This window comes from Collinsella sp. LCP19S3_B6 (assembly GCF_052121815.1).
Taxonomy (GTDB): domain Bacteria; phylum Actinomycetota; class Coriobacteriia; order Coriobacteriales; family Coriobacteriaceae; genus Collinsella.
Genome location: NZ_JBQKDN010000014.1, coordinates 1 through 54,456 on the forward strand (window position 1 = coordinate 1; position 54,456 = coordinate 54,456).

Consider the following 54,456-nt stretch of genomic DNA (forward strand, 5'->3'; position numbering starts at 1 on the left):
ACGGTGAGCCCGGCGCCGCGAAGCGCCCTGGCCCTCTCCACCATTCTCCTACTGTATGCCATGCGGACTCCGTTCCGGACCTCAACGGTCCAACTTTTTGTCCGCAGTCCCAACGCTAAAACGGGATGGGCTTTCCGACTGAGGTCTCTAGCGGAAACTGCGTCCCGGAATAGGCGCTCAGACTGGGACGTATTTTCCCGATCGAGCCCCTCGAGGAAACTGCGACCCGGAATCTGTGCCCGAAACGGGACGTGGTTTCCCCGAGGACCGAAACAGCCGCCCGCCCCTCGTCAAAATCATCCGCTTTCCTCCGTTGTATGCGGAACATCCAAGGAGTGTCCCAGAGTGCCGGCAATAGGAACGTCCCCAGCTGCCGGCAGCATTTCACCGCAACTGCAAAAACCCGCGCAGGCAACCGTAGTCACCTGCGCGGGTTTAGTGGGCGCTCACAAAGGTGCGTTACAGAGGCCCACGTCAGTTATGGATTACCGAACGGCACCGGCACGCGATGCCTCAGTCGGCTTACCAAGCGATGAAGCTTACCGAAGTCCTAGACAATCGGCGCAATGCCGGCAAAGTGCAGATACAGCGAAATGATTGCTACGATAATGACCACCGCTGCGATCAGCTTGTCGTGCAGATGCGGAAGCACCGGCTTACCGCGACCTCGCTCGCCCAACATATAGACGGGAATGGCCGGAGCAAAAAGAATCGTCGTGATCATAACGCCCTGAAGACCCGTCGACCACACCAGGAACAATGTGTAGATGAAGCCGAGCGTACCGAAGAAGCGGGCTTTGCCGACGCTTGGCGCATGCGGCCCGTCCAGATGCTCGTTCTTCCAGCCAATCACCATGTAATAGGCAGCCGAGCAGACATACGGAACCAGAATCGTGTTGACTGCGCAGCTATAGAAGAACTGGTAGGTGCTCGCCGCCACATACGACACGATCAAGAAGAGCTGCGTGATGCCGGAGCTCACAAGAACCGTTACCACCGGGGCGTCGTGCTTGTTCGTCTTGGCAAACGCCAGAGGGAAGGATCCCTGGCGCGCCGCCTCGAACGGCGTCTCGGACGCAATGATGACATAGCCCAGCAGCGCGCCGACCAGCGAAAGGATAACGCCAAGGTTTACGATGGCAGCGCCAACCGGACCGATTGCACACTCGAGAATTCCCGCCATGGAGGGCGTTGCGAGCTGCGCCATCTCCTCGCGCGGCATAATGCCGAGTGACAGCATCGAGATGATCAGATACAGCGTAAATACAGCCGCAAATCCGAGCGCCGTCGAGCGGCCGACGTCACGCACGTACTTTGCACGGCCCGAGATAACGACAGCGCCCTCGATGCCCGTGAAGACCCAGACAAGGGCGATCATGGTCGAGACAACCTGCTCGCCAAAGCCAGGACCAGCCGGCTCTCCCCAGAAGTTGTCCATAAAGATATCGACGTTGAACTTACCCAGGAGCACGATGCTCAGCACAAAGAGCCCCAGCGGCACCAGCTTCGCCAACGTGACGATAGTGTTAATGCCCGCAGCCTCCTTAACGCCACGAAGCACAAGGACGGTAAGGAACCACAAAAACACGCTGGCGCAGACGATGGAAAGCAGGTTGTTACCCGCGCCAAACGCAGGGAAGAAATAGCCCAGCGCGCTAAACAGCAAGAGCGCAAAGCTCACGTTGGAAAGACATGCGCTGATCCAGTAACCCCAGGCGGAGTTGAATCCAATGTAATCGCCAAAACCGGCCGCAGCGTATGCATAGATGCCGCCGGTCAGGTCGGGACGAGCCTGAGACAAACCGTTGAACACCATCATCAGCGCAAAGACGCCGATAAAGCAAATTCCCCACGAGACGATAACCGCACCGGTATTTGCCCCGCCTGCTGCCATATCGCCGGCAAGCGAAAAGATACCGCCACAAATACTGGCGGTAATGACCATCATGGTCAGACGAAAGAGATCGAGGCCATTAGGGTCGATAATCTCGTCGTTTTGAACTTTAGAGGCCATTGTATGTGCACCCCCTTCATCATGTGATCGAACGAAAGATGACCCGGACGTCCCGAATCGGGTGCCGGGCCATCGGTCAAGCGATCATCAGACTGTTACAGCTATCGCGTTAGAAGCGCAGCGACAGGCAAGAAAGGCCGCCGTCGACCTTGCGATACTCGGAGGTATCGACGACGAGCGTCTTGTATCCCAGATCCTGCACGGCCTTGAGCACGGTCGGATAGCCCTCGGCGACGATGACCGTACCGTTGACCCAGATGCAGTTGGCGCCGTAAGCCTCGTCCTCGGGCACGACGATCTTGTTGTACTGGGCAAAGTCGGGTTTATCGATAAACTCACCGGAAACGAGCATGTTGTTGTCCTCGATGTAGTTGACGCCCGTCTTGAGGTGTAGGACCTCCTCCAGCGGAACCTCGGAACCCTCGAGACCCCAGCCCTCGAGAATCTCACAGAACTGGCGGATGCCCTCTTCGTTGGTGCGAGCGGAGCGACCGACGTAGAAATGGTCGCCGACCATCATGACGTCGCCGCCGTCGAGCGTACCCGGAGAAACGATGTGCTTGACATGCTCGTCGTCAAAGAAGCGACGGACGGCTGGTTCGATCTCGTCCTTCTCGCCGTTGCGGCTGTCGGCACCGGGGTTGGTAATGATGGCGCCGCAGCGAGTGATGACGGCCGGATCCTCGACAAAGCAGCTGTCGGGATACTGCTCGAGCGCCGGCAGCACCGACACGTCAACGCCGCACTGCTCGAGCGCATGCTCGTAATCGTAGTGCTCCTCGATGGCACGCTCGTAGATGGGCTGGCCAAGCTCGGGGGCACTCGTGATGCCATTGCTCAGGGACTTGCCGGGACGACGGATGATGACGTGGCTGAACTTGGTCATGATGATCCTCCTTGGATCTCTTAGCAGAGAGCGGGACTTCTTTGCGCCCGCCTTCCTTTCGATGGCTTTATCTTAAGGCGGTTTTCCTATTTTGTATATTGTATACAATCCTGAACGGTAGGTATTCATCGGTAAGCGTATTCTCACCTATCGGCGCAAAGTAGCGCGATTTAACTGGTCGTTCTATAATTCAACTGAGCTATTCAAGCGAAACGTATTTAATTTTGAAAATATACAGTTGAGGAACACAAGCTCATGGAAACGCTCAGAAGACCCTTGAAGGATCATGTATACGACTATATTTCGAGCCGCATAGATGCCGGCGAGCTTTCGGCTGGCGACCGCGTGAGCGAGCAAGCGATCTGCGATGCCATGGGCGTGTCGCGCACGCCGGTTCGCGAGGCGCTCATTCAGCTGGCAAGCGATGGCTACCTGGACAATCTCCCCCGTCGCGGATTCCGTGTCCGTGGGTTCGATCAACAAAACGCCGTTGAAGTCTTTGAGATTATGGGGCCGCTCGATGGGCAGGCGGCATACCTCGCCTGTCCCCTCCTGACCAAAGAGGACATCATGCAGCTGAAGTTTTTGGTTGGGTCCATGGACCTTGCGATCCAAGGCGGTCTTATCCGAAAGTACGACGACATTCAGCGAGACTTTCATCTGACGTACTTCAACCGCTGCGGCAACGATCGTCTACGCGATATGATTGCGCAGCTCGAGCGCTGCTTTATCAAACGCGATTACGAGACTGTCGATCAAGAGACGGCGTGCAAGCTGCTCGATAAAGCCAATGCCGAACATGCCCATATTCTTGAACTGTTCGAAGCGCGGGACGCGGCGGGCGTGCGCGATTACGTACGCGATGTCCATTGGAACACGGAGAACGCCCAGTTCACCGTTTGGTAGGAAAGCAGCGGGCGGTAGCGGACCAATTCTTGGCACCGCCGCTCAAAATGATTCATTTCCCTCCGTCACCAAGGGATCATTGGTGCAATGGGAGCAGGTTACTTTGCGCCAATAAGTAGGATGCGGAGCAACCAAACGGCGGGACTCCGGGCCGCAGCTTCTCAAACGACACCCTTCCGGAAACCGTGTCCCACTATCCGGGCGAATTCTGGGATGCAGCTTCCCAATGGGGCCCCTTGGGGAAATCGCATCCCGGAATTCACGCCCGAAACGGGATGCGTTTTCCAGTTGAGGCATCTTGCGGAAAATGCATCCCGGAATCGTCGCTCAGACCGGGACGCATTTTCCCGATCGACCCTCTGCGGGAAACTGTATCCCACCTTGAGGGGCAAAACTGGGACGCGGTTTCCGGCCCGGGCATCAAAACGAAGTTGCGGTGGAATAGTTCCTGCTTGGGGCTTTAACCAGCAAAAACAGGAACTATTTCACCGCAAGTTATGAGGGACGGGATGGGGCTGGCCCTCTTACTCTTACAGATGGCGCTCCAGGAAGCGGAAGGCTAGGCGAATCCAAGGGCGAACCGCCACCTGCTTGCCCTCGTTGTCGACCGCGGTATTGGCATTGCCGAGCGAAAGGCCGTGACCGCCTTGGTCAAAGACGTGCATCTCGCAAGCGACGCCCTCCTCGGCCATGCGCTGAGCAAACGGATAGACCTGCGCGATCGGCGCTGTTTTGTCATCGGACACGCCCCACACAAAGGTCGGCGGCATCTGACGCGAAACATGCGTGGTAGGGCAGATATCGGCCAGGTGCTCTTCGGTGGCCTCGCCGCCGGTCACCATCGACAGGTAGTCGTTGAGCAAATCGCGCCCCGTCTTGCCGCCTGTCTTGGGCACGCGCAAGTCGATGCGCGGATCGCGCGTCTGCATGTCGCGGACATAGGCAAAGTCGAGCAATGGATAGCCCAGCACCACGGCATCGGGACGAATGTCGTCCGGACGCGCCCCGGCAAGTGCCGCGAAGGGACCGGTCTTCCACTGCGTTGCCAGCGAGGCGCAAATCATGCCGCCCGCCGAAAAGCCCACAACGCACACGCGCTTGGGATCGACATGCCACTCGTCGGCATTCGCACGAACCGTGGCGACCATCTTGGCAAGATCTGCCTGGGGGTGCGGAAAGCTCACGTCACCCGTGCCACTCGTGACATAGTTGAGAACAAAGGTCTGGTACCCGTGATCCAAAAAGGCAAACGCCACCGGATCTTGCTCATGCGGGGCGATGTGCGTAAACGCGCCTCCGCCGCAGATGATCACTGCCGGGCGACGACCATTGGGCTTGCCGGGCAGCGGTTCGGCCCCCATATAGGTAAACGTCGCCGGATATTCCTCGGTCGGCTCCTCGCCCCACAGCGCATGGCTCTCGACGATCATATATGCTCCCTTCGCGCGATTCATGCGCACGTTATGTATCGCCTTCAAGCGTACCCCACTTGGACGCACGGCATCGAAACGTATCCGCAATAAGTTCCCTTCAACTGATATATCACATAATCCCAGCTCAGGGCCGTCGTTGAGCAGCGTAAAATAGAGACGCTGACCGAGCCGGTAAACACACACGAAACGTTTCCGGCAAAACTACGCGTGCGCCACATGCGCACTTGATACGTTGGAGGCATCTATGGGTCTGCTCGATTCGCTCAAGTCCACGTTCAACTCGTCGGGCGAGGCGTCCGTACCGCCCGCGGCAAGCTTCGCCACCCGCGAAGGCGTCATCTACGCTCCCGTTAACGGTGTACTCGTCAATCTAAACGAGGTTCCCGACGAGACCATCGCCTCGGGTATGCTCGGCCAGGGCTACGGCATCGAGCCCATCACCGGCACCATCTATGCGCCCGCTAACGGCCGCATCGGCGCCACCACCGTCACCAACCACTCTATTGGCATGATCACCGAGGACGGCCTTCGCGTGTTCATCCATGTCGGCCTGGGCACCGTACAAATGAACGGCAAGGGTTTTGCCCGCTTTGTCGAGATGGGCGATGTGGTCAAGGCAGGCCAGCCGCTCATCAGTTTCGACCGCGATGCCATTAAGGCCGCTGGCCACGAGGACATCGTGACCGTCATCATCTCCGAGCTCGATCGTCTTAAGAGCATCGACCATGTCGGCGAGTCTGGAACGCTTATCGGCGGCAACCCGCTCGTCAAGCTGGGCGACCCGCTGCTGGTGGCTAAGACCAAGTAACGAGTCCTGCGCCGTACAGCCAATAGGCAACACGCCAAGCGCCCACGACCATCTGGCCGCGGGCGCTTTTCGTTTGAAAACCGTCCCGTCAATACCTTATCTGTATAGCCCAAATGAGCCGAGCTGCTAGAATATCGAACTGTATGGATAACTATCATTCAACCGCTATGGGAGGATACGTGAACCGCACCAAAATCGCGCAGCTCTATGCCGATTCCGAGTCGCTCGGCGGCAAGGCCGTCACTGTCGCCGGCTGGGTCAAGTCCGTCCGCGACATGAAGAACTTTGGCTTCGTCACGCTCAACGACGGCAGCTGCTTCCGCGACCTGCAGGTCGTCATGAACCGCGAGACGCTCGGCAACTACGACGAGATCGCCCACCAAAACGTCTCGGCTGCACTCATTTGCACCGGCACCGTCAGGCTGACCCCCGATGCGCCCCAGCCTTTCGAGCTTTCTGCCACCTCCATCGAGGTAGAGGGCACGAGCGCCCCGGACTACCCGCTGCAGAAGAAGCGCGCAACCGTCGAGTTCCTGCGTACCCAGCAGCACCTGCGCCCGCGCACCAACCTGTTCCGCGCTGTGTTCCGCATCCGCTCTGTCGCGGCTGCCGCCATCCACCGCTTCTTCCAGGAGCAGGGCTTTGTCTACGTCAACACCCCCATCATCACCACGAGTGACTGCGAGGGCGCCGGCGAGATGTTCCGCGTGACCACGCTCGACCCCAAAAATCCGCCTCTCACCGAGTCCGGAGAGGTCGACTGGAGCCAGGACTTCTTTGGCAAGCATGCAAGCCTTACCGTGTCCGGCCAGCTCAATGCCGAGAACTTTGCCATGGCCTTTGGCGACGTGTACACCTTTGGCCCCACCTTCCGCGCCGAAAACTCCAATACCACGCGCCACGCCGCCGAGTTTTGGATGATCGAGCCCGAGATGGCCTTTGCCGACCTGAACGACTACATGGATAACGCCGAGGCCATGCTCAAGTACGTTCTTAAGGACGTTATGGCCACTTGCCCCGACGAGCTCAACATGCTCAACAAGTTTGTGGACAAGGGCCTGATCGAGCGCCTGAACCACGTAGCCAACTCCGACTTTGCCCGCGTCACCTACACCGAGGCCGTCGAGATCCTGGAGCAGGCCGTCGCCGCCGGTCACAAGTTTGACTATCCTGTCAGCTGGGGCATTGACCTGCAGACCGAGCACGAGCGCTTCCTGACCGAGGAGCACTTTAAGCGCCCGACCTTCGTGACCGACTACCCGGCCGAGATCAAGGCCTTCTACATGCGCATGAACGACGACGGCAAGACCGTCGCCGCCGCCGACTGCCTGGTTCCCGGTATCGGCGAGATTATCGGCGGCTCCCAGCGCGAGGAGCGCCTGGATCTTCTCGAGGCCCGCATCAAGGACCTGGGCATGGCCCCCGAGCAGTACAAGTACTACCTTGACCTGCGCCGCTACGGTTCCTGCAAACACGCCGGCTACGGCCTGGGCTTCGAGCGCTTGGTCATGTATCTGACCGGCGTGGGCAACATCCGCGACGTCCTTCCGCACCCCCGCACCGTGGGCAACGCCGATTTCTAATCGCCACAGCTCCGTCCCGCGCGTTACAGCGTGTCGCACCAGCGCCTCTCGGCAAGCCGAGGGGCGCTTTTTTCAACAGCATCCGTCAGGCTTTTGTCAAGCTTTTGGTCAGCTGATCAGGGCTGTTGAAAACTCGATCCGCCGCTTGCCGACGACTACCGACCACCCAGAGTGCCCTGCGCCCCTCAGCAAACCCCGTGTCCTAGGCTCCGTACCGTCATCACCCAAAAACGGAAAGGACGTGAACGCAATGGCCAAACCCGCTGTTGAGAACTACGAGGCCACGACCAGGGGTGCTGCTTCCATGGCAGCCTATCGCGCTGTGCGCATCCTGCAACTCTTAAGCGAGCATACCGGTGAGGACAAAGCGCTTCCTCCCGATGAGCTGATCGAGCGTCTCGCCCATCCCGACGACCCCGCTCGCATGCCCATCTCGGCAGCGCGGCGCAGTATCCATACCGCGATTTCCGCCCTGCGACATGCCGGATACGAGATTGAGTACAAGCGCGGCGCGGGTTACCGACTTCTCACCCGACCGCTCTCCGACGAGGAAATCATTCGACTCCATGGCATGGTCATGCGCAACCGCTCCACACCCATCGCGACCAGGAAAAGCATAGCGCGCCATCTGGTCGCCATGGCAAGCGCCGACGTTCGCGGCTACCTCGATACGTCCGAGCCGGCACCAAGCGCAGAAGGCAAACCCGCCAAGACCACGCGACCGCCCGCCAAACGCATCGATACCTGCGAGCTCATCGAGCGGGCCATCGACCACGGAACCACGGTGAGCTTTGACATTTCAAGCGTCACGACACATGACAAGATCGAAGTGACGAGGATGACCGTTCGGCCTTTTGCCATCAAACAGCGAGACGGTGTCTCGTATCTGCTGGGAACGGTCGTCGACGGGCACGGCTCCGACGACACCCTACGCACCGTCGAGGTCAGCCGCATGAGAAACGTTAGCACGCGCCTGCTCGACGGCAAGAAGCTCTTTGCCGCGCTGGACGAGGGGGAGCGGCCCGCGCCCGCCGCCTAAGTCTTGCCGTTGCCCGCCAAATCCCCCGCCGTCCATCCGGTTCAGTATTAAAAAACCCGACAGGTTGTTGAAAAAATGGGCATCGGCGCTACTATAGACCCACTTGCACTTTGTTTGAGTGCAGTGTTTCCAGCAATTTCTATACTGGGGGTAATGACATGAACGACATCACCATCAGCCGCAGGAGCCTTCTGGTCTCCGCCGGCCTGCTCGCACTGGCCCCGCTCGCCGGATGCGGCGGCAACTCTGGTTCCGGCTCTGCAGCCGCCGGTTCCGACTACACCATCGGCGTTCTGCAGCTCACTGAGCACTCCGCGCTCGACGCCGCCAACGACGGCTTTGTCAAGGCCATCAAGAAGAGCGGACTCAAGGTCAAGATCGACCAGAAGAACGCCCAGAACGACCAGTCCACGTGTAAGTCCATCGCCGACAAGTTTGTGGGCGACAACGTCAACTTGATCTACGCCATCGCCACGCCTGCCGCACAGGCTGCCGCCGGCGCCACGGCCGATATCCCCATCGTGGGCTGCGCCATCACCGACTACGCCGCCTCCGGCCTGGTCCAGGACAACGACAAGCCCGGCACCAACGTCACCGGCGCCTCCGACCTCACCCCGGTCGCCGAGCAGCTCGAGATGATGCAGAAGGTCCTGCCCGACGTTAAAAAGGTCGGTCTGCTCTACTGCACCGCCGAGTCCAACTCCGACGTCCAGATCAAGGCCGCCAAGAAGGAACTCGACAAGCTGGGCCTGGAGTACACCGATTTCACCGTCTCGAGCTCCAACGAGATCCAGTCCGTCGTCGAGTCTGCCGTGGGCAAGGTCGACGCGCTCTACTCTCCCACTGACAACACTATCGCCGCGGGCGCTTCGCAGGTCGGTCAGATCTGCAAGGAGAACAAGCTTCCCTTTGTGACCGGCGAGGAGGGCATGTGCATGGCCGGCGGCCTGTTCACCCTTTCCATCAACTATGAGGACCTGGGCTACGCCGCGGGCGAGATGGCCGTTAAGATTCTGAAGGGCGAGGCCAAGCCCGAGGATATGCCGATCAAGCACCTCCCGAGCAAGGATCTGGTCGTCATCAAGAACGACGAGATGGCCGAGGCCCTGGGCATCGACCTTTCCGCTCTAGACGAGTAGCGCCATGCGCGGTAACGCAGCTAGGCACGCGCTTGCGCCATAGCTGCGTTATTCAATATCTGAGTCATTGGGGCGAACGCTAAAGACCGGCGTTCGCCCTGCTTGTTTTTGGTAAAACAAAATGTCCGTCCGCTGCTCTTTTATGCATTGGTACCGCTATTATGGAAAATCACGTGTCCACCCTATCCTAGGAGGTATGAAGCATGCTCATTGCATTGCAGGGCGCCGTTTCGCAGGGTGTCCTCTGGGGCATTATGGTGCTTGGCGTGTTTATCACGTTCCGCCTGCTCGACATCCCCGATATGACCTGCGACGGCAGCTTTGCCCTCGGCGGCTGCGTCTGCGCCGTGCTCATCGTCAACAACAATGCCGACCCGTTGCTCGCCGTTTTGGCCGGCATGTGCGCCGGCGCCATTGCGGGCGCGGTCACGGGCATTCTGACCACCGTCTTTGAGATTCCCGCGATCCTCGCCGGAATCCTCACCCAGATCAGCCTGTGGTCCATCAACCTGCGCATCATGGGCAAATCCAACACGCCCATCCTTGCCAAGGGCACCGTGTTCTCGGCCGTCAGCAATATGACGGGCCTGCCGCAGTCCACCGTTGCCATCATCCTGGGCATCTTGCTCGCCGTGGCTATCGTTGCCATCCTGTATTGGTTCTTTGGCACCGAGATCGGCTCGGCGCTGCGCGCCACCGGCAACAACGAGTACATGATCCGTGCCCTGGGCGTCAACACCAACTCCACTAAGATGATCGCCCTCGTGCTCTCCAACGCCCTCATTGGCCTTTCGGGCGCGCTCATCTGCCAGAGCCAGAAGTACGCCGACATTGGCATGGGCACCGGCGCCATCGTTATCGGTCTCGCCGCCATTGTTATCGGCGAGGTGCTCGGCCGCCTGCTGCCCGGCGGTCTCACGCAGTTTAGCGTCCGTCTTGCCTCCGCCGTCTTTGGCTCCGTAGTGTACTTCCTCATCCGCGCCATCGTGCTGCAGCTGGGCATGGACGCCAACGACATGAAGCTGCTCTCCGCCGTGATTGTCGCCGTGGCCCTATGCGTGCCCGTGGTTTGGGAGCGCTATAAGCTCCGCAGCTCCTACACGAAGGGGGATGAGGCAGATGCTTAAGCTCTCGCACGTCAAGAAGACCTTTAACAAGGGCACCGTCACCGAAAAGCGCGCTCTTACCGGCGTCGACCTTACCCTCAACGACGGTGACTTTGTAACCGTGATTGGCGGCAACGGCGCCGGCAAGTCCACGCTGCTCAACATGATCGCCGGCGTGTATCCGCTCGATTCGGGCGTTATCGAGCTCGACGGCACCGACATCTCGCGTCTGAGCGAGTCGCAGCGTGCCAAGTACCTGGGCCGCGTGTTCCAGGACCCCATGCGCGGCACCGCAGCCGACATGCAAATTGCCGAGAACCTGGCACTCGCCAAGCGTCGCGGCCAGCGTCGCGGCCTTTCGTGGGGCGTCACCAAGGCCGAGAAGGACGAGTACGTCAAGCTGCTCAAGCGTCTGGACCTTGGTCTGGACACGCGCCTCAACGCCAAGGTCGGCCTGCTCTCGGGCGGCCAGCGCCAGGCACTCACCCTGCTCATGGCCACGCTCACCAAGCCGCGCCTGCTGCTGCTCGACGAGCATACCGCGGCACTCGACCCCAAGACGGCCTCTAAGGTGCTCAATCTGACCGAGGAGATCGTCGACGAGAACCACCTGACCACGCTCATGGTCACGCATAACATGAACGACGCTATCCGTCTGGGCAATCGCCTGATCATGATGCACGAGGGCCACGTAATCTACGACGTGGCGGGCGATGAGAAGAAATCGCTCACCGTGACCGACTTGCTTCAGAAGTTCGAGGAGGTCTCGGGCGGCGAGCTCGCCAACGACCGCATGCTGCTGAGCTAAACCTACCAAAAAGGGACAGGTTGATTTTGGCAGGTTTTATCTGCGCAGACGTCAAAACCGCCGCAAAGGGACAGGCACCTTTGCGGCGGTTTTCGCATATTATGTCGATAATCCAGCGTCAGCAGGGACCACTGGTTAAGAACTAAGGAAACTGCCATGAGAGGATCTCTTCCTCGTCTTGCTTGACCGCCGCACTCCTTGCCAGCGTACTCGCCGGCGCCCCAGCTTACGCCACCGCGGACGCCCCATCTCAAGCTATCGGCCCGTCCGTTGTGATCGGACGGGCTTTTTGGTGGGTATCATGGTTGAACGATCATGAGGAGGTTTTCCCTACATGGAATTGTTTGAGCCGATTCTTCATTTCTTTGAGCAGTGGTGGGTCCACAACATCATCTGGGCTGGTATCTTGGCGATAGGCACCGCCGTTGCCGCCAAAGTCGTTTCCAAGACGCTGCGTCACCTGCTCAACCGCGACGATAACCCGCTTCCGGCATCGAGTATCTTCATCAACATTGCGCGCGCCGTCATCTGGATGATCGGCGGCAGCTTTATCCTCGACAACTGCTTTGGCATTAACGCAAACGCGCTCGTCGCCGCTCTTGGCGTCGGCGGCATTGCCATCTCGCTCGGCTTTCAGGACACGCTGTCGAACCTTATCGGCGGCATGCAGGTGACCTTTATGGGCATCATCAAGCCCGGCGACAATATCGAGGTTGGCGGCGTTTCGGGCGTGGTCCAGGACATCACCTGGCGCCACACGACCATCGAGGATGCCTACGGGCAGACCATCATTGTGCCCAACTCCAACATCTCCAAGGACACGCTCGTGCATCTGATGCCCTTTGGACGTGTGGCCGTGCCCGTTGTCGTAAAGGATACGTCTAAATGGGCTTCCCTTGACGCGCTGGCAGACGAGCTGACCAGCGCCACCAAAACGGCCGTCTCGCCCATCTCGGGCTTTGACCAGGAGCCCTACGTGCTCTTTAGCGAAATCGGCGACTTTGGCATCAAGGGCAAGATCATCTTTATCGTCAGTGACGACAGCACCACACTCACCGCTGCCGACGCCTGCATCCGCGCTATCGCTCCCATCATCGCCTAAAGCACCACAAAGGGGACAGTGAACTGCCTCCCATTTCTTTGACATCGGGAAATGGGAGGTTTTCATTCGTGGTACCATAGTTCATACAGTTGTTTAAACGACTAAGGGAGCAAACTATGGAAGAGGCCTACCGTCAAGCACGCAAGCGCGGCGAGCAAGGACGTCGACGCGCCATTAGCCAAAGCGAGCATCCATACCTTACGGACCTCGACAGTTTGGTTGCCCAGCTCCCCCTAGGTCAGCGAGAGAATGTCGGCCTGCGGGATATTCCGCTCGAAATGGTTGTCGGCACGGTTACCAAGGGCCGTCAGTCCGCCTTTTCATGCAACTTTATGCCCCTGCTGCCGTTTAGCACCGAGTTCGCCCGCAAGTGGTCCAACCTCTACGACATTCAGGTAACCGAGGGCTATCGCGACCCCATCATCGTCACCGAGTTCATGCATAGGTTCTATGTCCAGGAAGGCAACAAACGCGTCAGCGTCCTCAAATTCCTGGACGCCCCGACGGTTTCGGCCAAGGTCACCCGCCTCTACCCCGGCAAATGGGATTCCGTCGAAAGCCGCCTGTACGGTGAGTTCTGCGCGTTTTGGCGTGTCTGCCCCCTATACGAGATCGAGTTCTCGCGCGAAGGAAGCTACGAAACGCTCGCCAAGATGCTCGGTCAGAACCTTATCGAAAAATGGCCCCAGAAAAAGGTCGACTACCTGCGCCACACCTTCCTACTCTTTAAGCGCGCCTACCTTCGCGCGGGCGGCAACCACCTGGACATTACGCCCGCCGACGCCATGCTCGTCTACCTCAATGTGTACAACCAGGACCGCCTGCTGGATACGCCGACGGATATCGTCGTAAACCGCCTGTGCAAGATCTGGCGCGAACTGGTCATCGCCGGGAAAAGTGACGAGGACAAGGTCGATCTTGTCGAAGCGCCGAACGTCGATGAGGAGGAGTCGCCCGCCAAGTCCACCTCCGGTATGCTCAACTTCTTTATGGGCAAGACCGTCTATTCGGCGGCCAACCCCCTGCGCATCGCCTTTATCCATGAATTCACCTGTGCGACGTCGAGCTGGGACAGCCTGCACGACCAAGGGCGTCAGTATCTCGATGAGCACTTTGGAGGTATCGTGCGCACCGAGGCGTTTGAGGACTGTCACGATCCGGACGTGTTCTACGCCGCCGTGGAAACGGCTGTCAAACATGGAGCAAACGTCATCTTCTCGACCTCGCACCGCCTGATGGAATACACGCTCAGGGCTGCCGTTGAGTATCCCCGGGTTCGGTTCCTTAACTGCTCCATCGGCCTTCCCCACCAAAGCGTCCGTTCGTACTTTGGCAAGATGTACGAAGCCAAGTTTCTCCTGGGCGCCCTTGCCGCCAGCATGGCGGACAACCACCGCATCGGTTACCACGCGTCGGTCTTCGCCTCGGGTGCACTCAGCGAGATCAATGCCTTTGCGATTGGCGCCTCGCTGCTCGACCCCCGTGCGCAAATTATCCTGACCTGGGGCGATGTGCCCGCCGGAGGCCTTGCCGAGGCCATGTGCCGCGAAGGTGTGAGCGTCATGACCGGCGCCGACATGTCAAAGTCGCTCGAAGACCCCACGGCCTACGGACTCCACCGTCTGGTCGATGGCAAGGTTGCCGGCATTGCCATGCCGGTGTGGAACTGGGGCCGATACTACGAGCTTATCGTGCGAAGTCTACTGCATGGCACCTGGGATGAGACCAGTGACGACAGCCAGCTTCGCGCCGTCAACTACTGGTATGGCATGAGCTCGGGCGTTATCGACATTCGCTACGCTCCGGGCCTGCCCTATCAGACGCGCAAGCTTGTTCAGCTCCTCCGCAATGGCATCGTCGAGGGCTCTATCAATCCATTTGGCGGCGAGCTCCATAGCCAAGACGGCGTGGTGCAGATTGAGGGCTTCCCCCCGCTGCCGAGCACGCAAATCGTCGAGATGGACTGGCTGGCAGACAACGTGGTGGGCACCATTCCGCAGCCCGACGATGAGCCGAAGGTCCGTGCTCTATGAAAATCCTTGCCATAGCCGATACCGAAGAGCGATGCCTGTGGGAGTGCTTTCGCAAGGAACGCTTTGAGGGTGTCGACCTAATTTTGTCCGCTGGCGATCTGGACCCGGACTATCTTGAGTTTTTGGTCACGGTCATCAACAGACCGCTCATCTACGTGCGTGGCAATCACGATGACCGCTACGCGCGTCATGCACCGGGCGGCTGCATCTGTGTCGAAGACACCGTGTACGTGTATCGCGGCGTCCGCATTGCGGGGCTTGGCGGCTCCATGCGCTATCGAGATGGCGCTAACATGTACACCGAGCGCGAGATGGCCAAGCGCATGCGTAAGCTGTCCCGCAAAGTGAGGATGGTCGGCGGCTGCGACATCTTGCTCACCCATGCGCCCGCCGCCGGCATGGGCGATCTGGACGATCTGCCACATCGGGGATTCGAATGCTTTAACACAGCGCTCCAGACATGGAGTCCCAACTACATGGTGCACGGGCATGTGCACCAATGCTATGTTCGCGACTTTCAACGCGAACGCCAGCACGCATGCGGGACGACGATTATCAACGCCTGCGGCTATACGCAGTTTGAGCTTGACGAGGCGCGCTACCCCATCCGTGGCTGGCAGGCAGCCTGGCTCAATTCGCAAACCATGCGCCGCGAGCTCAAGCGCCACGAGGCAATAGAGTCCTCAACCGCCAGAACCCCCTGGTAACCACCACAAAGGGGACAGGTGCCTTTGTGGCGGTTCCGGACATCTCGACACTACAGCGCGGCGATGACCTTATCGCCCATCTGGGTCGTGCCGAGGATCTTATCGGTAGGGGTGCTGGCGTCGGCGATGTCGCGGGTACGCCAGCCTTCGTCAAGCACACGCGCCACGGCATTTTCGATCCAGGTAGCCTGCCCACCCATGTCGAGCGCGTACGTGAGCAGCATTGCCGCCGACAGGATCTGCGCGAGCGGGTTAGCGATACCGAGCCCCGCGATGTCGGGCGCGCTGCCGGCGCTCGGCTCAAACAGCGACACACCATCGCCTAGCGAAGCCGAGGCAAGCATGCCGAGCGATCCGGTAATCTGCGCCGCCTCGTCGGAGAGAATGTCGCCGAACATGTTCTCCGTAACTACGACGTCAAAGTCGGCCGGTCGGTTAATGAGCTGCATGGCGGCGTTGTCGACGAGCAGGTCCTCAAGCTCTACATCTGGATACTCCTCGTCATGCACGCGATGCACGACCTCACGCCACATGCGGCTCGTCTCCAATACATTGCGCTTGTCCACGCTTGTCACCTTGCCGCGGCGCTTGCGAGCTGCCTCGAACGCCTGGCGGGCGATGCGCTCAACTTCGTACTCGCGGTACTCCATTACGTCAACCGCGCGCTGGCCAGCCACACCGTCGGTGCCCGCACCGCCCTCGTCATAAAAGCGCTCGTGCTTGCCAAAGTAAATGCCACCGGTAAGTTCGCGGACGAGTACCATGTCAACGCCCTTGATGACTTCGGGACGAAGCGTCGACGCGCTGGCAAGTGCGTCGTAGATTTTTACAGGGCGAAGGTTGGTATAGAGGCCGAGTTCTTTGCGGATACGCAGCAAGCCTTGCTCGGGGCGCGGGGCCGCTGGATCGGTCGAATCCCACTTTGGGCCACCGACGGATGCCAACAGCACGGCGTCCGACGCCTTTGCCGCCGCAAGGGTTTCATCGGGCAGCGGATTGCCGCACGCATCGATCGCCGCGCCACCAATCAGGTGATCCTCAAAGGCAAACTCTACGCCAGCGCGCTTGCCCACGGCAGCCAGCACCTTCTTACCCTCGGCCATAACCTCGGGCCCAATGCCGTCACCAGGAAGACAGCAGATCTTATAGGTCTTCTTCACGTTGCAGCTCCAGCTCTCGCTACTCGGCCCGTTTGCAAACGGATTATCCAGCTTGACCGTCATAATCGCTTACGCCTCCTGACCCTTTGCCGCGACAATCTTGGCACGCATGCGCGCAACCAAACCGCCGGCCTCGATAATCTCGGCAATAAATGGCGGGAATGGCTCAGCTGTAAAAGTCTCGCCAGTACGCTCGTTGGTGATGACACCCGCATCGGTATCGACCTTCACGGTATCGCCGGCACAAATCGCATCGACAGCTTCGGGGCACTCCATAATGGGCAGGCCCACGTTAATGGCATTGCGATAGAAGATGCGTGCGAAGCTCTTGGCAATAACACACGACACCCCTGCAGCCTTAATGGCAACCGGGGCATGCTCACGCGAAGAACCGCAACCAAAGTTCTCCTCAGCCACAATGATGTCACCAGGCCTCACGGCAGAGGCAAACGCGGGGTCAATATCCTCCATAGCATGCGCCGCCAAGTGCGCATGGTCGGACGAGTTCAGATACCGAGCAGGAATGATGACATCCGTATCAACATCACGACCATACCTAAATACCTTGCCTTCAAAGTTCATATCATTCTCCGTTCAAACATGGAATGCGGGGGATTTGATATTTACTTACTTACTCGGACAGTCCTGCTCGCACGGAGAGCACATTAAGTGCTCTCCGGCTCGTGCGGAACTCGACGCAAGCAAATATCAAATCCCTCGTTCGCGTTTCGGCTACAAAAAAGCTAATGGAAAGTTAGCGTTCGCCTTCGGCGAACAAAAAAGTGCCAGGACTGTCCGCAGTAGCGAGCAAAGGTCGAAGGACCCCGTAGCCCCTACAGGTCAGACGGCGCACAGATATGCCCCGCCACGGCAGAAGCAGCCGCCACGGCCGGCGAGGCCAGATAGACCTCGGACGTGGGGTCGCCCATACGGCCGACAAAGTTGCGGTTGGTCGTAGAAACGCAACGCTCCCCCGCCGCCAAGATGCCCATGTAGCCACCCAGGCACGGACCGCACGTGGGCGTGGAGAACACACAGTTGGCATCTAGGAAAATGTCGGTCAACCCCTCCTTCATGCACTGGCGGAAGACCGCCTGGGTAGCCGGAATCACGATGCAACGCACCCCGTCGGCAACCTTATGGCCGCGCATGACTTCGGCCGCAGCACGCATATCCTCGATACGTCCGTTGGTGCACGAGCCGATTACCGCCTGGTCGATCATGATGTGACGGCTCTCGCACACCGGATGGGTGTTGCTGGGCAGATGCGGCCACGATACACACGGCTTAATGTCGGCCGCGTCAATGGCAATAACCTGGGCATACTCGGCGTCTGGATCGGCGTGATACTCAACGTAATCACGTTCGCAGCGCCCCTTGAGCCAGGCGCGGGCAACATCATCGACCTCGATAATGCCCGCCTTGCCGCCCGCTTCGATCGCCATGTTCGAAATTGTCATGCGACCTTCCATCGACAGGCCCTCGATGGTGCTGCCGGCAAACTCCATGGCCTGGTACAGGGCACCGTCCACGCCGATCATGCCGATAATGTGCAGGATGATGTCCTTGGCGGTGGCGCCGTCCTCAAGCTCGCCATTAATCTCAAAGCGAATCGTCGGCGGCACCTTAAACCATGCGCGCCCCGTGGCAATGCCCACGCCGGCGTCTGTTGAGCCCACACCGGTCGAAAACGCACCCAAGGCGCCATACGTGCAGGTATGCGAGTCGGCACCGATAATCAGATCGCCCGGGACCACCACGCCGCGCTCGGGCAGCAGGGCGTGCTCAATGCCCGCGCAACCTTGCTCGTAATAGTGCGTCACATGCTGCTCGTGCGCAAAATCTCGCATCTTTTTGGTCTGCTCGGCGCTCTTGATGTCCTTGTTGGGCGCATAGTGATCGGGCACCAGGCAAACGCGGTCGCGATCGAACACCTCGGTGGCACCCAGCTCGCGAAAGACATCGATCGCGATAGGTGCGGTAATATCGTTGGCGAGCACGATGTCCAGGTCGCATTCGACCAGCTGGCCCGGCTTTACCTCGTCCAGGCCGGCGTGTGCCGCCAAAATCTTCTCTGCTACGGTCATGGGACGTGCCATGTGATTCCTCTCTCGTACGGGCGCATGCCCGGCTGGTGCCTGTTACTTTCCCGCCTTGGAACGGTTGGTCTGAATCATGCGGTTAATAGCGTTGATGTAAGCCTTGGCCGAGCTCACGATAATGTCGGTATCCGCGCCGCGGCCGGTGTAGATCTTTCCATCCTCGGCGGTGATGCGCACCGTCACCTCACCGATAGCGTCGATGCCACGCGTGATGGCTTTAACGTTGAACTCCGTCAGCTCGCCATGGGCAGAGATGGCCTTGTCGACCGCCTTGTAGGCCGCATCAACCGGACCAGTACCCGTCGAGCAAACCACCCGTGTCGCGCCATCCTCGTCCGTGATGGTTGCCGTGGCCGTAGGAATAAGCGGGTCGCCGCAGGAAACCTGGAGCGCGTCGAGGGTGTAGATCGCCTTGACCTCGCGCTGGCGCTCCTGAATCATCGACTCCAGATCCTCGTCAAAGACCTCTTTCTTTTGATCTGCAATCTCCAAGAAGCGCTGATAGATCGACTCGAATTCCTCATCGCCAAACGTATAACCCAGCTCGGCGAGACGATGGCGCAGCGCCGCATGGCCCGAACGTGCCGAAAGGATAATCTCGGATCCCGCTGCACCCACGTCCTTGGGATCGATAATCTCGTAGGTGTCACGCGCCTTGAGCACGCCATCCTGGTGAATACCCGAGCTGTGGGCAAACGCATTAGCGCCCACAATGGACTTGTTGGGCTGCACATTAATGCCAGTGATTGAGCTGACGAGCTTAGATGCGCGCGTGAGCTCGGTCGTCACGATATCGGTATGTGCATCCAGATCCTGCTCGTGCATCCTCATGGCCATGACGACCTCCTCGAGCGCCGTGTTGCCCGCGCGCTCGCCCAAGCCGTTGATGGTGCACTCGATCTGCGTCGCGCCATTGCGGACGGCCTCGAGTGCAAGGGCTGTGGCCATGCCCAGATCGTTATGCGTGTGGACCGAAATCGTAACGTCCTCGATGCCGGCCACGCGCTCGCGCAGATCGCGAATACGGGCGCCAAACTCCCAGGGCATGTTATAGCCCGTGGTGTCCGGAATATTCACGACCGTAGCGCCGGCCTTGATCGCTGCCTCGATAATGCGGACCAGGAACTCCTGATCGGAGCGGCCCGCATCCTCGGCATAAAACTCGACATCGTCGACAAACTTACGAGCGAGCTTTACGGCGTGAATAGCGCGCTCGATAGCCTCATCCTCGGTCATATGGAGCTTGTCACGCAGATGGCTGGGGCTCACACCCAGACCGGTATGGATGCGGGGCCTCTGAGCCGTCTTGAGGGCGTCTGCAGCTACTTCGATATCCTTATCGACCGCACGGGTGAGACCGCATACCGTGCACCGGTCACCCGCGATCTTGCCAATCTCCTGTACGGAACGATAATCACCGGGGCTCGAAATAGGAAATCCCGCCTCGATCACGTCGACATTCATACGTACCAGTTGGCGTGCAATAACGAGCTTTTCCTCGGTATTCATGCTGGCGCCGGGAGACTGCTCCCCGTCACGAAGCGTTGTGTCAAAGATTGCGATTTTGCGGCTCATGATTTCCTCCTGACAGGCTAAAGATACAGTTGGCTTTCAGGAGAGATGGAGTGCCTCAAGATAGAATAATACCCGTGTCGCTCATCACGCCCAAAAGCGGCGGAAGATAGCGCACCCGGGTACAACTAATCGTTATAGCGAAATTACAACCCTAGCGCGCTATCTAATCTAGTAGCGCTAGGCCTAGGAGCTGCTGTTTGTTATAGAACATGTCTGGCTCCTTTCGGCCTCGGGTATTCACTACATTGGGCTAAAGTGTAACACAGGCAAAACGACGCGCAACGGGGATTTTGAACCAAAACCACCACAAAGGCGCCTATCTCCTTCGTGTTGGTTTTGGCCCGAAACAGCAAGGAACCCGGTCCTGCACGAGACAGAACCGGGTTCCTTTAGCAATGCTTGCTTTGCTCAGGCAGTAACTAGAAGTTACTCAGCCAGGAAGTCACGCTGGACAGCGGGATCGACCTTGACGCCAGGGCCCATGGTGGAAGACACAGAGATGGACTTGACGTACTTGCCCTTAGCAGAAGAGGGCTTGACGCGCAGGATCTCGGTGTACAGGGCAGCGTAGTTCTCAACGAGCTGCTGCTCAGAGAAGGACTTCTTGCCCAGGGGCACGTGGCAGATGCCATAACGGTCGGCGCGATACTCAACGCGGCCGGCCTTGAGCTCGGAGACCATCTTGGCGACGTCCATGGTCACGGTGCCGAGCTTGGGGTTCGGCATGAGGCCACGGGGACCAAGGATCTTACCGATGCGGCCAACCTTGGCCATCATGTTCGGCGTAGCGATAGCGGCGTCGAAGTTGATCTCGCCCTTCTGGATCTGGGCGACGAGCTCGTCGGAACCGATGATGTCGGCACCGGCAGCCTCGGCCTCACGGGCCTTCTCGCCCTCGGCGAAGACGGCAACACGAACGGTCTTGCCGGTGCCGTGGGGCAGGGAGATGGAACCACGGATGTTCTGATCAGCCTTACGAGTATCGATGCCCAGACGGAAGTGGGCCTCGACGGTCTCGTCGAACTTGGCGGTGTCGAGCTCCTTGATGAGCTTGGCAGCCTGAAGGGGGGTGTAGAGCGTGGCGCGGTCGACCTTCTCGGCAGCGGCGTTATAGCTCTTACCATGCTTAGCCATGTGCATTACCTCCTGTGGTTAAACGGGCGTGAGCCCTCCCACATCGTATCGTGTGCCCTATTGCACACATTTAACGGGCGCCCCGGTCGGAGCACCCGTCGTTACCTAGAAAAACGCTACTCAGCGATGGTGACGCCCATGGAACGGGCGGTACCGGCGATGATCTTCTTGGCGGCGTCAATGTCGTTGGCATTGAGGTCCGGCATCTTGATCTCGGCGATCTTGGTGAGCTGCTCCTGAGAGAGCTGGCCAACCTTGTCGGCCTGGGGCTTAGCGGAACCAGACTTGAGGTTCAGCTCCTTCTTGATGAGGTGAGCCGCCGGCGGAGTCTTGGTGATGAAGGAGAAGGACTTATCCTCGTAGACAGAGATCTCAACGGGGATAATGTCGCCCTTCTTGTCCTGCGTCTCGGCGTTAAAGGCCTGGCAGAACTGCATGATGTTCACGCCAGCAGCGCCCAGGGCGGGGCCGACGGGAGGAGCGGGGTTAGCGGCACCAGCAGGAATCTGGAGCTTAATGACGTTGGCAACCTTCTTCTCAGCCATGGTCATTCCTTTCGAATCACGAGTGTGAAGTACTTGCTATATCGTAAGCACGCACGTGTTAGAAGCACTCCTGAGATGAGCAGTCACAGAAGAAGCACGCTCGCGCGAACGGACGAAAACTTAAGCGATGACAGCGACCTGGTTAAAGTCAAGCTCGACCGGCGTCTCGCGGCCAAAGATCATCAGCGTGACCTTGAGCTTGCCTGCCTCGGCGTTAACCTCGGAGACCTTGCCATCAAAGTCGGTAAGCGGGCCATCGGTGACGCGGACGGACGTACCAACCTCAATATCAACCGACGTACGCTTGGGCGAATCGCCCTTACCGGGACGACGAGTCATCTTATTGTACTCGTCGCGGGAAAGCGGAGCGGGCTTGCCGTTGCCGCCCAGGAAACCGGTGACGCCGGGCGTGTTGCGAACACACGTCCATGCATCGTCATCCATCTCCATGCGAACCAGGACATAACCCGGGAAGATCTTAGAATCCTTGGTCTCGCGCTTGCCACCCTCTTTGATCTCGGTGACGCGCTCCATAGGAATCTCAATATCAAAGATACGATCCTGCATGCCCATGGTCTCGATGCGATGCTCGAGATCGGACTTAACGCGGTTCTCGTATCCAGAGTAAGTGTGGACGACGTACCAACGCTTAGACATGGTTTAGCCCCTCAATCCAGAGAACAGAGCAAGAGCCTCGCCAAAGCCAGCATCGAGCAGAGCGATGACGACGCCGACGACGATCAGAGAAGCGCAAACGACGACCGAGTAGTTCACGAGCTCCTTCTTATCGGGCCACGTGACACGCTTCATCTCGGACTTCACCGAAGCAAAATACTTCTTGGTGCGGGCGAAGAAACCGGGCTTCTCGTTCTTCTTGGACTTCGCAGCCTTCTCGCTCTTCTTGGCAACGGCCTTCTTGGCCTCAACCTTGGAGTTGGCGGCAGCTTTGTTGGCAGGCGCCTGCTGCTGTGCCTTCTTCTTGTTCTTCTTGTTGGCCATTTGGGTTACCTCCGCGCAATGCGCTTATACATGAGTAAACCGTAAGCCCCCAAATGGGAGCTTACGGAATAATGACTGGCACGCCAGGAAGGACTCGAACCCTCAACACTCGGTTTTGGAGACCGATGCTCTACCAATTGAACTACTGGCGTATGTGACTAGAGACTAGCGAGTCTCTTTGTGCAGCGTATGGTGACGGCACCAGGGGCAATACTTCTTGATCTCCATACGATCAGGCATGTTCGCCTTGTTCTTAGTGGTCGTATAGTTGCGGCGCTTGCACTCAGTGCACGCAAGAGTAACTAGAGTACGCATGTATCCTGAACCTTTCATATCCGCCCCGTACGGGCACGAGTTGGTACTTTATCAGCTCTACGTAAGTGCTGTCAACGAAAACCTCGCATCAATTGGTTCTCGGTAGATCCATTCATATTTGGAACACATCAATGGAGCCAACGAGATCTAATCGATTCCTCACGCTCAACTTAAGAGCGAGCTAAGCGTAATCATCAGGCAAAAAGACCAGCGTAGAAAAGAACCCGGCACCCATATAAGTGCCGGGTTCTCTAAGTCAGCTGTATCAGAGAGCTAATTTACTCAATGATCGTGGAGACGATGCCCGAACCGACGGTGTGGCCACCCTCGCGGATAGCGAAGCGCAGGCCCTCCTCCATAGCGATCGGGTGAATGAGGTCGCCCTCGATGGTGATGTGGTCACCAGGCATAGCCATCTCGGTGCCCTCGGGGAGCTTGACCGTACCGGTAACGTCGGTGGTACGGAAGTAGAACTGAGGACGATAACCATCGAAGAACGGGGTGTGACGGCCGCCCTCCTCCTTGGTCAGAACGTAGATCTCACCGGTGAACTTGGTGTGCGGGGTAACCGAACCGGGCTTGCAGAGAACCTGGCCGCGCTCGATGTCCTCGCGCTTGATGCCGCGGAGCAGCAGACCGACGTTGTCGCCAGCCTCGCAGAAGTCCATGGACTTACGGAACATCTCGATACCGGTAACGACGGTGTTCTGGGTATCCTTGATGCCGACGATCTCGACGGGCTCGTTGAGCTTGAGCTCACCGCGCTCGACACGGCCGGTAGCAACGGTACCACGGCCGGAGATGGTCATAACGTCCTCAACGGCCATCAGGAACGGGAGGTCGTTGTCACGAGCAGGCGTCGGGATGTACTCGTCGACGGCAGACATGAGCTCGCGAATGGCGTCCATCCACTTGGCGTCGCCCTCGAGAGCGCCCAGAGCGGAACCACGGATGACGGGGATGTCGTCGCCGGGGAATTCGTACTCGGAAAGGAGCTCACGGGTCTCCATCTCGACGAGGTCGATGAGCTCGTCATCGTCGACCATGTCGCACTTGTTCAGGAAGACGACGATATAGGGAACGCCGACCTGACGGGCGAGCAGGATGTGCTCGCGGGTCTGAGCCATGGGGCCGTCGGTAGCGGCGATGACCAGGATAGCGCCGTCCATCTGAGCAGCACCGGAGATCATGTTCTTGACGTAGTCAGCGTGGCCCGGGCAGTCAACGTGAGCGTAGTGACGGGCAGCAGTCTCGTACTCGACGTGGGAGACGGAGATCGTAATGCCGCGCTCGCGCTCCTCGGGAGCCTTGTCGATGTTCTCGAACGCAGTGAAGTCAGCCTTGCAGCCCTCGGTCTCGGAGAGAACCTTGGTGATGGCAGCGGTCAGCGTGGTCTTGCCGTGGTCGACGTGACCGATGGTGCCGATGTTAACATGCGGCTTAGTGCGCTCAAACTTCTCTTTGGCCATAAAGCCCTCCTCTAAACAGGTCGTCCCCGGACGGGACTATGCCTTTATACCATAGTGGCCTCTCAACATACTATTGAGAAGCCACCGTGTTACCTATGGTAGCGGTGACTGGATTCGAACCAGTGACGCCACGGGTATGAACCGTGTGCTCTAACCAACTGAGCTACACCGCCGGATGGAGCCTGCAACCAGACTTGAACTGGTGACCTCTTCGTTACCAACGAAGTGCTCTACCGACTGAGCTATACAGGCACTTGACGGGTGGGAGCTATAGGATTCGAACCTATGTAGGCAGAGCCAACGGGTTTACAGCCCGTCCCCATTAACCACTCGGGCAAACTCCCAATCGTTCAAGTATCCGCAGGTTCTTTGGTCTTTTGGGCCTCCGCCCCCGCGAACGAAAAAGATAATACGATGCAACCTTGGGGGCTGTCAACGAAAACCTCTAAATACACGGTGCCGGGCGTATCTATATACCTTTGACCTGCGGTTTTGCTCAATTTAGATATGAAGGACGGCGGATTTGGCTGCGCTGGCGACATTTCCCGAGGGAACACTTTGGTGTGGTGGAGTACCCTTGCGGTATCGTCCTTCGACAACGACCCTCGTGCGTCCGAATATCCTCGCTCAACCAGGATGACCGGGACCGGTCCGGCCTTTGTCTCGATCTGTAACATTTAGAGAACATTTTCTCCCCTATTTGTTACAGATCGAGATGTTTCCCTGGCGGTCTCCCGTTTATCTAAATCTGTAACAGCAAGAACGGTTTTGCATCCCTAGTTGTTACAGATTGAGACACTTCCCAGCTCGCCCCCAAACTGTCTAAATCTGTAACAACTGGGAGCTGAATGCTCGTCCTCGTGTTACAGATCGAGATTGTCGACCAACCCCAACCAAGCTCTTAAGCCAGTACCTCAGATCCGTTGTAGAGCCTGCTGCCTTCAAACGAGCGCAGCAGGAGTTCGCGACGTTCATCGAGGTCCTTTAGCTCGCAGGGGAACACGAACAGCATCACGTTTTGACGATACTTGTAATCGGCATAGACATCCGGATCGCCCAAGCGCGTGGGCGTGGAAACGATATCCTCCGACATGTGCTCGCTTGAGCCCACATAAATTCCCAGATAGTCACTGTAGTTCTTATCGTGATCGCCCTTTTGATACTTTGCGATAAGGTAGCAGCCAGGCATATCAAAGCCGTTAAACGCGGCATCGGCAGCCTTTTCCTGCTGGCAGACAAACTTGTGCAGGGGCATCGCCGTCGACGCACTTTCGAAAATCGACTGCCTTGCGGCGTTGATCTTCTTGCGAGCCTCGGCAGCTTCTCTTGAGTCCTGGAACGCTTTCACAGCACCGCCCAGCGCGCCAACTGCCGCACCAACGCCATCGGCCGCTACACCGAACCCCTTGCCAATGCCATCGGCAACGACACGTGCACCGTTAGCAGCACCATCCGCAGCACCCTTTACGGCACCACCGACGGCATCGGGATCGACGCCAAGCTTCTTTGCCTTCTCAATGACTTCAGAGGCCTTGGTCAGAACCTGTGCCGCAAGATCCATCGCATTTATTACGGTTTCCAGTTTTACAACCATCCTAGAATTCCTTTCGATATCTCGCATAACCAAAACAGCTCATGACTCATAAATAGCGTCAGGCGGTTGCGCAGCCTCCCGCGGCTATGCGAAATGCATGCGGTACCCAAGTCAGCAGTTTAAATCGGGCTGCGTAATGAGTCCCAACGGGTTGCCTATTAATCGGCGAGCGCAACGAGCGTTTCGAGGAACGCCAATACTCGCACTCGCCCCCATTATTCGAAGCCAGATGGTGTGTTCTACCGATAGCCCGTCACGGGCGTAGACGGTGCTCACGCCATTGTCGAGCACCATCACGACAGGTGCCAGGTCATTCGGCTGATGCCTCAGCCGACGCAAGGCCGTGTAACACGGTATCAGCCACAGGTTGTTGCTCAACAAATACGCTGCTGGCTGTGGCATACTTTAATTTACTAATGTATCGAGAAAGAGAGTGTCATGGTCCCTTCGGGTAACGGCTGCAGCCAGATCATCATCATTGCTTTGGGCATTTGCCTTGGCCTGACTATGTTTGCGGTCTGTGGCTAAACGATTCAGATCTGCGCTTATTTCCAGCGCAAATCTTCTGCCGCTGCTTGCCGGCATCGTGTATCTCGTTAACAGATACATTGCGAGCTTCGACTTTTTCCTCCCCTACGACTTCGCCCATTATCAGCTCGGAGATCTGTGCGGAGGAATCATTTTTCCCGCCTACGTAAACGTCCTCTGCGAAGCGGTGAGTGGGAAAACGCCGATATGCAACCTTGCAAGCAGTCTGGCATTATCGGTGGGATGCTCAATCTGCTGGGAAGTACTTGCGCCCATGGTGCTCAAGTTTAGTACCTCAGACCCACTTGATGCCTGCATGTACGTTATCGGCGGAATCTTGTACCTGAAAGCTTTTAAACTGACGGCGGGCAGTCGAATCTAGCTGCCCACAAGAAACGGGCCCTGTCCCACTAGGGAACAGAGCCCGAAACTCTCATGGAGCCAGTGACAGGAATCGAACCCGCAACCCACTGATTACAAATCAGTTGCGCTACCGTTGCGCCACACTGGCACACTTGGCGCTTTCGCGCGAAGCTAATTAAGAATAAAGGAATTGCGGACAAGGCGCAACAGGCCCTTTGACCGACCACATCTCAAAACTATTCGTCAGAACGAATAGTTTTATCTGTTCGCCAGAACCAAAAACTATTCGTTTTGGCGATGTCAAGCCGCAACCCATTGATTACAAACCAGTTGGTTGATCAATCGAGAAAGCAGCTCCCCATAGAAGGTTTACCTACCTCCCGCGCAGGGCCTTGAGCTTAGCCAGTGCCTCGGGGCTCAGGCGACTGCCCAGAGTCATCTTGATCTGCGGAGCCTCCTCTGCCTCGCGGACGTCGTTATCGATCTGTTTGATCTCGTCCACCAGCATGCGGCTCGAGATACGTGTAACGCCCTTGCCCATGACGACGGCTTGAATTGTGCCGTCACTCGACACCACGGAGCACGCGCGGCCTTCCTCGCGCGCCTCGATGCAGAGCTTTTGTACCACGGTATCGGCCGATACACCCGTCGGCGAAAACTCGATGCGCACGCCGCGAGCCGGCAGGTTGGGGCGCTCGCTAGAGATATTGCCAGCGCCGTCAAACACGATTACGGCCTCGTAGCGGCCCTGGGCAAAGGCGGCGACGTCGTTGATAAGGGCGGTGCGCGCCATATCGTGAACGTCGCTGGAATACGGATCGTCGGAATGGTCGTACACGAGCTTTTCGTAACGCGGCGTGCAGTGGATCACGTTGTAGCCGTCGACCACCAGCAGCTCGGGCTTATTGGAGTGCACCGTGGAGACCGGGTCGGCGATGGCCTGCGCAAACGCATTGCCGCCCACGCCGTAGGTCGCGGCCGAGACAATCGGCTTGGCCGAGCCTTCGCCAAAGCGCTTAGCCTTAGACTTGGCGCGGTTCTTCTTGGACATGCGCTACTCCTCCCCCATGAGCTCGCCGGCGTTGCGACGTAGCCACTCAAAGCACAGTGCCGTCGTTGCCTGGGCAACGTTGAGGCTCTCGGTCATGCCACGCTGAGGAAGCTTGGTTAAAAAGTCGCATTTCTCGAGCACCAGGCGCGAGATGCCGTCGCCCTCGGAGCCCATGACAAGCGCCACGCGGCCCTCGAAGGGAGCATCCCAGCAACTGCCCTCGGCGTGCTCGGAGGCGCCGCCCACCCAAAAGCCAGCGGTCTTAAGATCGTCGAGCGCACGGGCAATGTTGGGGACCTGCGCGATAGGCAGATGCATGACGGCGCCGGCTGAGGTCTTGTAGCTGCCCACGGTCACGCCGGCAGCGCGCTTGTTGGCAATAATGACGCCCGCCGCGCCCACGACCTCGGCGGAGCGCACGATAGCGCCAAAGTTACCGTCGTCGGTCACGTGGTCGAGCACCACGACAAGTGCCGGACCCTCGCCTGCACGGTCGAGGATATCGGCGACATCCGCATAAGGGAAGTTGCCCACCTCGAGCGCAATACCCTGGTGAGCGCCGTGGCTCGACAGCGCATCGAGCTGCGCGCGCGGCACATACTTAATGCGGACACCCGCGGCGTTGAGGTCATCGACCAGACGAGACAGGGCGGCATCGCGCTCCCCGCCCTCGGCAATGAGCGCGCACTTGATGGGAAAACCGGTGCGCAGCGCCTCGACGGCAGCACGACGGCCTTCGATAAACTCGCCCTTGGGAGCCTGGACAGCGTCGCGGTTGCGATCGCGCTGCGGACGCGCAGCTTGGGTGCGATCGCGCTGGCCCTTGGAAGCGGCAGCGCGGTCATTTCGGCGAATCGGACGCGAGCCAGAAGCGGCCTGCTTGCCGCCACGAGGCGCGCGCTTGCGATTGTCGGCCATAGGACGGCCTCCTAAATACAACTATCAAACGAAACAAATAGACCGACCGCCCGAGGTGCGGCAGATTGCCTTGAAAGAGGAGGGCATAGACCTTGGGGCCATGCCCGACGATTGAAAGGCAAGGTGCCGTGGCTCGGGCGGTCGGGTGCTTGGGAAACCCGCAGGGGTTAGAGGGATTTGATACGGGTGCCGGCGGCGGTATCTTCAATCGTTAGGCCCAAGTCCTTGAGCTGATCGCGGATGGCGTCTGCCAAGTCCCAGTTCTTGGCGGCACGGGCCTCGGCGCGAGCCTCGAGAATCTTGGCAGCGGCCTCGTCCACGTCGTCACCAGTGTAGGCAACCAAGCCGGCAGCAACGCCCAAAAGGCCCAGCGGCAGCTCGACCTTGGGCTCGGGAAGCTCAACGCCAAACGTATCGAGCAGCTCGACCAGCGTATCGGCGGCAGCAAGAGCCGCGGCCTTGTCGGCAGCGTCGCCCGCCTGCTCCAGATACTGATTGCACTCGGTGACAAAACCAAAGACGGCGCCCATGGCACCGGCGGTGTTAAAGTCGTCGTCCATGCACTCCTTAAAGGTGGCACGGGTCTCGGCAGCCTTGGCGGCAAACGCCTCAGATGCTGCCTCATCGGCATCGGCCGTCGCATGGTTCGCGGCCCAGCGCAGGTTCTCGACCGTACCGGCGATACGCGTGAGCGAATTCTCGGCACCCTCCAGGCGCTCCCAGGAGAAGTCGAGCGGCGAGCGATAGCTCGTCTGCAGCATCAGCAGGCGCAGAGCGGCAGCGGAGTGCTGCTCGAGCACCTCGGCCAGCGTAAAGAAGTTACCAAGCGACTTGGACATCTTCTCGCCGTCGACCAGCAGCATGCCCGTGTGCATCCAGGTGTTGGAGAAGCCCTGGTGCCAGGCGCAGGCAGCCTGGGCGCACTCGTTCTCGTGATGCGGGAAGGCAAGGTCGGAGCCACCGCCGTGAATGTCGATCGGGGTACCCAGGTAGCGGTGCACCATGGCGGCGCACTCGGTGTGCCAGCCGGGACGGCCCTCGCCCCAGGGGCTCGGCCAGCTGGGCTCGCCGGGCTTGGCGGCTTTCCACAGCGCAAAGTCGAGCGGGTCGTTCTTGTCCTCGTTCTCCTCGATGCGCGCACCCACCATAAGGTCGTCGATGTTGCGGCCCGAGACCTGACCGTAGTTGGGATCGCTGCGCACGGAAAAGTACACGTCGCCGTTATCGGCGGCGTAAGCGTGGCCCTGCTCGATGAGCGCCTTAATCATGGCAATCATGGGGCCGATCTCCTTGGTGGCGCGGGGGCGCACATCGGGATCGAGCACGTTGGCAGCGCGCATGACGCCAATAAACTTATCCGAGAACTCCGTCGCGACCTCGGCGGCCGTACGGCCCTGTTCGTTGGCGCGCTTGATGATCTTGTCGTCGACATCGGTGAGGTTCTGGGCGAACGTGACCTCGTAGCCGCTCGCGATGAGCCAGCGTCGAATCACATCGAAGCTGATGAACGTGCGGGCGTTGCCGATGTGGATGTTGTCGTAAACCGTGGGTCCGCACACGTACATACGGACCTTGCCGGGCTCGATGGGCTGGAACTCTTCCTTTTTATGGGTAGCGCTGTTGTAGATACGCATTCGTTACTCCTTAACGGTTTTCTGTAGCAGGCAGACGGCCCAGGCGCCAATTCCCTCGCCTTGACCTTCCCAACCGAGCTTTTCGGTCGTGGTGGCGGCGACGCCCACGTTTTCGACGTCAACGCCCAGGGCATGGGCCAAGTTGGCACGCATGGCATCGCGGTGCGGGGTGATCTTAGGCTGCTGGCAGGCAATGGTGCAGTCGGCATCGACAAACTCAAAGCCCAGCTCGCGCGCATAGTCCATTACGCGGGCAAGCAACACCATCGAGTCGGCACCCTCGTAGGCGGGGTCGGTGTCGGGGAACAGCTTGCCAATGTCTCCCCCGCGGCAGGCGCCCAGAATAGCGTCGGCCAGCGCGTGCGCGAGCACATCGGCATCCGAGTGGCCCAGCAGGCCGCGCTCGTAGGGAATGTCGACCCCGCCGATGATACATCGACGCCCCTCCACCAAACGGTGGACGTCGTAGCCGTGGCCAATGCGCAGGTTACTGAACATGGGGAAGGTCCTCTCTCTCGGCCATCCGCCCGAGCAAAATCGCGGTTACGGGACGCAAGTCCTCGGGCACCGTCACCTTAAGGTTGTCGCGCGGGCTCTGGACGCAGCGGACGCGCCCACCCATGCGCTCGACCAGTGACGAATCGTCCGTACCGATAAAGCCCTCGGCAATCGCCGAGGCATGGGCGCGTTTCATGGCGTCGACACTAAAGATCTGCGGCGTCTGCGCGGCCCAATAGAGTTCGCGTGGCGGCGTCTCGACGATGTTGTCCCCATCGACGATCTTGAGCGTGTCGATCGCGGGCTGGCCACACACGACACCGTCGAGCGAGCGGTCACTCACGAGCACGTCGATAGCGTGATCGATGGCCTCGGTAGTAATAAGCGGACGAGCGCCGTCGTGAATGGCGACGTATTCAAAGCCTGCCGGCACCGCATGCACGCCGGCACGAGTGGAGTCCTGGCGGGTATCGCCGGCATCGGCGAAGCTGATGGGCGTGTTATACGAATACGGGCTGATGGCCAGGCGGCGCATCTCGGCACGACGCTCGGCAGGGCAAACCACGACGATGTGGCCGACCTTATCGCTACGGTCAAACGCGCGGATGGACCAGCTCATAAGCGGACGGCCAGCTACATTGACGAGCTGCTTGCCACCGGGATTACCAAAGCGCTGGCCGCTGCCACCGGCAACGACCACAGCGCATACGGGCGCCATTATGCGTTCCCCTGTTTGGTGCCCTTCATGCGGTACAGGGAGTCCGCAAGAATGGCAGGGTTGTTAACGCCAAAGTCGCCCAGGCGCTCCGGATCCTTACTGATGTCGTCCATGAGCTCCTGCAGCGAGCCATACTCGTCGACGATCTTCTCGGCCACGCCGTCGCGCACGACGGACACGCGCGAAAGCGTGCGCAGGCCCAGCGGCGTCATGACGGAGTCCTCGTCCAGGTCGTCGTAACCCAGAACCGCCGCCACATGCTGCGGGTCGGACAAGTCCTTGGGCGTCATGCGGCTAAGCTCGGCACGGATCTTCTCGGCGTTTGCCTCGGAGGAATCACTTGCGTAGTCGCGAATCATCAAGTCGTACTCGGTATCCATGCTGGAGCCGGCGAGCTGCTCGAGCTGCATCTGCACGAGCTTGCCCTGGTTGCCCAGCTTGACAATGCAATCCTTAAGCTCGGTCTTTGCCTGCTGCATGATCTCGAAACTCGAGAAAATGCCGGTGATGTCGGCGAGCGTGACGTAGTCGTCCAGCTCGAGGGCCGTCAGACGCAGCAGGGAGCGGTCGAGCGACTGACGGGTGGTCTGAAGCGTAGCGACGAGCTGGTTGACCGAGCTCATGATGGTGGTGACGGGCTGAATCTCATAGCTCTTGCCGTGCACATACACGTTGACGACGGCACGACGGGCCGAGACCGAGATCACGATGGCGTCGGTGAGCACCGACATGCGAGCGGCAGTACGGTGACGCATGCCCGTCTCGCTCGTGGCGAGCGAGGGGTCGGGATTGAGGTGGAAATTGGCGCGCAGGATCTGGGTAAGGTCGCCGTCGATGACGATGGCGCCGTCCATCTTGGAAAGCTCGAACAGGCGGTTCGAGGTAAACGAAATGTTGAGCGGGAAGCCGTCGTTACCGGCAGCGAGCACGTTTTCGGTGTCGCCGACGCAGATAAGGGCGCCCAGGTGACCGGCGATGATCATGTCAAGGGCGGTGCGGATCGGCTGGCCGGGGGCAGTCAGGCGGATGGCCTGTTCCATACGCTTTTGCAGCTCGTTCTTATCCAAGGCATCGCTCCCATCGTATACGCTCCATAAACGTCAATAAGTTTCTCACGGTTTGCCCCTGTGACGCCCGCAAATTCCGATGCTTACAGAATGAGCGAACACCGCTTAGGTAGCTCATTTGGGACGGGGCTCTTTTGGCTGCTCATGTGGTAGCATCGGGTCTCATATAAATGAGGGAGTGGTCGTGTAATCGGGTTCGCCCGCAGAGAGGGGGCCAGACTATGGGACTCGCAGAGCTCGTGTTGCTCGCCGTTGGCCTTTCGATGGACGCCTTTGCCGTTTCCATCTGCAAGGGTCTCGGCATGAAAAAGATCAACCTTAAAGTCGCCGTTGTGCTCGGCCTGTTCTTTGGCGGCTTTCAGGCCGGCATGCCCGTAATCGGTTGGGCACTCGGCAGCCAGTTCATGGGCATCATCGGTCCCATCGACCATTGGATCGCCTTTATCCTTTTGGCCTTTATCGGCGGCAAGATGCTGTGGGAAACCTTTACCGAAGACGAGGATGAGGACGAAGGCGACGGCAAGGATGCCGAAAAGATCGACCTGGGCGAGTACCTAATCCTTGCCATCGCCACCTCGATTGACGCGCTCGCCGTGGGCATCTCGTTTGCCGCGCTCTCGGTCGATATCGTGCCCTCTGTATCACTTATCGGCGTCACAACGTTTATCTTCTCCGTCGCCGGCGTAGCGATCGGCCACACCTTTGGCGCGTGCTACGAAAAACCCGCCACCATCGTGGGTGGCGTCGTACTCGTCCTCATCGGGCTTAAGATCCTACTTGAGCACCTTGGGATCCTCGCACTGTAACGAATAACGGCCGCCCGGCATTACGCCAGGCGGCCGTTTTCATAGCCAGCCGTTTTAGAGCGGCTTAACCAAGGCGACCTTTACGCGGCAAGGCGCTTGAGGACGTCGATGAGCAGCTCGTAGAAGCGCTCGGCAGAAGCGAGCTCCATGCTCTCGTCCGGGGTGTGGACATCGGAGAGCGTCGGGCCCACGGCGATGGCGTCCAGGCCGTGCAGGGCCTCGGCAAACAGGCCGCACTCAAGGCCGGCGTGAATGGACTCGATGCGCAGCTCGGAGCCAAAGAGCTCGCGATAGCTCTCGACAAAGACGTCGCGGACCGGCGAATGCTCGGCATAGCTCCAGCCGGGATACTCGAACTCAAACTTGGCGTCGAAGCCCAGGACATCGGCCAGCGTCTGCAGGCGGTCCTTGAACTCGTTCTGCAGCGAGGTGATCGAGGAGCGCGGGGACAGCATGATCTTGACCTCGTCGTCAGAAGTGGCAACCACACCGATGTTGGAGGAAACCTCGACGGAGCCGTCGGTAGCAACGTTGCGGCGGATCACGCCGTTGGGGGCAAGACGCAGGGCGCGGATGAGGGCAAGCGCGGACTTCTCGTCCATGGCCTCGACCTCGGCGTCGTCGGCAATCTCGACAGTGCAGGTAAAGCCGGGGTCGAAGACCTCGAGCTCGGCAGTGACGTCGGCGATAATGCCCTTTGCGATCTGGGCCGCGGCCTCGGCGGCAGCGTGGTCGGCGTAGACCAGAACAGCCTTGCACTCACGGTTGATGGCGTTGTCCTTGGTGCCGCCGTTAAAGCTAACGATGGCGGGCTCGCCGGCAACCATCAGGCGGTCGATGATGCGGGCCATGATGAGGTTGCCGTTGCCGCGCTCCAGGTGGATATCGCTGCCGGAGTGACCGCCCAGCAGGCCGGAGATGTCGAACGTGAGGGTGCTACCGGTCTTGTGCTCGCGCGCGATCGGGCAGGTGTAGGTAACGACGACGCCGCCGGCGCAGCTGACGGTGGCAACGCCCTCTTCCTCGGAGTCAAGGTTGATCATGGTGCGGGCGCTAATCTGGGACTTATCGAGTGTCTCGGCGCCGACCAGGCCAGTCTCCTCGTCGGTGGTGAATACGCACTCGAGGGCGGGGTGAACGATCGAATCGTCATCGAGAACAGTGAGCATCAGAGCGACGGCGATACCGTTGTCGGCGCCCAGCGTGGTGCCGTTAGCGGTGAGAACGCCGTCCTTGACGAGCAGGTCGATACCATCGGTCGTAAAGTCGTGCTCAACGGAGCCCAATTTGTCGCACACCATATCGATGTGGCCCTGCAGCATCACGGTCGGGGCATTCTCGGCACCGGCAGATGCGGGCTTGCGAATGATGACGTTGTAGACCTCGTCCTGGTACACATCGAGGCCGCGCTCCTTGGCAAACGCAACCAGGAAATCGCTGATGCCCTTCTCGTTGCCAGACCCACGGGGGATCGCGCTGACCTCCTCAAAGAAATGGAACAGCTGGGCGGGCTCATAGCCGGTGATCTTGTAGTCCATGGTGCCTCCTTGGCGCAACTGGTTAGACAATAAGACATGCGCCTTGTATATTCCCAGACTTCGTTTGCATAAACCAGTCGAAAACGCCGAGCGCTCTCGCATCATCGGCTAACGGCGGAGAAACGCCACTTTATTAAGATAAAGCAGGTAGACGGACCGCGCCGAAGGGACGTTGGACCCTTCAACCAACCTCAACGCCTGACCAACGCTTATGCATACGCCGTTGGTATGTTTAATGAGATTTACTTTGAACGAGGGGCCTTTCCAACAGAAAAAAAGGGCGCTCCTTTGGAACGCCCTCGTGGACACAAGGTTTTGTTACGCCCTACAGCGCGCCGGAACCGGCTTGCATCATGCCGCCGGGGCCCGAGCTTACGCCACTGCTCACAGGCGCGGCGTTTCCGGTGTGCGGCGCTTCCGGAGCGGTATCGCCCCCAAGCGCACCTGCCGGACGCGGCGCTGGGATCTCGCCCGTACCGTGGCTAAAGACGAACTTGCCGTCGGCCACGTCGCACAGGACGGTATCGCCGCTGCCCCACTCGCCGGCCAGCAGCTCCTCGGACAGCGGATCCTCGATGAGCTTTTGGATGGCGCGGCGCAGCGGACGTGCGCCGTTGGTGAGGTCGGTACCCTCGGCTACGATCTTGTCGTAGGCCGCATCGGTGAGTTTGATGTTCATGCCGTTGGCAATCAGGCGCTGGCGCAAGTCGTCCACCAGCAGGTGAGCGATCCTGGTCAGGTTCTCGCCCGAAAGCTTCTGAAACACCACGATGTCATCGATACGGTTGAGCAGCTCGGGGCGGAACAGGCGCTTGAGTTCGCCCATCGCACGGCCCTTAATCTCGCTCGAGGTAAGACCCTGCTCACCGGTGGTGCCAAAGCCAACGCTCGCATCCTGCGCAATCTCGCGGGCGCCCACGTTGGACGTCATGATGATCACGGTGTTGCGGAAATCGACCGTCTTGCCCTGGCTATCGGTCAGGCGACCCTCCTCAAGCACCTGCAGCAAGATGTTGAAGATATCGGGGTGCGCCTTCTCGATCTCGTCGAACAGCACGACCGAGTACGGGTGACGGCGAACGGCCTTGGTGAGCTGACCGCCCTCGTCGTGGCCCACGTAGCCCGGGGGGCTACCGATAAGCTTGGAGACCTCGAACTCGCTGCCAAACTCCGACATGTCGAAGCTGATGAGCGCGTCCTTGCTGCCAAAGAGATACTCGGCGAGCGTCTTGGCGAGCTCGGTCTTGCCTGTGCCGGTAGGACCCAAGAAGATAAAGCTGCCGCCGGGACGACGCGGGTCCTTGAGCGGCGAGCGGCTGCGGCGCACTGCCTTGGCCACGGCCTCGACAGCTTCATCCTGGCCGATAATGCGGGTCTTGAGCACGCTTTCGGTCTGCAACAGACGACGGCTTTCGCTCTCGGTGAGCGAAGACACCGGCACGCCCGAGGTCACGGACACGATGTCGGCAACCTGGGCGACATCGATGGTGAGCGGGCTGGCGTCGAGCTCGGCCGTCCAAGCTGCCTTGGCCTCGGCGAGCTCAATCTCGGCAGCCTTCTGCTGCTCGGTAATCTCGGCGGCCTTGTTCATGTCGTCGCCCTCGGTGGCCTCCTGCGCGGCAGCCTTGAGCTCCTCCACGCGATGCTCGGCCTCGCGCACCGACTCAGGCGCACGGTTGGCGGCAATGCGGGCGCGGGCGCCGGCCTCGTCGATGAGGTCGATGGCCTTATCGGGCAGGAAGCGATCCTGGATGTAGCGGTTGGAGAGGTTCGCGGCGGCCTCGATGGCACCCTGCGTATAGCGCACGTGGTGGTGCTCCTCGTAGCGCGGCTTGAGCGCGGTCAGGATCTTGACCGTGTCCTCGACGCTTGGCTCCTCAACATCGATGGTCTGGAAGCGGCGCTCGAAGGCCGGGTCCTTGGTGAGGTACTTGCGGAACTCCTCGGCCGTAGTGGCACCGATGATCTGGAAAGCGCCGCGCGCGAGCACGGGCTTGAGCATGGAGCTTGCATCAATGGATCCCTCGGCAGAACCGGCACCGATGATGGTGTGCATCTCGTCGATAAACAGGATGACGTCGTCGGCTTCGGTTGCCTCCTGGATTACGTTCTTGAGACGCTCCTCAAACTCACCGCGATACTTGGCGCCCGCGACAAGACCCGGCAGGTCGAGCGTCCAGATGTTCTGGTTCATAAGGTTCTCGGGCACGTTGCCGGCAGCGATCTGCTGCGCTAGGCCCTCGACGATGGCCGTCTTGCCCACGCCGGGGTCACCCAAGATAAGCGGGTTGTTCTTGGTGCGGCGCGAAAGGATCTCCATCATGCGCTGGACCTCCTTTTCGCGACCGATCACCGGGTCGAGCTCGCCGTCACGCGCCTTCTGCGTAAGGTTGGTGGCGAACTGCTTGAGCGTGTCGGTGCCGCTCCCCTTTTGCTGCGAGGCGTCCGAGCCGCTAAAGAACGGCAGGCCTGTACCGGGACGCCCGGCACCGGCACCGGCGAGCGGGCGCTTCTTGTCTTGATCCTTGGCGGTAAGCTTCTCGATGGCTTTTTTAATGGAAGCGGACGAAACACCCAGGCGCATGAGAATGTCCATGGCCATGCCGTTGCCCTCTTCGACGATACCGATGAGCAGGTGCTCGGTCGACACATAGGTCTGGTTGTTCTCGCGCGCCACGCGGAAGGAACGCTCCATCACGCTGATGACGAGCGGCGTAAAGGCGAGCTTAGCGGCCTCGGTCTCCTCGCTGGGCTCGGGAACGGTGGTCTGGACCTCCTTGAGCGTGTCCATGATGTCATCGTAGGAGATATCGAGTGAGCGCAGTGCCTCGGCGGCAATGCCCTCGTCCTCCTTGGCGAGCGCGAGCAGCAGATGCTCGGTACCCACCTTATTTGAGTGAAGATCGAGCGCCTCCTGCTTGGCCATGGACATGACCTTGCGCGCGCGATCGGTAAAACGGTCCAACATGCTAGTTCCTCTTAGACGAGCTAGTTTTTCAAACGCAAAGCGCCACTCGTGGCGGCGCTTTGGTCTCTTTACCCATATGGAGTATATGTTAACCGCTGTGGCCTTTTCCGCGTGCAGCCATACGACAACGTCTACAAAAAAGGAATCGCCGGGTGCGGCGGGCGCTCTAGGTTAGAGGCTCTTGCCTAGCAGGCGGGCTCGGCGTCCATGCTCTCGGCAACGTCATCGGCGGCATCATGGCAGCGGGAGCGCCCGGCATACGTACGAGCTCCATATGCTGCTCTTCAAAGACGGTTCCCATGGGGAAGGCATGGCGGAAGATAAAGCGAGCAACCGGACCAGCCACCAGCAGGTTCCAGGGCAGGGCCATGATAAAGTTGCGCGGAATGTTGACGAGCCACATCATCGGCAGCACCTGCAGGTTTGCGAGCGGGCCACCGGGCATGTGGAACAAGCCCTCGCACGCACCGTAGAACGACATGATGATGACCATGGGAACGACCATGCAGGAGCTGACGGCGAGCGTCATGGCAAGCGGTGAGCTCTTACCCGGCGTGACCAGGAATTTAAAAGCGAAACCCTTGGCAAGGGGGCTGGCAACAAACCAGTCGCAGCACATGGCAAAGACATAGGCAACGGGGAAGCCGAGCCACGCGGCGGCAATGACCTCGCCGTTGATGGCCCCGTGCTGTAGGGCAACGTTGTAGATGCTCATCCAGAGCACCATGCAAAAGCACATGATAAAGGTGAACAGCAGGCTCTCTCGTTTGTTGATAGGCATAAAGGGCATGGTCCTTTCTGTGTTGCGTCGCGGCGCCGCCAACAAAACGGGCGGGCGAGATGGAGTTACTGGGACTTCATCTCGCCCGCCCGTGGTACGTGCGTCTGCGACTACTTATGTGGTGGAACTACCCTAACACGAAAAGCCCGCGCTTCGTAAGCGTTGAGTTTATGAAGATGCAGGGCACCGATAATCCCCCGACCCCATAAGTTGCAGTGGAATACGGACTGTTTTGACCCTTTAAACAGCAATTCAGTCCCTATTTCACCGCAACTCATTTGGTGCAAAGTAACCTGTCCCCCCTTGTACCAATTAGCTGGTGTGGCGCCAGCGAGGGTCGGTGAGCGTACGCGCCACACCCAGCCCAACGGGCAGAAACGCTACGATGAGCACTGCGCGCACAAACCAGCCGAGCATATTGACTGTGTCGAAGGTGCACATGTAATACATAGAGCGATAGAGATACAGACCGGGCACCATAATGACAATCGAAGGCACCGTGAGGGCGATGCGCGGGTAGGTGAGCTTGACTTCGGCCAAGCTTGCCAGCAGACCCGATACCAGCGCGCCGATAAACGCTGCTGCCTTGGGAGGCATTCCCGTGCTGAGGCCCAGGAAGGGAATCATCGTCGGCGCATCGACAAGGGTCAGACGCAGGGTATTGGACACGGCGCCGATCAACCCAGCTGCCGCGGCCATCTTTACCGGGCTGTTGAACATCACCGAGAAGCCGAATACGCCAACGAAGCTCATCACCACGCGCAGGAGCGTAAGGGCAAGCGGCGAAAGGCCCAGTGGGGCAAAGTCGTCCGGCGCCAGTCCCACACACTCGGCAACCATCCAACCTACGAGGGTCGCCATCACAATAATCGACACAGCATACGAAAGACGCTCGATACCGCTTCGCATGTCGAGCTTAGCGATGTCGAGACCTGCCGTAATGAGCGGAAAGCCAGGAATCACAAAGAGCATGGCGCCGATATAGCCTTCTTGGTGCGACATTGCACCCGGAACAACCTGGGCGAGGCCGAGCAATGCCAGCAAATATGAGATACAGGCCAGTGCGACACCGAGCGTCAAAGCGCTGAACTGACCAAGGCCTTGCTTGAGAATATGGGAGCGGGCAAAGTTGCCGACACCCGCGCCCACGAACGCGCATGCCATCTCAATGGGACCGCCACCAAGTAAAAAGACAAAGGCGCCACAGGCGCAGGCTGCCGCAAGGCCCTGTTGCCAGGGCGCGTAATCAGGTTTTGAACTCTCAACGGTCTTGAGCATCTCGTGATACTCGTGCACCGTGAAGCGACGACCATAGGTCTCGATTTCCTTGAGGAAACTCTCCATCATCCAAATGCGATGGGTGTTGACGCCGGTTGTCGGCAGACTGACGACCTCGTTAAAGCAGTGGCCATCTTCGATGCAAGTACACTCAAACGACAGGAGACTTAAGTCAACATGGATGGTGACACCGAGTACGGCGGCGACTCGATTCATGGTATCGCGTACGCGCCAGGCACCCGTTCCACTCGCGAGCATAAGCATACCGGTGCGGCAGACGATGGATGATTTATCGGTGAGCGGCGCATCGACGGCAAGTTCATCGCCTGCCGTCACGATCTGGTGCCAGTCAGTTTTCATATGGAGCGCGCCGGCACGAACGCCGTGGTGCATGGGGGCTCTCGAAAGCAGCGAGTTAAGGCGCGAAGACTGTGGGGACTCCGTTGATTCGTCCTCAACCTCATCAGTCTCTTCATCGACCAGATCAAAGGAATCAAGCGGCGCTGGCTCGCGACGGTCGATCAGCTCCTCGTCCTCATCATCAAAGTAATTGAACTGATCGAGCATGTCCTCTTCGATTGCGCGCTCGCTCGCATCGTCCATATAGGCGCTCCCTTCCTGCCGACTAACCCCCATCCTAGATAGCGACAGCTAAAGGAAACATAAAAGAGACAACTGTCATGCGAGACATGTGCACAATAGCCGTTGGGTAGTCGTTTAAGAACGTCCCCAACGACTACTCCGGCAACGCCGATGTTTTGGCAACGACAGCGAGCGACGTCCAGGGCGAACAAGTTGGCATGAAAAAGGCAAGGCATAGACCTTCTGGTCATGCCTTGCCTTTTGAATGACAAATTGTCGCCCTGGGCGGCGCGCAGCGTCGGCTGGTCCGCCGTTCGGTAGAACGGCGGAACCAATTAGTACATCTTTGCGCCGGCGGGAATGGAGGCGTCGAGCTGGATCAGGTTGAGGCGCTCCTCACCCTCCTCCTCGTGGATGGCACTGATGAGCATGCCGCAGCTGGGGATGCCCATCATCTTGCGCGGAGGCAGGTTGGTGATGGCAAGCAGGGTCTTGCCGACCAGGTCCTCGGGCTCATAGTATTCGTGGATGCCGGAGAGGATGGTGCGGTCGGCACCGGTACCGTCGTCGAGCGTAAAGTTCAGCAGCTTCTTGGACTTCTTGACGGCCTCGCATGCCTTGACCTTCACAGCGCGGAAATCGCTCTTGGAGAAGGTATCGAAATCGACGAACTCCTCAAACAGCGGCTCAACGGCGATCTTGGAGTAATCGAGCGTGGGCTTAAGCGACTTAACGAACGGGCTCGCGGCGTTGCCGGCCTCGGCAGCCTTGGCGGCAGCGGCACCGGACTGGAAACCCTTCTCGGGCTTCATGTGCGGGAACAGCAGGACATCGCGGATGGAAGCCTGGTTGGTGAGCAGCATGACCACACGGTCGATACCGATGCCAATGCCGCCCGCGGGAGGCATACCGTACTCGAGGGCGCGCACGTAGTCCTCGTCATACTCCATGGCCTCATCGTCGCCGCCGGCCTTCTCGGCCATCTGGGCGGCAAAGCGCTCAGCCTGGTCGACCGGGTCGTTGAGCTCGGAGAATGCGTTGGCGTACTCGTGGCCGGCGATGACCAGCTCAAAGCGGTGGGTCAGACGCGGATCGTCCTCAAAACGCTTGGCGAGCGGGCTGACCTCGATGGGGTAATCGCACACGAAGGTCGGGTTGACGATGGTGTCCTCGCCCAGCTCATCGTAAATCTCGGCGATGATCTTGCCTGCAGTCCACTCGGGCTTGATCTCCAGGCCCTTCTCGCGCGCGGCGGCAGCAAGCTCCTCGACAGGCGTGTCGATGGTGACCTTCTTGCCGAGCACGTCAGAGACAATATCAGTCATGGGACGACTTGCCCACTCACCGGACAGATCGATGGTCTGGCCCTGGTACTCGATGACCTCGGGGTTGCCGATGGCCTTGTTGGCAGCCTTGATGACGCCCTGGGCGAGCGCCTTCATGCCCTCGAGATCGGAGAAGGCACGGTAGGCCTCCATCGTGGTGAACTCGGGGTTGTGGGTGAGGTCCATGCCCTCGTTACGGAAGATACGACCGATCTCGAAGACGCGCTCAAAGCCACCGACGATGCAGCGCTTGAGGTGCAGCTCGGTAGCAATGCGCAGGTAGCACTCCTGATCGAGAGCGTTAAAGTGCGTGATGAACGGCTTAGCCGTAGCGCCACCCTGAATGGTCTGCAGAATGGGAGTCTCGACCTCCATGTAGCCGTCGGACTCCATAAAGCGACGGAAGGTGGAGAGGATCTGCGAGCGCTTGCGGAAGGTCTCGCGAACATCGTCGTTGGCGATCAGGTCGACGTAGCGCTGACGATAGCGGGTCTCCTTGTCGGAGAGACCGTGGAACTTCTCGGGCAGCGGGCGAACGGCCTTGGAGAGCAGGGTCGCGCTCTTAGGGGCGACGGAGAGCTGGCCGCGCTGAGTGCGCACAACCACACCGGTCACACCCAGGATATCGCCAAGGTCGAGGGCCTTGAGCGTATTCCAGGCTGCCTCGTCCATGTCGTTGATGCGGCAGAACAGCTGAATCTCGGCGGTTGCGTCGCGCACGACGATGAACATGATCTTGCCCTGACCACGCTTGGCGACCACGCGGCCGCCGATCTTCACGACGTCCTCGGTGTCTTCGCCATCGGCAAGATCGGCATACTTAGCCTCGATGTCGGCAACGTAGTCCTCGATCTCGGAGTGCTCGGGATAGGGGTTCTGGCCCGCCTCGAACAGTGCGGCGCGCTTGGCCAGGCGCGTGGCGCGCTCGTCGTTGAGCGTCGATGCCTGCTCGGCGGCGTTCTGGTTCTCTGCCATAAGTTAGCTCCTCAAACTAAAACGCTCCCCAGGATTCGGTCCCAGGGAGCGAAAACATACCTTTACGCGGGACCGTGGTCTAGCGTACGATCTTGGCGATGGTGTAGACGCGAGTCTTGCCGGAAGGCGTAACGACCTCGACGGAGTCGCCCTCGCCGTGGCCGATGATGGCGTGGCCGACCGGGGACTCGTTGGAGATCTTGTGCTCGAGCGAGTTGGTCTCGGTGGTACCGACGAGCGTGACTTCCATGACCTCACCGTTGGGATCAATCAGCGAAACGGTGGAACCGATGGAGACGGTCAGATCGCCCGTGGTGGCAGCAACCTGAGCGTTGGCGAGAATAGCCTGAATCTCGGCAATGCGAGCAGCATTCTGAGCCTGCTTGTCCTTGGCGGCATCGTACTCGGAGTTCTCCGAAAGGTCGCCGAACGCGCGGGCTTCCTTGATGTCCTCGACGATCTCCTTGGCGTAATCGCCCTCACGCCAAGCGAGCTCCTCGACGAGCTTCTGGCGGCCCTCAGCGGTCAGTACGATCTGGCTTGCGTCCATACGGATATCTCCCCAACTATGATGTAACAATCAACTGTCAACATAACGAAAAAGACCGGCTAGCCTGCGGGCAAGCCGGTCAGGTGCTCACCCCAAAGGGATGGGACTACTCTGCGTCCGCGTCGCCGTCCTCTGCCTTCTTTTTCTTGGCGGCGGCGAGCTGGGCCTCGAGCTCTGCGATCTTCTTGTCCTCCTCGGACTCCTCGACCACAACGTCCTCGGCCTGCTTGGTCTCGTCCTTATCGTCGCCCTCCATACCCTCGCGGATATTCTTGACGGTAGAGCCGAGGGACTTGCCGAGCTTCGGCAGGTTCTTGGGCCCGAAGATAATCAGGACAACGACGAGAATGATGATGAGCTCAGGAGCCCTCAGTCCAAACATGTAGACCTCCACAAAACAGCGAGACAAGCTCGAATGAGTATACCGCGGGTATCGCGGTATCACAACAATAGCTAAAAAAAGGGACCGCAAGAAGCGGTCCCTCCTCATGCTCTGGTCGGGTTGACTGGATTTGAACCAGCGACCCCTGCGTCCCGAACGCAGTGCTCTACCAAACTGAGCCACAACCCGTTAGCTCGACTATAGTAACAAAGTTTTTCGCCGCGTGCTAGAGAAATTTTTATTTCTTTGGCGCGTCGATTTGAACCGTGTTGGGGATAAGCTCAGTCGCGCAGGACCACCAGCCATTTTGCTGGGCAGCCCCGGCAAGCCTTTCGGCCGTGGCGGCGGTGTCGCAAATGGCAAACGAGCAGGCACCCGACCCGCACACGTCCACGGCAACGGTTCCCTCCTGTTCGCTCAGCCAGTCGAGAACCGCCTGGATCTGCGGCTCCATCAAAGCAGAAATGATGCCCAAGTTGTTATGGATGAGCGAATACGCCATCTTCGCATCACTCACGCGAAGAGCCGATGCAATGGCACCGGGCGCAGTCGCGGGCACCGGGGCCTCGTCAAAACGTCGATAGGCCTCAATTGTCGAAACGCTCGCCTCCCGCGGCTTGACCAGCACAACGGGCGTCACAGGAAGCGCGGGGTACTCAGTTGCCAGAACGTCTCCCCCACCCACGTAGAATGCGGGGCTCGCATGCAAAAAGAACGGCACGTCGGCGCCGATGCCACGCGCAATCTCGTCCAGCGCAGGATCAGTGCGGTCGATGCCCCACAGCTCAGCCAGGGCAACGATAACCGCCGCGGCATCCGTCGAGGGGCCGCCCAGGCCGGCGCACAGCGGGATGCGCTTCTCAATCGTCACGCACACGTTTGCCTCGCGCCCGAAATGATCGGCCATGGCGACGGCGGCGCGGTAGGCAGTATTCTTTTGCATGGGAAAATCTGATGCCGGAACCGTCTGGACGGTCAACGCCTGCGCCGGCGTGACCGTCACGGTATCGGCTAGGCCGACAGCTGCCATCAGGGAATCGACTTTGTGGTAGCCGCGGGCATCGCGCTCGGTATGAACCCCCAGGTAGAGGTTAATCTTTGCCGGCGCAGTAAGGATGAGGGACCGATCGGTCACCGTTAATGCTCCTCGAGCTGGTTGCCGAGCGGAGTAAAGATGTGCTCGCCGCTCTCGGGGTCGAACAGTTCAACCTGACCGGTAAGGACGTCGATGTACTGGTAGGACTGACGCGACTTGCGGCCGCGGCGCTCGTCAACCTCGACGATAAAGACAGCCGGGTGGACGCTCTTGATGGTACCCATGCGCTCGACAACGCGGGTACGGCCCATGTTGGCCTTCACCTTGACGCGATCGCCCACCATATCGGTCAGCTTCTCGTGGATGTCGTCGACGTAATTGACTTCCATCTCTTCCATGAACAGGGCCTCCAGAAGGTGCAATTCAAAAAGGGGATAATACCCCTAAGATAGACAAAACTCTAATACTATAGCACCCTGTTACAACCCCACGCAAGTAGCTAATTAGGCTACTTACAGATTGTCGGTATCGAGGACAATGGTGAACGGGCCGTCGTTGACCAGGTCGACTTTCATGTCGGCGCCAAAGATGCCGTGCGCCACGTGGTCGACGTCCTGGGCGACGAGCGTCAGAAAGTACTCATAAAGCTCGTTGGCGATATCGGGCGCGCCAGCATCCGTAAACGACGGACGACGGCCGTGGCGGCAATCGGCAAACAGCGTAAACTGCGACACCACGAGCACCTCGCCGTCGACATCGGCAAGCGCCAAGTTAGTCTTGCCGTTCTCGTCCTCGTTGATACGCAGCCCGCGGAGCTTGCCCCATAGTTTATCGGCCTCGGCACGCGTATCGCCATGGCCCACACCCAGCAATACCAGATAGCCGCGCCCAATGCGGCCTACGCACTCGCCGTCGACCGTCACACCGGCGTTGAGCACGCGCTGCACCACCGCACGCACGGCCTACTCCTCGCCCGTGAGTTTGGCGGACAGGTGCTCGAGTGCATGGAAACGATGGCTGATGGCGTTCTTCTCGTCCGCTGTGAGCTCGGCCATAGTCTTGCCCGGCGTATCGACCGGCAGGAACAGCGGGTCGTAGCCAAAGCCGTGGTCGCCGCGGCCCTCGTGTGCGATAACGCCCTCGCAGGCGCCCTCGCCATAGGTGACCAGGCCGTCTTGGTCGATGAGCGCAACGACGCTCATAAAGCGTGCGGTGCGATCCTCGTCTGCCACGCCTTCCAGATTAACGAGAAGTTTGGCATTGTTGGCGGCATCATCGCCGTGTACGCCCGCATAACGCGCGCTATACACACCCGGCTCACCGTCCAGCGCGTCGACGACCAAGCCGGAATCGTCGGCGATGGCCATAAGGCCCGTCTCCTCGACCGCAGCCTGCGCCTTGATGATGGCGTTCTCCAAAAACGTCGTGCCGTTTTCCTCGGGGTCCTCAAAATCGCCCAGCTGGCCGAGCGCCACAAAGCGCACCTCGGGCATGACCTTGCCCAAAATGGCCTCGATCTCGGTGAGCTTATGGGCGTTACCCGTGGCCACAACAATGGTCGCCGCCGGGTCGAGGGTGTCGATGTCAATCTTCTCAAGTGCCATAGCTGGCCTCCTTGTCTCTTATAGCAATGCCGTGTAGAGGACGACGAGGGCCTCGGCCTCTCCCCTCTCAATCAACGGCAGTCTTATACTTCGGCGTTTTCGCAGATTAAACCTGCCAAAATCAACATCCCCTTTTGGCAGGTTAGGCGAGGGCTTGACGCTGAAGCTCGATGAGCTCGGCGATGCCCTTGTCGCCCAGATCGAGCAGGGCGTTGAGACGCTTGCGGTCGAAGGGCGCCTGCTCGCCGGTACCCTGGAGCTCGATCATCTCGCCGGAGTCGGTGGCGACGAGGTTCATGTCGACCTCGGCGTGGCTGTCCTCGGAATAATCCAAGTCGAGCAGGGTGTTGCCGTCGACGACGCCCATGGAAATAGCGGCAACCTGACCGGTAAGCGGAATGCGCTCGAGCTTGCCCGCCTCGACCCACATGGCAAGGGCGTCGTGCAGCGCCACCCAGGCGCCGGTGATGCTCGCCGTACGCGTGCCGCCATCGGCCTGGATCACATCGCAGTCAACGGTAACGGTGTACTCGCCGAGCGCTTTCATGTTGACGACGGTGCGCAGGCTGCGGCCGATCAAGCGCTCGATCTCCATGGAACGGCCCTTGCGGTTGGCATGTTCGCGCTTGCAGCGCTTGCCGGTCGACGCCGGCAGCATCGCATATTCCGCCGTTACCCAACCGGCCTTGGCGCCCTTGCGCCAGCCCGGAACGCCCTCCTCGATGGTGGCGGCGCACAGCACGCGCGTGTCGCCAAACTCTGCCAGGCACGAGCCGTGGGCGTGCTTCATGACGCCGCGAGTGAGCTTAACGGGACGCAGCTCGTTTGCGGCGCGGCCGTTGGCGCGGTTGACCTGCATATATTCCATGGAACTATCCTTTCGGCAAAAGATGTGGCGAAGACTCCGGCGACATTGCGTGCCTAACCGAGTTCGTCGATATCGACATGCTCGATGCTTTTGAGCGGCTGGCCAAAGATAAAGCTGCCCGCCACCGCAAACTCGGCAATGTTGTCGGACGTGGTGGCAAAGCGATGCTGCGGCTCGGCGGTGTTGCCCGCCAGCTGCTCACGGCGCGTGAGGATATCGGTCAGCTCTCGGGTGGTCTCCTCGGCGGAGCTCACCACGCGCACCCCGGGCCCCAACGCATGACGGATGGGGCCCACCAGCAACGGAAAGTGCGTACAGCCGAGCACCACGGTATCGATGCCACGATCGTGCAGTGGCTCGACTGTGGCGTTGACCAGCGCGCGAACGGCTGGCGTATCAAAAATATCCTCGTTCTCGAGCCACTGCTCCTGCAGATGCGCGCCCGAGGCGAGCTCGTGCTCGACAACCTCGACAAAGCTCGAGGCAGGGCAGCCATACACGTCCACGCCGGCATCCAAGTCCTGGATGGCGCGCGTGTAGGCGCCCGAGCGGATGGTGAGGTTGGTGGCGAGCACGCCCACACGGCGCGTGCGGGTGCTGTTGATGGCGGCACGCGCGCCCGGCGCGATTACGCCAATCACGGGGACATCGAGCACCTGCTGAGCCAGGCGAAGCGCCGCTGCCGTCGCCGTATTGCAGGCGATGACCATGATCTTGACGTCGTGTCTCGAAAGCCAGCGCCCCGCCTGTAGCGCAAACGAGCGTACCTCGTCCTCGGTGCGGGTGCCGTAAGGGCAGCGCTTGGTATCGCCAAAGTAGTAGACGGACTCGTGCGGAAGCGCCGTCGCAATCGCGCGCGCAACCGTCAAGCCGCCCAGGCCCGAGTCGAACACGCCGATGGGGCGCGTATCACCGGCCAGATTCTCGATATCGGACATTACCTCACCAGATTCTCTCTCGAAAAGATATGGCCAAGCGTAACGGCACTGCGCTATGAACGGGCCGCGACGAGCAGCTCCGCCGTCGCCGCCCAGCCGTCAACGATCCTGCCGCGCGTGACAAAGGCGTTATCGCAGGACGCAAGAAACTCGGACGCGCCGGCGCTGGTCAGACCGTTCTCGACCAGGCAGAACGTGCCCACGTGGTCGGCCATGTAGAAATCAGACTCGGAATCGCCGAGTGCCAGCGTCTCGTCGCGCTCGATGCCCAGATGCTCGCAGAAACGCGCGACCGCCACGCCCTTGTCGAGACCCGACGGATTGATGTTAAAGGCACGACCGTCCTCGACGCGATCGAGCTCGAGGGTCGTCGGCTTGGACAGATGAGTCAAGTGGCCGTTGCAGGCCCAGACCAGACCGCAGCCGGCCTCGTCGAGGATGGCCTGCGCCTCGTCATCGGGAATATCGCCGCGCATGCCGACGGTGACCTCGCGGTACTTATAGCCAGTCGACATGTCGTTGTGGTACTCGATCTTGTGCGGCCAGCGAGCGAGAATCTTCTCGCACACGCCGGTCTGCTCAATCACCTGGTGCGGCGTAAGGCCGCAGGCGGGGTCGTAAGGCATGTCGCCGGTCAGATACTCCCAGTCGTTGGCCTTGAGGTCGTACATGACCAGGCCACCCATCTCGCCAATGTAGGAGTTGAGGCCGAGCACGCGGGCATCTTCGTGGATCATGGTGCGGTTGCGACCCGAGGTGGGAATTACCTGGATGCCAGCGCGGGCAAGCGCCACGACGGCCTCGACGAGCTTGGTCGAGGGATTGCCGTCGTTGTCGCGCAGCACGCACGAGCCGGGCGCGAGCATCGTGGCGTCCAGATCGGTAAAGACGTACTTGACCTTGGCAAGGCGCTCGCGCATCTCGCCCGAAAGCTCGGCAACGGTCGGCAGGGTGTTGTGGGACATGGTCACTCCATTTATTACGTAGAAGAGGCTTAATCTTGGTACCGCGTTTTCCCTAAGGTGAACACGCTTGAGAGGCACCGCATCATCGGGCGTCGAGGATCCGCAAACGCCATCCTAAAGGCAACGGCGCTTAGGCGTCGTACGCCGCAAGGATGCGTTTGAGAACCGAGCCATCACGCTCGCAGGGCTCGGGTCCGTTCTTGCGCAGCATGCACTCCTCCTCGCCCTTGCCGGTCACGATAACCACAGCGGGGCGGTCGGTCTCGCGCACGGCCGTCTCGATAGCGGCGGCGCGGTCGCACACGATCTGCCAGCTATCGTTTCCCTGCGCCTGGACATTGCGCGCGATCTCGGCGCAGATGTCCTCAACGTCCTCGGGGCCCGGGTCATCCTCGGTAATCACGATGCGATCGGCGTACTTGCCGGCAGCGATACCCATCGTAGTACGGCGATCGACACCCTTGCCTCCCGTTGCACCAAAGACAACCGCCAGCTCGCGCTCGGGATAGTTCTCGCGCAGGTCGCGCAAAAGCGTCTCGAGGCTCATGCCGTTGTGCGCATAGTCAACGACGCCCAAAATCTTGCCCGATGCAGACGGATAGAGCTCCATGCGACCGGGAACAAAGACGCCCTCAAAGCCATGGACGATGCCCTCTTCGGAAATGCCGAGGGCCTCGGCGCAGGCAATAGCGGCAAGCGCATTGGACACGTTGAACTTGACGGGCGTGGGGATCACGATGTCACGCGTAAAGCGCGGCGTGCGGACCGTGGCGATCACGCCGCAATCGCCGTTGCGAATGGCCAACGCACGCACGTCGGCGCGTCCATCGGTCAGCGAGAACGTCACCGTGCGCTCGCAGCGGGACGCCGCCTCGAGCACGCGGTCGACGTGGTCCATATCGAGGTTGACCACGGCAAAGCGGCTCTGCGAAAAAATCTTGAGCTTGCTGGCAAAGTAATCCTCGAGCGTGGGGTGCTCGATCGGCGAGATATGGTCCTCACCGATATTGGTAAAGGCGCCCACTTCAAAGTCAATCTTGCCCGTACGCTCGTATTTGAGGCCCTGGCTCGACGCCTCCATGACCAGCCACGGAGCGCCCGCCTCGGCGGCATGTGCGATACGCGACTGCAAAAGGAAGGACTCGGGGGTCGTTAGCTTAGAAGGACCGGCCTCGATACCGTCATCGAACTCGATACCCGTGTTGAGGGCTGGTCGATGACGGCCCGTGAGCTTAGCCTCGTTGGCAAGAATGCCACGCAGATAAAAGCTGCAGGTCGACTTGCCCTTGGTGCCCGTAAAAGCACAGACCTTCACCTTGCCCGAGGGATGACCGTAATAGGCGTCCGCCACCACAGCGAGCGTACGGCGGATATCGTTGACGATCACAGCGGGAATATCGACGTCGTAATCAACCTCGGACACGTACGCCACGGCGCCTTCGGCAATCGCCGAGACCAGATACTCGGGCTTGAACGCACGGCCCTTGCAGACAAACAATGTGCCCGGACGTACCTGGCGCGAGTCGTCGGTCGCAAACTCGATGCGCTGGTCGCAAAGAGTATCCGGCTTGGAAACAACAAGGGCCTCGGCCTCGAGCAGCTCCACATAGCGCATCAAAGCCAGCTTCTCCTTCGTCGCACCCGACATATAACGACCTTTCTCGCTAAACCTAACCTTAAAAGAGCAAAAACCGTCCCAGATGAATCCGGTCGCGCCCCTGTATTATCAACCATCCTAATATGCCACCTGACCTTGCGAGTGTCTCAGCACCCTAAAAACTTGCAAGGACCAGCGCACGGTTAATTCGAAATAACAAAACCCCCGCCCTACAAATGCGCGCGATGCGGGGATGACCAGTGAGTTTGTCATGCTCTACAAGGACACGTCGCTGCTTTCGAGCGTCGGCGTCATGGAACTCATGCTGTTCTCCAAAAACCTCACGGCCACCACGGGCAACATCACACCCTATATTTGCGCCGCACCCTACTATCTGGTTGTGACGATTCCGCTCATCCACGTCGTCGCCAAGGCAGAGCACCGCCTTGCCAAGCGCGGCAAGCGCTAGCCCCTCTCGCGCTCTCGCACACAGCAATCGTCGCAGTCACGGCCCGCCGCTTCACCCAACGTGCGGGCCGTGGTTTTTCGGTCCCCTCGGCGCTTATGCCCCATCACGAAGCAAAAGATTGGCATGATAGTAAGGATTGATTGATATCGACTGCTGCAAACCTTGCGGCAGCGCACCTAAGCCGTCAGCAGAAAGGATCTTGCATGTGCGGTTTTGTCGGTTTTACCGGTACAGATGAACAGAGTGAGCTGGTTCTCACGGCCATGATGAATCGCATCATCCATCGCGGGCCGGATATGGGTGGCCAGCACATCGTCGATAACGTCGCCCTCGGCTTCCGCCGTCTTTCGATTCTCGACCTTTCCGAGGCTGGCGCTCAGCCCATGTCGAGCGATGACGGCAAGGTCACCATCGTCTTCAACGGCGAGATCTACAACTTCCAGGAGCTTCGCGCCGAGCTCGAGGCTGCCGGCTACGTCTTCCACTGCAACGCCGACACCGAGGTCCTGGTGCACGGCTACGAGGCGTGGGGCGAGGACCTGGTCAACCGCCTGCGCGGCATGTATGCGTTCGTGATTCACGACCAGAACAGGAACAAGCTCTTCGGCGCCCGTGACATCTTTGGCATCAAGCCGTTCTATTACTACCGGGCCTCCGACGGCTCGCTGCTGTTTGGCTCCGAGATCAAGAGCTTCCTGGACCACCCCAAGTTTGAGAAGGCCGTCAACCGCGACGCGCTGCGTCCCTACCTCACGCTGCAGTTCCCTGCCACGGAGGAGACGTTCTTTAAGGGCGTGTTCAAGCTTGCCCCCGCGCATTGCTTTACGTACGACCTTACGACCAAAACTATGGATATCAAGCGCTACTGGAGCTGCGACTTTACCGATGACAACTCCAAGAGCTTCGAGGAGTACGTGGACGAGTGCGACAAGGTCGTGCACGAGAGCGTTGCCGCGCACCGCATCGCCGATGTTAAAGTTGGCTCGTTCCTCTCCGGCGGCGTCGACTCCAGCTACATTGCCGCCTGCCTCATGCCCGACACCACGTATTCCGTCGGCTTTGACTACAAGAACTTCAACGAGACCAACTACGCCGCCGAGCTTTCCGACAAGCTTGGCATTAAGAACGTGCGCAAGATGATCACCGCCGACGAGTTCTTCGACGCGCTACCCGATATCCAGTACCACATGGACGAGCCGCAATCGAACCTCTCCAGCGTACCGCTGTACTATCTGGCACAGATGGCCGCCGAGGAAGTTACCGTCGTCCTTTCGGGCGAGGGCGCCGACGAGCTGTTTGCCGGCTACGAGTGGTACGAGGACACCCCCGAGATGCGATCCTTCAAGAAGCGCGTGCCGCTCGGCGTGCGCCGTGCCCTGGGCTCGCTCGTTCAGCATCTCCCCTACTTTAAGGGTCACAACTTCCTGACCAAGTGCGCCGAGGTCCCCGAGCGCTGGTACGTGGGCCAGGCAAAGGTGTTCGACCCGTCCGAGGTTGACGAGGTTCTCAAGCCAGCTTACGACACCGGCAAGAACGCCTCCGAAATGTGCGCAGAGTACTACAAGCAGGTCCCCGACTGCTGCGAGCTCTCTAAGAAGCAATACCTGGATATGAACATGTGGCTTCCGGGCGACATCCTGCTCAAGGCAGACAAGATGTGCATGGCACACTCCCTGGAGCTCCGCGTTCCGTTCCTGGACAAAAAGGTCATGGAGTTCGCCGAGCATATTCCCGCCAACTACCGTGTCAACGAAGAGGGCTGCAAGCTTGTCCTGCGCCACGCCGCCAATCGCACGCTGCCCGATGAGTGGGCAACGCGCAAGAAGGTTGGCTTCCCGGTGCCAGTTAAGTTCTGGCTGCGCGAGCAGAAATACTACGACTACGTCAAGGAGTACTTCACCGCACCGTGGGCTGCCGATTTCTTTGACACCGATGCGCTCATGAAGCTGCTCGACGATCACTTTGAGGGCCGCGCGCTCAACCAGCGCAAGATCTATACCACGCTGACGTTCCTCATTTGGTACAAGCGCTTCTTTATCGACGAGAACAAGGGCACCGAAGTCTCCGCTTAGATTTCGTTATGAATTAGCGGTGAACCCCGCAGGGTTTCCGCTATACTCAATTCCCGCGGGCGATTGGCGCAACGGTTAGCGCAGGTGCTTTACACGCACAAGGCTGGGGGTTCGAATCCCTCATCGCCCACCACTTGATTGAAAAGGCTCCCAGCGATGGGAGCCTTTCCCTTTTGGGCCCAGTGCAGAGGGATTCGAACCCGCAAGGGTGCGGAGCTGAGGAAACGCGAAGCGTTTTCCAGCGCAGCACGCGAGGAGCGGAGCGACGAAGCGGGGCGCGGGCGGCGCCAGCCGCACGCGGACATCCCTCATCGCCCACCACTTGATTGAAAAGGCTCCCAGCGATGGGAGCCTTTCCCTTTTGGGCCCAGTGCAGAGGGATTCGAACCCGCAAGGGTGCGGAGCTGAGGAAACGCGAAGCGTTTTCCAGCGCAGCACGCGAGGAGCGGAGCGACGAAGCGGGGCGCGGGCGGCGCCAGCCGCACGCG

General features: G+C 59.5%; 48 protein-coding genes and 7 tRNA genes. 14 read left to right on the forward strand and 41 right to left on the reverse strand.

What is annotated here, in order from left to right; genetic code table 11:
* Positions 1–550: 550 nt before the first annotated feature.
* A complete protein-coding gene (locus ACTQWD_RS06180; protein WP_441548455.1) occupies positions 551–2,014 on the reverse strand; it encodes a basic amino acid/polyamine antiporter in 1,464 nt (487 codons plus the stop codon).
* 109 nt (positions 2,015–2,123) lie between these two features.
* Positions 2,124–2,900 carry a dimethylarginine dimethylaminohydrolase family protein gene (locus ACTQWD_RS06185; RefSeq protein ID WP_117583089.1) on the reverse strand — a complete coding sequence of 259 codons (777 nt, stop codon included), beginning with the start codon at positions 2,898–2,900 and terminating at the stop codon, positions 2,124–2,126.
* Positions 2,901–3,176: 276 nt separating this feature from the next.
* On the opposite strand from ACTQWD_RS06185, the gene ACTQWD_RS06190 reads away from it, so the two are divergent.
* Complete coding sequence (locus ACTQWD_RS06190; RefSeq protein ID WP_441048862.1) at positions 3,177–3,806, forward strand: GntR family transcriptional regulator; 630 nt, start codon at positions 3,177–3,179, stop codon at positions 3,804–3,806.
* A gap of 530 nt (positions 3,807–4,336) precedes the next feature.
* Here the strand turns inward: ACTQWD_RS06190 and ACTQWD_RS06195 are convergent.
* Positions 4,337–5,236, reverse strand: a complete 900-nt coding sequence (locus tag ACTQWD_RS06195) for an alpha/beta hydrolase (protein WP_441048861.1) — start codon at positions 5,234–5,236, stop codon at positions 4,337–4,339.
* Positions 5,237–5,483: 247 nt separating this feature from the next.
* On the opposite strand from ACTQWD_RS06195, the gene ACTQWD_RS06200 reads away from it, so the two are divergent.
* From ACTQWD_RS06200 to ACTQWD_RS06240, 9 genes are all read left to right on the forward strand, one after another.
* Positions 5,484–6,047, forward strand: coding sequence for a PTS sugar transporter subunit IIA (locus ACTQWD_RS06200; RefSeq protein ID WP_441032162.1), 564 nt, complete (start codon positions 5,484–5,486; stop codon positions 6,045–6,047).
* 179 nt (positions 6,048–6,226) lie between these two features.
* Complete coding sequence (gene asnS, locus ACTQWD_RS06205; protein ID WP_441048860.1) at positions 6,227–7,630, forward strand: asparagine--tRNA ligase; 1,404 nt, start codon at positions 6,227–6,229, stop codon at positions 7,628–7,630.
* Positions 7,631–7,880: 250 nt separating this feature from the next.
* Complete coding sequence (locus ACTQWD_RS06210; protein WP_441048859.1) at positions 7,881–8,669, forward strand: hypothetical protein; 789 nt, start codon at positions 7,881–7,883, stop codon at positions 8,667–8,669.
* Positions 8,670–8,827: 158 nt separating this feature from the next.
* Positions 8,828–9,808, forward strand: a complete 981-nt coding sequence (locus tag ACTQWD_RS06215) for an ABC transporter substrate-binding protein (protein ID WP_427747699.1) — start codon at positions 8,828–8,830, stop codon at positions 9,806–9,808.
* A gap of 203 nt (positions 9,809–10,011) precedes the next feature.
* Positions 10,012–10,935: an ABC transporter permease gene (locus ACTQWD_RS06220; protein WP_427718394.1), complete on the forward strand. Its 924-nt coding sequence runs from the start codon at positions 10,012–10,014 to the stop codon at positions 10,933–10,935.
* The gene (locus ACTQWD_RS06225) at positions 10,928–11,722 is read left to right on the forward strand and encodes an ABC transporter ATP-binding protein (protein WP_441048858.1); all 795 of its coding nucleotides are present in this window, start codon (positions 10,928–10,930) and stop codon (positions 11,720–11,722) included. The genes ACTQWD_RS06220 and ACTQWD_RS06225 overlap by 8 nt, the downstream gene beginning before the upstream one ends.
* A 334-nt stretch (positions 11,723–12,056) precedes the next feature.
* Positions 12,057–12,824 carry a mechanosensitive ion channel family protein gene (locus tag ACTQWD_RS06230; protein ID WP_441048857.1) on the forward strand — a complete coding sequence of 256 codons (768 nt, stop codon included), beginning with the start codon at positions 12,057–12,059 and terminating at the stop codon, positions 12,822–12,824.
* Positions 12,825–12,940: 116 nt separating this feature from the next.
* Positions 12,941–14,857 carry a BMP family ABC transporter substrate-binding protein gene (locus ACTQWD_RS06235; protein WP_441559541.1) on the forward strand — a complete coding sequence of 639 codons (1,917 nt, stop codon included), beginning with the start codon at positions 12,941–12,943 and terminating at the stop codon, positions 14,855–14,857.
* The gene (locus tag ACTQWD_RS06240) at positions 14,854–15,564 is read left to right on the forward strand and encodes a metallophosphoesterase family protein (RefSeq protein WP_441559542.1); all 711 of its coding nucleotides are present in this window, start codon (positions 14,854–14,856) and stop codon (positions 15,562–15,564) included. The genes ACTQWD_RS06235 and ACTQWD_RS06240 overlap by 4 nt, the downstream gene beginning before the upstream one ends.
* Before the next feature lie 50 nt (positions 15,565–15,614).
* Here the strand turns inward: ACTQWD_RS06240 and leuB are convergent, their stop codons facing one another.
* The 22 genes from leuB to disA form a co-directional block, all read right to left on the reverse strand.
* A complete protein-coding gene (leuB, locus tag ACTQWD_RS06245; protein ID WP_441559543.1) occupies positions 15,615–16,787 on the reverse strand; it encodes a 3-isopropylmalate dehydrogenase in 1,173 nt (390 codons plus the stop codon).
* Positions 16,788–16,793: 6 nt separating this feature from the next.
* Positions 16,794–17,306, reverse strand: a complete 513-nt coding sequence (locus tag ACTQWD_RS06250; RefSeq protein WP_441559544.1) for a 3-isopropylmalate dehydratase small subunit — start codon at positions 17,304–17,306, stop codon at positions 16,794–16,796.
* A 251-nt stretch (positions 17,307–17,557) separates the two neighbouring features.
* Complete coding sequence (gene leuC, locus ACTQWD_RS06255) at positions 17,558–18,823, reverse strand: 3-isopropylmalate dehydratase large subunit (RefSeq protein WP_441559545.1); 1,266 nt, start codon at positions 18,821–18,823, stop codon at positions 17,558–17,560.
* A gap of 42 nt (positions 18,824–18,865) precedes the next feature.
* Positions 18,866–20,401 carry a 2-isopropylmalate synthase gene (locus tag ACTQWD_RS06260; protein WP_441559546.1) on the reverse strand — a complete coding sequence of 512 codons (1,536 nt, stop codon included), beginning with the start codon at positions 20,399–20,401 and terminating at the stop codon, positions 18,866–18,868.
* 426 nt (positions 20,402–20,827) lie between these two features.
* Complete coding sequence (rplA, locus tag ACTQWD_RS06265) at positions 20,828–21,535, reverse strand: 50S ribosomal protein L1 (protein ID WP_154514750.1); 708 nt, start codon at positions 21,533–21,535, stop codon at positions 20,828–20,830.
* A gap of 116 nt (positions 21,536–21,651) precedes the next feature.
* Positions 21,652–22,080: a 50S ribosomal protein L11 gene (gene rplK, locus ACTQWD_RS06270; RefSeq protein ID WP_022093893.1), complete on the reverse strand. Its 429-nt coding sequence runs from the start codon at positions 22,078–22,080 to the stop codon at positions 21,652–21,654.
* A gap of 120 nt (positions 22,081–22,200) precedes the next feature.
* Positions 22,201–22,737, reverse strand: coding sequence for a transcription termination/antitermination protein NusG (gene nusG, locus ACTQWD_RS06275; protein ID WP_427718370.1), 537 nt, complete (start codon positions 22,735–22,737; stop codon positions 22,201–22,203).
* Positions 22,738–22,740: 3 nt separating this feature from the next.
* Positions 22,741–23,079 (reverse strand): preprotein translocase subunit SecE, encoded by a 339-nt coding sequence (gene secE / locus ACTQWD_RS06280; protein WP_154514754.1) that lies wholly within the window; start codon positions 23,077–23,079, stop codon positions 22,741–22,743.
* A 76-nt stretch (positions 23,080–23,155) separates the two neighbouring features.
* Positions 23,156–23,231: transfer RNA gene (locus tag ACTQWD_RS06285), tRNA-Trp, on the reverse strand.
* Positions 23,232–23,244: 13 nt separating this feature from the next.
* On the reverse strand, positions 23,245–23,394 hold the full coding sequence (rpmG, locus tag ACTQWD_RS06290) for a 50S ribosomal protein L33 (protein ID WP_102372646.1): 150 nt from the start codon (positions 23,392–23,394) through the stop codon (positions 23,245–23,247).
* A 278-nt stretch (positions 23,395–23,672) separates the two neighbouring features.
* Positions 23,673–24,863: an elongation factor Tu gene (gene tuf, locus ACTQWD_RS06295; RefSeq protein ID WP_154514756.1), complete on the reverse strand. Its 1,191-nt coding sequence runs from the start codon at positions 24,861–24,863 to the stop codon at positions 23,673–23,675.
* A gap of 96 nt (positions 24,864–24,959) precedes the next feature.
* Positions 24,960–25,036, reverse strand: a tRNA-Met gene (locus ACTQWD_RS06300).
* 3 nt (positions 25,037–25,039) lie between these two features.
* Positions 25,040–25,115 (reverse strand) — tRNA-Thr (locus ACTQWD_RS06305).
* Positions 25,116–25,125: 10 nt separating this feature from the next.
* Positions 25,126–25,207, reverse strand: a tRNA-Tyr gene (locus ACTQWD_RS06310).
* Between the two features lie 557 nt (positions 25,208–25,764).
* Entirely contained in the window at positions 25,765–26,457 is a 693-nt protein-coding gene (locus tag ACTQWD_RS06315) for a hypothetical protein (RefSeq protein ID WP_441559547.1), read from the reverse strand.
* Between the two features lie 964 nt (positions 26,458–27,421).
* Positions 27,422–27,496 (reverse strand) — tRNA-Thr (locus ACTQWD_RS06320).
* A gap of 225 nt (positions 27,497–27,721) precedes the next feature.
* A complete protein-coding gene (locus ACTQWD_RS06325; protein WP_154514764.1) occupies positions 27,722–28,399 on the reverse strand; it encodes an NYN domain-containing protein in 678 nt (225 codons plus the stop codon).
* A 3-nt stretch (positions 28,400–28,402) separates the two neighbouring features.
* Positions 28,403–29,317 (reverse strand): 23S rRNA (guanosine(2251)-2'-O)-methyltransferase RlmB, encoded by a 915-nt coding sequence (gene rlmB / locus ACTQWD_RS06330; RefSeq protein ID WP_441559548.1) that lies wholly within the window; start codon positions 29,315–29,317, stop codon positions 28,403–28,405.
* Between the two features lie 167 nt (positions 29,318–29,484).
* Positions 29,485–30,951, reverse strand: a complete 1,467-nt coding sequence (gene cysS, locus ACTQWD_RS06335) for a cysteine--tRNA ligase (RefSeq protein WP_441038940.1) — start codon at positions 30,949–30,951, stop codon at positions 29,485–29,487.
* Between the two features lie 3 nt (positions 30,952–30,954).
* The gene (gene ispF / locus ACTQWD_RS06340; protein ID WP_006234975.1) at positions 30,955–31,449 is read right to left on the reverse strand and encodes a 2-C-methyl-D-erythritol 2,4-cyclodiphosphate synthase; all 495 of its coding nucleotides are present in this window, start codon (positions 31,447–31,449) and stop codon (positions 30,955–30,957) included.
* Positions 31,439–32,167 carry a 2-C-methyl-D-erythritol 4-phosphate cytidylyltransferase gene (gene ispD / locus ACTQWD_RS06345; RefSeq protein WP_441067658.1) on the reverse strand — a complete coding sequence of 243 codons (729 nt, stop codon included), beginning with the start codon at positions 32,165–32,167 and terminating at the stop codon, positions 31,439–31,441. Before ispD ends, ispF begins: the two co-directional genes overlap by 11 nt.
* A complete protein-coding gene (gene disA, locus ACTQWD_RS06350) occupies positions 32,167–33,207 on the reverse strand; it encodes a DNA integrity scanning diadenylate cyclase DisA (protein WP_370450554.1) in 1,041 nt (346 codons plus the stop codon). The genes ispD and disA overlap by 1 nt, the downstream gene beginning before the upstream one ends.
* A gap of 248 nt (positions 33,208–33,455) precedes the next feature.
* Between disA and ACTQWD_RS06355 the strand changes: the two genes are divergently transcribed.
* The gene (locus ACTQWD_RS06355) at positions 33,456–34,040 is read left to right on the forward strand and encodes a manganese efflux pump MntP (RefSeq protein ID WP_441559549.1); all 585 of its coding nucleotides are present in this window, start codon (positions 33,456–33,458) and stop codon (positions 34,038–34,040) included.
* Positions 34,041–34,120: 80 nt separating this feature from the next.
* Here ACTQWD_RS06355 and ACTQWD_RS06360 read toward each other — a convergent pair whose 3' ends face one another.
* The 16 genes from ACTQWD_RS06360 to ACTQWD_RS06435 all read right to left on the reverse strand — a co-directional run bounded on the left by ACTQWD_RS06360 (position 34,121) and on the right by ACTQWD_RS06435 (position 51,478).
* A complete protein-coding gene (locus ACTQWD_RS06360; RefSeq protein WP_154514776.1) occupies positions 34,121–35,578 on the reverse strand; it encodes an aminoacyl-histidine dipeptidase in 1,458 nt (485 codons plus the stop codon).
* A 325-nt stretch (positions 35,579–35,903) separates the two neighbouring features.
* On the reverse strand, positions 35,904–38,546 hold the full coding sequence (locus ACTQWD_RS06365) for an ATP-dependent Clp protease ATP-binding subunit (RefSeq protein WP_441559550.1): 2,643 nt from the start codon (positions 38,544–38,546) through the stop codon (positions 35,904–35,906).
* Between the two features lie 166 nt (positions 38,547–38,712).
* On the reverse strand, positions 38,713–39,327 hold the full coding sequence (locus tag ACTQWD_RS06370; RefSeq protein ID WP_441559551.1) for a DUF2798 domain-containing protein: 615 nt from the start codon (positions 39,325–39,327) through the stop codon (positions 38,713–38,715).
* 312 nt (positions 39,328–39,639) lie between these two features.
* Positions 39,640–41,208 carry a threonine/serine ThrE exporter family protein gene (locus ACTQWD_RS06375; protein WP_441559552.1) on the reverse strand — a complete coding sequence of 523 codons (1,569 nt, stop codon included), beginning with the start codon at positions 41,206–41,208 and terminating at the stop codon, positions 39,640–39,642.
* Positions 41,209–41,522: 314 nt separating this feature from the next.
* Positions 41,523–43,487, reverse strand: a complete 1,965-nt coding sequence (gene lysS, locus ACTQWD_RS06380; protein WP_154514782.1) for a lysine--tRNA ligase — start codon at positions 43,485–43,487, stop codon at positions 41,523–41,525.
* Between the two features lie 79 nt (positions 43,488–43,566).
* Complete coding sequence (gene greA / locus ACTQWD_RS06385) at positions 43,567–44,037, reverse strand: transcription elongation factor GreA (protein ID WP_441559553.1); 471 nt, start codon at positions 44,035–44,037, stop codon at positions 43,567–43,569.
* A gap of 106 nt (positions 44,038–44,143) precedes the next feature.
* Complete coding sequence (gene tatA / locus ACTQWD_RS06390) at positions 44,144–44,419, reverse strand: twin-arginine translocase TatA/TatE family subunit (protein ID WP_195838497.1); 276 nt, start codon at positions 44,417–44,419, stop codon at positions 44,144–44,146.
* A gap of 112 nt (positions 44,420–44,531) precedes the next feature.
* Positions 44,532–44,608: transfer RNA gene (locus ACTQWD_RS06395), tRNA-Pro, on the reverse strand.
* Positions 44,609–44,657: 49 nt separating this feature from the next.
* Complete coding sequence (ispE, locus tag ACTQWD_RS06400; RefSeq protein ID WP_441559554.1) at positions 44,658–45,554, reverse strand: 4-(cytidine 5'-diphospho)-2-C-methyl-D-erythritol kinase; 897 nt, start codon at positions 45,552–45,554, stop codon at positions 44,658–44,660.
* Between the two features lie 2 nt (positions 45,555–45,556).
* A complete protein-coding gene (locus ACTQWD_RS06405; protein WP_118206416.1) occupies positions 45,557–45,853 on the reverse strand; it encodes a Veg family protein in 297 nt (98 codons plus the stop codon).
* 114 nt (positions 45,854–45,967) lie between these two features.
* The gene (dtd, locus tag ACTQWD_RS06410; RefSeq protein ID WP_441559555.1) at positions 45,968–46,414 is read right to left on the reverse strand and encodes a D-aminoacyl-tRNA deacylase; all 447 of its coding nucleotides are present in this window, start codon (positions 46,412–46,414) and stop codon (positions 45,968–45,970) included.
* A 3-nt stretch (positions 46,415–46,417) separates the two neighbouring features.
* The gene (rdgB, locus tag ACTQWD_RS06415; RefSeq protein WP_118206636.1) at positions 46,418–47,059 is read right to left on the reverse strand and encodes an RdgB/HAM1 family non-canonical purine NTP pyrophosphatase; all 642 of its coding nucleotides are present in this window, start codon (positions 47,057–47,059) and stop codon (positions 46,418–46,420) included.
* A 142-nt stretch (positions 47,060–47,201) separates the two neighbouring features.
* Positions 47,202–47,927, reverse strand: coding sequence for a ribonuclease PH (rph, locus tag ACTQWD_RS06420; RefSeq protein ID WP_117799672.1), 726 nt, complete (start codon positions 47,925–47,927; stop codon positions 47,202–47,204).
* Between the two features lie 53 nt (positions 47,928–47,980).
* Positions 47,981–48,865 (reverse strand): glutamate racemase, encoded by an 885-nt coding sequence (gene murI, locus ACTQWD_RS06425; protein ID WP_117769301.1) that lies wholly within the window; start codon positions 48,863–48,865, stop codon positions 47,981–47,983.
* Between the two features lie 53 nt (positions 48,866–48,918).
* A complete protein-coding gene (locus ACTQWD_RS06430) occupies positions 48,919–49,830 on the reverse strand; it encodes an HAD family hydrolase (protein WP_427793596.1) in 912 nt (303 codons plus the stop codon).
* Between the two features lie 130 nt (positions 49,831–49,960).
* Entirely contained in the window at positions 49,961–51,478 is a 1,518-nt protein-coding gene (locus ACTQWD_RS06435) for a Mur ligase family protein (protein WP_441015129.1), read from the reverse strand.
* 202 nt (positions 51,479–51,680) lie between these two features.
* Here ACTQWD_RS06435 and ACTQWD_RS06440 point away from each other — a divergent pair, with 202 nt between their 5' ends.
* The 3 genes from ACTQWD_RS06440 to ACTQWD_RS06450 all read left to right on the forward strand — a co-directional run bounded on the left by ACTQWD_RS06440 (position 51,681) and on the right by ACTQWD_RS06450 (position 54,101).
* Positions 51,681–51,896, forward strand: coding sequence for a hypothetical protein (locus ACTQWD_RS06440; protein ID WP_441559556.1), 216 nt, complete (start codon positions 51,681–51,683; stop codon positions 51,894–51,896).
* A gap of 203 nt (positions 51,897–52,099) precedes the next feature.
* Positions 52,100–53,968: an asparagine synthase (glutamine-hydrolyzing) gene (asnB, locus tag ACTQWD_RS06445; RefSeq protein ID WP_441056825.1), complete on the forward strand. Its 1,869-nt coding sequence runs from the start codon at positions 52,100–52,102 to the stop codon at positions 53,966–53,968.
* 57 nt (positions 53,969–54,025) lie between these two features.
* A tRNA-Val gene (locus ACTQWD_RS06450) sits at positions 54,026–54,101 on the forward strand.
* Positions 54,102–54,456 lie beyond the last annotated feature (355 nt).

What these genes read in the sequence shown, in the direction of transcription:
- ACTQWD_RS06360 (WP_154514776.1), bottom strand. Translation starts at nt 35,578, where the DNA reads ATGGACTACAAGATCACCGGCTATGAGCCCGCCCAGCTGTTCCATTTC.
- ACTQWD_RS06315 (WP_441559547.1), bottom strand. Translation starts at nt 26,457, where the DNA reads ATGGTTGTAAAACTGGAAACCGTAATAAATGCGATGGATCTTGCGGCA.
- ACTQWD_RS06375 (WP_441559552.1), bottom strand. Translation starts at nt 41,208, where the DNA reads ATGGACGATGCGAGCGAGCGCGCAATCGAAGAGGACATGCTCGATCAG.
- ACTQWD_RS06215 (WP_427747699.1), top strand. Translation starts at nt 8,828, where the DNA reads ATGAACGACATCACCATCAGCCGCAGGAGCCTTCTGGTCTCCGCCGGC.
- ispF (WP_006234975.1), bottom strand. Translation starts at nt 31,449, where the DNA reads ATGTTCAGTAACCTGCGCATTGGCCACGGCTACGACGTCCACCGTTTG.
- leuC (WP_441559545.1), bottom strand. Translation starts at nt 18,823, where the DNA reads ATGGCACGTCCCATGACCGTAGCAGAGAAGATTTTGGCGGCACACGCC.
- secE (WP_154514754.1), bottom strand. Translation starts at nt 23,079, where the DNA reads ATGGCCAACAAGAAGAACAAGAAGAAGGCACAGCAGCAGGCGCCTGCC.
- rplK (WP_022093893.1), bottom strand. Translation starts at nt 22,080, where the DNA reads ATGGCTGAGAAGAAGGTTGCCAACGTCATTAAGCTCCAGATTCCTGCT.
- tuf (WP_154514756.1), bottom strand. Translation starts at nt 24,863, where the DNA reads ATGGCCAAAGAGAAGTTTGAGCGCACTAAGCCGCATGTTAACATCGGC.
- rph (WP_117799672.1), bottom strand. Translation starts at nt 47,927, where the DNA reads ATGGAATATATGCAGGTCAACCGCGCCAACGGCCGCGCCGCAAACGAG.
- disA (WP_370450554.1), bottom strand. Translation starts at nt 33,207, where the DNA reads ATGGAACAGGCCATCCGCCTGACTGCCCCCGGCCAGCCGATCCGCACC.
- ACTQWD_RS06230 (WP_441048857.1), top strand. Translation starts at nt 12,057, where the DNA reads ATGGAATTGTTTGAGCCGATTCTTCATTTCTTTGAGCAGTGGTGGGTC.
- rplA (WP_154514750.1), bottom strand. Translation starts at nt 21,535, where the DNA reads ATGGCTAAGCATGGTAAGAGCTATAACGCCGCTGCCGAGAAGGTCGAC.
- ACTQWD_RS06440 (WP_441559556.1), top strand. Translation starts at nt 51,681, where the DNA reads ATGACCAGTGAGTTTGTCATGCTCTACAAGGACACGTCGCTGCTTTCG.
- rpmG (WP_102372646.1), bottom strand. Translation starts at nt 23,394, where the DNA reads ATGCGTACTCTAGTTACTCTTGCGTGCACTGAGTGCAAGCGCCGCAAC.
- asnB (WP_441056825.1), top strand. Translation starts at nt 52,100, where the DNA reads ATGTGCGGTTTTGTCGGTTTTACCGGTACAGATGAACAGAGTGAGCTG.
- ACTQWD_RS06370 (WP_441559551.1), bottom strand. Translation starts at nt 39,327, where the DNA reads ATGCCTATCAACAAACGAGAGAGCCTGCTGTTCACCTTTATCATGTGC.
- ACTQWD_RS06180 (WP_441548455.1), bottom strand. Translation starts at nt 2,014, where the DNA reads ATGGCCTCTAAAGTTCAAAACGACGAGATTATCGACCCTAATGGCCTC.
- leuB (WP_441559543.1), bottom strand. Translation starts at nt 16,787, where the DNA reads ATGACGGTCAAGCTGGATAATCCGTTTGCAAACGGGCCGAGTAGCGAG.
- ACTQWD_RS06185 (WP_117583089.1), bottom strand. Translation starts at nt 2,900, where the DNA reads ATGACCAAGTTCAGCCACGTCATCATCCGTCGTCCCGGCAAGTCCCTG.
- rlmB (WP_441559548.1), bottom strand. Translation starts at nt 29,317, where the DNA reads ATGGCCGACAATCGCAAGCGCGCGCCTCGTGGCGGCAAGCAGGCCGCT.
- ACTQWD_RS06435 (WP_441015129.1), bottom strand. Translation starts at nt 51,478, where the DNA reads ATGTCGGGTGCGACGAAGGAGAAGCTGGCTTTGATGCGCTATGTGGAG.
- rdgB (WP_118206636.1), bottom strand. Translation starts at nt 47,059, where the DNA reads ATGGCACTTGAGAAGATTGACATCGACACCCTCGACCCGGCGGCGACC.
- ACTQWD_RS06355 (WP_441559549.1), top strand. Translation starts at nt 33,456, where the DNA reads ATGGGACTCGCAGAGCTCGTGTTGCTCGCCGTTGGCCTTTCGATGGAC.
- greA (WP_441559553.1), bottom strand. Translation starts at nt 44,037, where the DNA reads ATGGACGCAAGCCAGATCGTACTGACCGCTGAGGGCCGCCAGAAGCTC.
- ACTQWD_RS06210 (WP_441048859.1), top strand. Translation starts at nt 7,881, where the DNA reads ATGGCCAAACCCGCTGTTGAGAACTACGAGGCCACGACCAGGGGTGCT.
- murI (WP_117769301.1), bottom strand. Translation starts at nt 48,865, where the DNA reads ATGTCCGATATCGAGAATCTGGCCGGTGATACGCGCCCCATCGGCGTG.
- ACTQWD_RS06235 (WP_441559541.1), top strand. Translation starts at nt 12,941, where the DNA reads ATGGAAGAGGCCTACCGTCAAGCACGCAAGCGCGGCGAGCAAGGACGT.
- ACTQWD_RS06195 (WP_441048861.1), bottom strand. Translation starts at nt 5,236, where the DNA reads ATGATCGTCGAGAGCCATGCGCTGTGGGGCGAGGAGCCGACCGAGGAA.
- nusG (WP_427718370.1), bottom strand. Translation starts at nt 22,737, where the DNA reads ATGTCTAAGCGTTGGTACGTCGTCCACACTTACTCTGGATACGAGAAC.
- ACTQWD_RS06405 (WP_118206416.1), bottom strand. Translation starts at nt 45,853, where the DNA reads ATGGAAGAGATGGAAGTCAATTACGTCGACGACATCCACGAGAAGCTG.
- ACTQWD_RS06365 (WP_441559550.1), bottom strand. Translation starts at nt 38,546, where the DNA reads ATGTTGGACCGTTTTACCGATCGCGCGCGCAAGGTCATGTCCATGGCC.
- ACTQWD_RS06220 (WP_427718394.1), top strand. Translation starts at nt 10,012, where the DNA reads ATGCTCATTGCATTGCAGGGCGCCGTTTCGCAGGGTGTCCTCTGGGGC.
- lysS (WP_154514782.1), bottom strand. Translation starts at nt 43,487, where the DNA reads ATGGCAGAGAACCAGAACGCCGCCGAGCAGGCATCGACGCTCAACGAC.
- ACTQWD_RS06240 (WP_441559542.1), top strand. Translation starts at nt 14,854, where the DNA reads ATGAAAATCCTTGCCATAGCCGATACCGAAGAGCGATGCCTGTGGGAG.
- ACTQWD_RS06225 (WP_441048858.1), top strand. Translation starts at nt 10,928, where the DNA reads ATGCTTAAGCTCTCGCACGTCAAGAAGACCTTTAACAAGGGCACCGTC.
- ACTQWD_RS06260 (WP_441559546.1), bottom strand. Translation starts at nt 20,401, where the DNA reads ATGAGCCGCAAAATCGCAATCTTTGACACAACGCTTCGTGACGGGGAG.
- ACTQWD_RS06250 (WP_441559544.1), bottom strand. Translation starts at nt 17,306, where the DNA reads ATGAACTTTGAAGGCAAGGTATTTAGGTATGGTCGTGATGTTGATACG.
- cysS (WP_441038940.1), bottom strand. Translation starts at nt 30,951, where the DNA reads ATGCGTATCTACAACAGCGCTACCCATAAAAAGGAAGAGTTCCAGCCC.
- ACTQWD_RS06430 (WP_427793596.1), bottom strand. Translation starts at nt 49,830, where the DNA reads ATGTCCCACAACACCCTGCCGACCGTTGCCGAGCTTTCGGGCGAGATG.
- ispD (WP_441067658.1), bottom strand. Translation starts at nt 32,167, where the DNA reads ATGGCGCCCGTATGCGCTGTGGTCGTTGCCGGTGGCAGCGGCCAGCGC.
- ACTQWD_RS06200 (WP_441032162.1), top strand. Translation starts at nt 5,484, where the DNA reads ATGGGTCTGCTCGATTCGCTCAAGTCCACGTTCAACTCGTCGGGCGAG.
- ACTQWD_RS06325 (WP_154514764.1), bottom strand. Translation starts at nt 28,399, where the DNA reads ATGTCCAAGAAGAACCGCGCCAAGTCTAAGGCTAAGCGCTTTGGCGAA.
- tatA (WP_195838497.1), bottom strand. Translation starts at nt 44,419, where the DNA reads ATGTTTGGACTGAGGGCTCCTGAGCTCATCATCATTCTCGTCGTTGTC.